This is a genomic window from Rahnella sp. P4_A8 (genome assembly GCF_056402435.1).
This window is the reverse complement of the sequence record NZ_JBFUHK010000002.1, coordinates 1-57671: the sequence shown is the minus strand read 5'-3', so window position 1 is coordinate 57671 and position 57671 is coordinate 1. Positions and strand designations below refer to the sequence as shown.

Below are 57671 nucleotides of genomic sequence, written 5' to 3'. Positions count from 1 at the left end.
TCGAAACGCGTCCGGGTTACTGGATTCATAGTACGTCCACACCACTGGAAATCACTGCGCTGCTCAACCGGATTTACCGTCTCGAGACGACAGCGGAAGAGGGCGGCTCAGCGACGCCGGAATCCGCTGTGGCGCAGGATTACAGCGATATTACCTTGCTGGTGGTGGATGATCATCCGATTAACCGCCGTCTCCTGGCGGATCAACTGGGCACGATGGGCTATATCGTGGTGACGGCGAACGACGGGATTGACGCACTGGATGCCATGCGCGCGCATGAAATTGATATTGTGCTCAGCGACGTCAACATGCCGCGCCTCGACGGTTACGGGCTGACGGCAAAACTGCGCGAACTCGGCCATACCTTACCGGTGATCGGCGTCACCGCTAACGCGCTGGCGGAACAACGGCAGCGTTGTCTGGAAGCGGGTATGGATAACTGTTTATCCAAGCCAGTCACACTGGAAACCCTGCGCGATACGCTGCGTTATTACAGTGCGCTGGTTCGCAGAAAGCGACAATCCTGACGGACGACGTCGGAAAATACAAAAGGCACCGTTAGGTGCCTTTTTCACGTCTGAACCTACATAACGCCCTGAAGCGTTAGTCTTTATCTACCGGCTGGGAGCTGACGGAAGACAGATAGTTCAGCAGGGCGATATCGTTTTCCACGCCCAGTTTCAGCATCGCAGATTTCTTCTGGCTGCTGATGGTTTTAATGCTGCGGTTCAGCTTTTTGGCAATCTCAGTCACCAGGAAACCTTCTGCGAACAGGCGCAGAACTTCGCTTTCTTTCGGAGACAGGCGTTTGTCGCCGTAACCGTTGGCGCTGATTTTTTCCAGCAGTTTTGCCACGCTGTCCGGCGTGAACTTTTTGCCTTTCTGCAATGCGGCCAGCGCTTTTGGCAGGTCAGTTGGCGCGCCTTGCTTAAGCACAATCCCCTCGATATCCAGATCCAGTACAGAACTCAGGATCGCCGGATTATTGTTCATGGTCAGAACAATGATGGATAACTGCGGGTAGTGGCGCTTGATGTATTTGATCAGGGTGATGCCATCGCCGAATTTATCGCCCGGCATGGACAGGTCAGTGATCAGCACATGAGCATCAAGTTTGCTTAAGCTGTTAACCAGTGCAGTTGAGTCTTCGAACTCGCCTACAACATTCACCCATTCAATTTGTTCAAGGGACTTACGAATACCAAACAGGACGATAGGATGGTCATCAGCAATAATTACGTTCATATTATTCATGTGATTAGCTACCTTGCTGGAGCAGTCTGGAGACAAAAGAATCAATGTGGTTGATGGTTTCAGTAATCTGTAACGCATCGCCATCTGCGATGTATTGTTCTAACGATTCACACATTTGCTTGCCTGGGGTCAGGTTCAGCATAGCGAACACTCCCTTGAGACGATGTGCTGTTTGGGAAAGTGATGTGAAATCACGACGTTGGTTTTCATTATACAGTTTCTCAAGATCTTCCGGTACTGTCTCGACGAAAAGCTGATAGTAATCGCTTGATTTTAGCTGCTTTTCATAAAGGTCGAGAGAGTCTTCGCCGGGCTCTTCGGGTGAAACACTGTCATCGGATACAGAAAATTGCTGTTCGATTAACAGTAAGGTTGCGTCTATCAGCGCATTGCTGATGTTGTAATTGACGCGAATATAATGCTTTTCAAGCTGCTGGAATCCCGACTCATCGTCAGTCAGCAGCAGGGTAAATTTGTCACTGTTTTGCGGGTTATCTGTCAGTAAAACATCATATTCCCGCGCGACCTGACGATCGTCAGCCACGATGCACACCGCGCCGTAAGCGTTCATGGTCCGGGTCACAATACCGCGAACTTCCTCTGATGTGATATCGAGTAATACCGTCACATCATTGAGTAATTTCTCGTCTTCCGCTTCGATTTCCTGCGCTTCCTGACGTTGTTTAACACGTACAGTATAGCGTGTGCCGATGTTGAGCTTGCTGCGGATTTCCAGCTGACCGCCCAGTTTTTTGCACAGCTGATTACACAGGAAGAATGTCAGCCCGGAACCGTGGTTAAAGCGATCGACTAACGTCTGGCTAAGGAAAGGATAATTCAGATTACTCAATTCTTCTTTGGAAATTCCGCTACCCGTATCGTTTATGTGGAAAATCAGCTGATCCGGGCGATCTTCGTCCTGTTCGCTGGTCAGGGTCACCTTGCCCAGCGATGTGGTAACAATGGCATAATCGAGCAGCAGGGACAGAATTTTCTTCACTGCCTGCATATCGCCGACAAAGGCCGCTTCAGGGGCAATCTGGAAATGATTCAGCAACCCGAGGCCTTTCTGATTCAGGCGGGGCAGGGCCTCAAGCAACAGCTCATCTACCAGGGTTGAAAGCACGTACTTATCGTTCGCCGGTTGCCAGTCCTGAGTTTCCAGACGGGTCAGCAGCGTAATGTTATCAACCAGCGTCAGCGCGTTACGCGACTCACTCAGGAGTTTGCTTTCCAGCGCCTGACGTTCTTCCGGTTTCTGTTCTTCCACTAACGCCACGGCCAGCCCGTTCAGTTCCTGCAATGGCTGATTCAGCTCAATGCCCAGATTATGCAGCATCAGTTTGCGTGCCTGCAGGTTCTTCTCAAACTCACGTTTGGCCTGTTGCAGCGTGCGGTTCACCATCACTTCTTTATCCTGATCGTGGAGCATAAACAGGTAAGTTTCCGGCGAAATCTGGCTGCGGATCATGCGGATTTCATAAACTTCGTTATTGACGGTCGCCTGTATCGTGCCGTGATGCTGCTCGGCCATATTGGCAATTTTGTTCAGACTCAGATGCGGTAATAACTGGTCAGCAATTTTATTACTGAGGATCACGCTGTGGTTGCTGAAGTTATACACCAGTAAACCGAGCGGCAGACCCGAAATGATTTCCTGATTCAGCGCCTGCTGCATCTGTAATTGTGCCGCCATATTCTCGCTCGGGCGGATGTACTGATGGCGAATGAAATAGATACTGGTCATCGCCAGCCCGATCAGGAACAGGTTAATCAGGATCAGCCAGAAGTTATTACGTGAAAGATCAACCACAAGGCTGAACAGCGGAACGTGGTAGGTGAGTGACAGCGGTGAATTTCTCAGCGGCACATCAAACACCAGCGACCATCCCTGCATCACGATGCTGCTGGCCGCCGGATTATCATCGGCCGGATCACCTTCATTGACCGCCGTGGTGTTGCCATTAAGCTGGAAATTATCTCTCGACATACTGTAAGGGATGAGATCACTCATCGGTAAATCGAAGGCAATCACGGTCGCCAGATGTCCCGGATTATTAAAGGTGGTGCGCAGGGAGAAGGAATAGTCGTTACTCTGGCGCGATTTGCGCAGAGGAGAATAACTTTCGCGTTCGTCCAGTGTGTTCGCCTGCTGCAACATTTCGGCACGGCGCGATTGCAGCGTGCTGGTGAAATAGTTTTCCTTCAGGCGGGAGTCTTGCAACTGCAGCGGCACCGTGGTGATCAACAACATGCTGTTATCCTGACCGTTCAGGTAATACAGCGAATAAGGGTGAGTTGTTGAGCCCCACTGGTCATCCAGGAAGGATGAAATTTTCAGGGTTAAATCCAGCGTGGAACTGTCGTGTGCACCGAAAATCAGCGCATCAGTTTTCTTGTGAGGTTTGGAGACAAAATACATATCCTGACGCAGGCGGATTTCCTGCGCACTGACGGCATCCGCCGCCATCGGCTGGCCGGTGAAATTGTCGTAAATCTGGTAGGTCATGTAGCGATACTTATCGATGCGCTTTTGCAGCAAGTCAGCGGTATTTTGCACCGTGCGCAGTTTGTCGTTCAGATAAGCATTGGTGTAGTTATACCCGTAAAGGCCGAGCCCCATAGCCAGCAACAAAATGAACAACCAAAAGAATCGCGTGATATTGGTTGATGTCAGCGATAAATATTTACCAGCCATGATGATGAGTTTTTTCCTTCATTCTTGTAATGACGCTTTTAGCGGACGACGGTTTTTGCACAAACAGTGGCACACAACATCGTTGCCGCGACGCAACCTGATGCAACAGATAAACTGCTGACCTGCACGATAAACCGGTCAGCGCAGAACCTGCTAAAGCCAGGTTGCGAAATGTGTTCAGCGAACATTTCCTGCGAGGGCGGTGCAGTTATCGGGCCGTGAGGCATGTTGTGAAAATCCCTTTGCGTTTAAAAAATTAAGCCTTTATCCGCCCACAGACGCACTGGGCGGACACTTTATCAGAAAGCATAAGTGCTGTGATTGCGCATAGTCCTAATTATGTGTTTGCCAAATACCCTTTTGCCATAAAATCTACAAGGCGATCACACAATTGATAAGTTAATTTGATCGATTATCTGACTGTCTGTTGCTTAATTTTGTTAACAATAACACCATGTATATTGTGTGGGTAATTTATTAATTTGTTGTTTTTTATAATAATAAAATTATCTGCATAGCGTTAAACCAAAATTTAACATCTGTCAAACTGATGATTTGACTTTTTTAATGAATTATTTCAATCTTAATGATTATGTCTTTTTATGGAGATTAACTCAAATCATGCATATAACTTATGGAGTTTCGGGAAAAAATACCGAAATGATGGTTAACCAAAGCCCCTAAAAAATATATAAATTTAATAACAGCCGTTTTTGTTTGTTTTGTAGCCTGTGGCAATACCTCACACCAGTTGGAAGTTTATCCATTTTTCTTAATGGTCTTCATTACCCGCTGAACCGCTTTTTACCTGAAAAGGAAGAGCGGTGTTTAGCGTGTATGGACAACAACTGGCGTAACAGGGGTACAACATGGCTCAGAACGGTAGCGTTGTTATTGATATTCTTTCTCGTACTAATGGTGCAGTAATCTCCCAGGTTTCAAACGCCAGTCAGGACGTAACTCTTAATCAAATCAGCATAGTACGCGTACACGCGACCCGTGACGTGGTCACCCGCTATGAGCGTGTGGGGAATGATCTTGTTATTCACATGAAAGACGGACGCACCGTCCGCTATCACAGTTTCTTCGATACAGATGGCAAGGGGAATCACAGCGAACTGATTTTTGATGATGGCACCCACCCGATCGAACATGCCGCGTTTGTCGATACCGGCGCAACAGCGGGGGCAACCCCGATCGTTCCCGCTTATGAAACCATTCCTGATGCCGGGGCGCTGGTCATCGACTCCTCTAATTTTGACCCGGCTGTTTTAGGTGCCGTTCTGGGCGTTGTCGCACTGGGTGCCGGGATCGCAATTGCCGCAGGTGGCGGCGGTGGTGGTGGCGGTGGCGGCAGCAGTAATAACGGTGGCAGCGACGGCGGCGGAAACACTGACGGTGGGAATACCGGTGGCGGGAATACTGGTGGCGGAAACACCGGTGGCGGAAACACCGGCCAGACCGCAACGTTATCGCTGGGCGCATTTGCCGGTGACAACACCCTTAACGCCACGGAATCGCGTTTAGCACAAATCTTTTCAGGCACCGCAAGTAACGTGGCCGCAGGCGAGACCATTACCCTGACCATCAACGGTAAAACCTACACCAGTACCGTAGGCGCTGACGGCAAATGGAACATCAATCTGCCGCCGGTAGATTTACAAAATCTGGCAGATGGTACTTACGTGGTGTCCGTCACTGTCACCGGTACTGATGGCAAATCGGTCACTCAGGGGATCACCGTTGTCGTGGATAAAACCCCGCCGGTGGTCTCGCTCGATCCTGTCGCCAGTGACAACATTCTTGACGCCGTTGAGCATCAGCAACCGCTGACAGTGACCGGCACAGCTTCTGTCTCTGAAGCCGGGCGCACACTGGTCGTTACCCTCAATGGCACGCAATACAACACGACGGTAGGTGCTGATGGCACCTGGTCGGTGACAATACCCGCCAGCACGGTTTCCGCGCTTGCTGAAGGCAATTATACGCTGACCGCGTCACTGACCGATGCCGCAGGAAACTCGACCACTACACCGGAAAGTTTCGTTATCAGCGACAGCGCCGGTATTTTGATGGTCAACCCGATCTCAGGTGATGGTCAGCTCAATGCCAGTGAAGCGCAAAGCGCGCTGGTGATCACCGGTACCACATCCAATGTCCCTGCGGGCACGCAGATCACGGTGACAATCGGCGGCGTGGCATATCAGACCACAACAACAGCGGAGGGGGGCTGGAACCTGAGTCTTTCTCCTGCCCGGTTGCAGGCGCTGACTGATGGCCCGACGACCGTAACCGTCAGCCTGGTCGATAGTCAGGGCAATACCATCAGTCAGACGACAGATCTGAATGTTGCTATCCATGGCGTTCCGCCGACGCTTGATCCGGCTTTCGGCGGTGACAATACGCTCAATGGCAGTGAATCCATCACCAGCCAGACATTGACGGGGAACACGGGTCTCACCGGCGATGGTCAGACCGTGACTGTCACCCTTGGTGGCCAGCAAATTACCGGCACGGTTACGCCAGACGGTATCTTCACCGTGACGGTTCCGCCTTCAGTACTCGGTAACCTGCCGCAGGGCAGCAATAATATCGTGGTCACCGTGACGGACCCGGCGGGCAATCACAACACCATTACCACGCCAGTCAGCATCGATACTGTCGCCCCAACCCTTGCTATCAATCCGCTGGCGGGCAACGGCCAAATCAGTCTGGCCGAAGCTGCAGGCGCACTGACCCTGTCAGGTACCGCCTCGGCAGCAGATGCAGGCAGAACGGTTACCATCACCATTGACGGCCAGACATTTACCGCCGTTGTCGGTGATGACGGCGCATGGAGCACACAAATCCCGGCTGGCACGCTGACTGGTCTGAACGGTGATTTCCCGATCAGCGCCACCCTGACGGATGCGGCGGGCAACACCACCACCAGCACCAGCCCGCTGCATGTTGCTGCCGATTCCACTCTTCAGCCGGGCATTTCAGTGAATGCATTTGGCGGCGATGACGCCGTTGACGGCGCGGAAGTCCAGACGGCGCAGGTGCTGAGCGGGACCACTACCCGCGTCGAAGCCGGGCAGATTGTCACCATTACGTTCAACGGCAATACCTATGAAGCCACGGTGCAGGCCAGCGGCAACTGGAGTGTGATTATTCCGGCGGCCGATATGGTCACGCTGACCGACGGTACCCAAACCCTCAATGTCAGCGTGTCTGATAAAGCCGGTAACCCGGCGACCGGCACTGATACTTTCGAGGTTGATACCTCTCAGAACGGTATTGCGATTGACCCGGTAACGGGTGATAACGTCATCAACGCAGTGGAAACTGCAAACGGCATTGAAATCAGTGGTACCACTCTGGGGGTAGCGGAAAACGCCATAGTCACCGTGCAATTCGGCTCGCTGTTTAAAACAGCCACGGTAGGGGCGAATGGCAGATGGTTCATGCTGTTAAGCACGGGCGAGATCGAGGACATTCAAGGAAGCAATCCAGATCTCAACAGCATTTCTGCCACTGTCGAAGGGCCTGGTGGAATAATTTTATCGAACAGTATTAATATCGGTATTGATAACACCAATCCTCTTCCCACTCTCAATACCCCGTTTGGCGATAGTCTGCTCAATGCGACTGAAGCCGCCGCCGGGCAGACTCTCAGCGGTACCACTGGAAAATCGGGTGATGGTCAAACCGTCACCGTCACATTAGGCGGGAAAACCTATAACGCGACTGTGGCCGCAGACGGCAACTGGTCAGTTCAGGTTCCGGCAGCAGATTTGCAGGCGTTGCCACAGGGCAATGTGGCGATTGCCGTCACTGCCACTGACGGCGCGGGCAATACCGCCACGTTAAGCAGTAACGCTACGGCTGATTTCACCGCGCCGCTTCTGACTGTTAACCCGGTTTCCGGCGACGGATACATCAACGCCTCTGAAGCGGCTGAGGGGGTGACGATCACCGGAACTGCCTCGATTTCGGAAGCCGGACGCACCGTCACCGTCACCCTCAACGGTGAAACCTATACCGGCATTGTGCAGCCAAACGGCCAGTGGAATGTTGCCGTGCCAGCCACCGCATTCAATGGTGTGGCAGACGGCAGCTATCCGGTGAGCGTCCAGTTGTCCGATGCGGCGGGCAACAGCACAACGGTTAACTCCGGCGTGCAGCTTGCAGCCGATGCGGCGAACGGCCCGACCATCACCGTTAATACCTTTGCGGGTAATAATGTGCTGGATGGAGCAGAACAACAAACCGCGCAGCAGCTCAGCGGTTCAACCTCCCGTGTTGAAGCGGGTCAGACAGTCCTGATCCTGCTGAATGGCCATTCTTATACGGCAGTGGTGCAGCCAAGCGGAAGCTGGAGCGTCAGCGTTCCGGCGGCGGATCTGGCGACCATCGCCAACGGCACCACACAAATTAGCGTGTCAGTGGCGGATAAAGCGGGAAATGTGGCGACAGGCAGCGAAACCCTGATCGTCAACAACCTGCTCAGCGGGCTGGCGGTAAATCCGGTGGCGGGTGATAACCAGCTCAATGCCGGTGAAGCCGCCGCAGGAATTACCCTCAGCGGCACCTCCAGCAATGTGCCGGTAAATGGCGTGGTGACCATCACGCTGAACGGTAAAATTTATACGGCAACCGTCGGCACGGGCGGTGCCTGGAGTGCGCAGATTCCGGCAGCCGATCTGGCGCTGCTCAGTGACGGCACTAACACCGTGAAAGTCAGCGCGACTGATGCGGCAGGCAATCCGGTGTCCGGCAGCAGTGACTTCGGTGTGATCATCCATTCCCTCCCTGACGCGACACTCAACACGCCGTTTGGCGATACGCAGCTCAATGCCAGTGAAGCGGCAGCAGGTCAGACGCTGACCGGCAGCACCGGGGTCAGCGGCGACGGACAGACTGTCATCGTTACCGTCGGCGGGACAGATTACACCGCCACGGTGGATGCCAGCGGGAACTGGAGCGCCACCGTCCCTGCCGGAGATTTGCAAACCCTTCCTCAGGGACCCGGGGCGGTGCTGGTGGCCGTCACGGATGCGGCAGGCAATACCAGCAATCTCAGTACGCCGGTAACTATTGATACCGTCGCGCCAGTAGTCACCATCACCACACCGGTCGCGGGCGACGGCACCATCAATGCCGCAGAAGCCGGGGCGATTATTCCGGTCAGCGGCACGGCAGGAGCGGGTGAGGCGGGCGATACCGTCACCATCAGCATTGGCGGACACACTTATACCGGCACTGTGGCAGCAGGCGGCGGCTGGACAGTCAACATCCCGGCCGATGCGCTGGCAAACGTGGCGAACGGCACCTATACCCTGACCGCCACGGTGACCGATGCCGCCGGTAACGCAGGCACCGCAACCGCACCGGTCACTGTGACAGCGGATCCGGCATTGCTGCCGACAATCGACATTGACCTCTTTGCCGGAGACGGCACCCTCGACGGCGCGGAACGTATGAACCCGCAAACCGTCAGCGGAACGACCACCCATGTGGAAGCCGGACAAATCGTCACCGTGACCATCGGCGGCATTGATTATCAGGCTACAGTGCTGGCCAGCGGTGCATGGAGCGTCAGCGTACCGGCTGCCACCTTGCAGACCCTGCAAAATGGCGCGGCAACCATTGAGGTTTCTGTCGCCGATAAAGCCGGTAATCCGGCGAACAACAGCGAAGACTTCACCGTTAACAGCGCGCTGGGCGGTGTGACCATCAATCCGATCACCGGCGATAACAAAATCGACGCTACGGAAGCGGCTGCGGGTTTTGATATCAGCGGTAAAACCGCCAACGTGCCGGAAGGAACGCCGGTAACCGTTAAACTGGGTACGGTGACCTACACCACGCAGACCGATGCTGACGGTAACTGGACAGTCAACGTTCCGGCGTCTGACGTTGCCAGTCTGGCGGATGGCACCAGTCATGTGATTGCCTCGACTGTCACCACGGATCAGGGGCCGGTGACCACCACCCAGGATTTGGGCATCTACGCCACATTGCCGGAGCCAACGCTCAACACCCCGTTTGGCGATGGTTTGCTGAGCAGCGCGGAAGCCGCCACCGATCAGACACTGACCGGTAAAACCGGACTGACCGGCGACGGTCAGACGGTGACGGTTACCCTTGACGGCGTCCCTTATACCGGCACGGTTGCCACTGACGGTAGCTGGACCGTGACCATTCCTGCCGCGGATTTGCAGGGCCTCGGTGAAGGCACGAAGACCATCACTGTTGATGTGACAGACGCGGCGGGTAACACCGCAACCTTACCGGGTTCCGTGAATGTGGACTTCACACCGCCTCCGCTGACGCTGGATAACGTGGCGACGGACAATGTGATTAACGCTGCCGAAGCTGGCGCACCGATCACCCTCAGCGGGACCAGTGATCCGGCCGATGCAGGACAGTCAGTGACACTGACCTTTAACGGACAAACCTATACCGCAGAGGTGCAACCAGACGGTAGCTGGAGCACCACCATTCCGGCGAATACCCTCAACGGTCTGGCGGATGGCAGCTATCCGCTGACCACCACACTGACGGATGCAGCGGGTAATACCACCACTTTGCCACCGGTCAATATCGGGATCGCGACCAATAACGTCCCTGTGCCGGACATTGATACACCGTTTGGCGATACCTATCTCAACCTGACCGAGTCCGGCCAGTCGCAAACCATCACCGGCAGCATTGGTGCGACGGCTGACGGCCAGACGGTCGTGGTTTCCTTAGGCGGTGAAGACTATCCGGCGACGCTGAACCCGAACGGCACCTGGAGTGTCACGATTCCGGCGGCTGATTTAGGGGCGCTGGACAATGGCAGTCTGCCGCTGAGCGTGACGGTCACAGACGCCGCCGGTAACACTGGCACCACCAGCTCGCAAATCACGGTTGACCGCACGGCGCCGGTTCTCAGTATTAATGACGTGGCGACCGACAATATCATCAACGCGGCTGAGTCCCTGCAACCGGTGGTGATCAGCGGTACGGCCGGTCTGGACGATACCGGACGTACAGTGTCTGTAGTGCTGAGTTTCAACAACGTCAGCTACACGGCAACCGTGCAGCCCGATGGCACCTGGAGCTTCACGCTGCCAAGTACCGTCGTGCAGTCGCTGACGGATACCACTTATACGCTGACCGCCACGATCACCGATGCGGCAGGCAACAGCACGACAGCCACGCAGACCTTCAGTGTGGATGCGAATGTCGCTAATTTGCCGACGCTGACGATTACAGCCGTGTCCGGCGATGATTACATTAATGCGGCGGAGAAAGGCGCGGATATTCCGATCACCGGGACATCCACCAATCTTGAAGTCGGGCAGACGGTGGTGGTGAGCTTTAACGGCAAAACCTACAACGCCGTCGTCGGTGCGAATGGCGACTGGACGGCAACCGTGCCGCTGGCTGATCTGGGCACCTTGTCTGACGGACCGGTTACCGTTACAGCGACCGCCAGCGATGTGGCGGGTAACCCGGCATCCGCATCGCACAACGCCACTGTTATCACCCAGCCGGGCGACCTGCCAACCCTGACCATCAACGCCATTTCCGGCGATGATTACATCAATAGCACTGAACACAATCAGGGCATGATCGTGAGCGGAACCTCCACGCATGTGCCCGTGGGCGGTACGGTGACCGTGGTCATTACCGGCGAAAACTACACGGCGACCTATACCGCTACCGTGCAGGCTGACGGGAGCTGGAGCTTCCCGATGACGGCGGCGCAGGTTCAGGCGATGCCCGCCGGGAACAATACCTTCACAGCAACAGCGGATGATGTGGCGCAAAACGTAGCAACCAGCACGCATGATGTCACGGTTGATACAACTCCTCCGCTGCTGACTGTCGTGGTGGATACCGGCGGTGACGGCATCATCAATCTGGCCGAAGCCGCGCTGGGTGTGCCGGTGAGCGGGACGACGGATCCTAATCTGACGGTCAAAGTGACCTTCAATGGTAAGGATTACCTGACCACGGCCAACGATCAGGGAGTCTGGTCGCTGACCCTACCGGGCGTTGATGTGCAGGCACTCGCCACCGATGGCAGCAAAACCCTCGGCGTGAGCGTCAGTGATGCGGCCGGTAACATTGTGACTGCTTCAGGCAGTTTCACGCTGGCAACCCATTCGCTGCCAACCCTGACCGTCGGTGCTATTGCAGGCGACGGCGTGCTGAATATTGCTGAAGCCGCCGCAGGGTTTACCCTGAGCGGTACCAGTACCGGGCTGGTTGCGGGCACCACGGTGCTGGTCACTATTCCGGGGCTGGCGGATCCGATCACCGGTACCGTGAACGGCCTCGGAACAGGCTGGACAGCCGTCGTGGCACCGGGTCTGCTTAGCGGGCTGGACAACGGGCCGGTTCAGGTCAGCGTCTCCGCGACGGATACCGCGCTTAACCCGGCGTCTTCCAGTGCCAGTCTGAATGTGGTGCTGACCCAACCGGGTGTGCCAACCATTAATACGCCGTTTACCGACGGCGTGCTGAATGCCGCTGAAGCGGGCGCAACCCAGCTGATTACCGGCACCACCGGCATTACCGGCGCAGGCCAGACCGTAACGGTGACGATAGATGGCACGGCGGTCACCGCGACCGTCGGCGCGGATGGCAACTGGACCGCCACCGTCCCTGCTTCTGTCTTGCAGGGGCTGACGGATGACACACACACTATTTCGGTGACGGCAACCGACAGTGCAGGTAACCCGAGCAGCGCAGCCGGTACCCTTGATTTCACGTCGGTAACGCAAATCCTGCCGCAGGCCGGAATCAATACACCGTTCGGTGATGGTGTGCTGAATCTGGATGAAGCGACGGCGGGTGGCACCATTACCGGGACGACCGGTATCACCTCGCCGGGTCAGACGGTTACCGTCGTGATTAACGGTAATGCGGTGCCGGTGGTGGTGGATTCTGCTGCCGGAACCTGGAGTGTCACTCTGACACCCGCGCAGTTGCTGGGCTTGCAGGATGGCACCTGGCCGGTCGTCGTGACCGTGACCGACAGCGCGGGTAACATCTCGCCGCTGACGACGTCGGTTGACGTACAAATCAACAACGTCCCGGCACCGGCAATCAATCTGCCGTTTGGTGACGGTACGCTAAATATTGCCGAATCCATTGATGTTAACGGGCAAACCCTTACCGGTACCACCGGCGTAACCGGAGCCGGGCAAACCGTCAGCGTGGCGATCGCGGGCATGACCGGCAGCCCGTTTACGGCAACGGTCGACCCGGACACCGGCAACTGGAGCCTTAACCTGACATCAGCGCAGCTCACTTCCCTTGGCACCGCGACGGCGTCACATCTGATTACCGTCACGGCCACCGACAGCGCGGGTAACCATACTGATGCGACACTGGCCTTCACCTCCTATCTGTCTGCCCCTGTGCCGGTTATCGACCCGCCATTTGGCGACGGCAATCTGAATATCACGGAAGCGGCTGATGTGAACGTGATTACCGGTAATACCGGCATCACCGGCAACAATCAGAACGTTAAACTGACCATTGATGTGAATGGCATTACCTATAACGCGACCGTCGATCCGCTGACCGGCGACTGGTCGGTAAGTCTGCCTGCAGGCGTGCTGAACTCTCTGGGCAGTGGTTCGCATGACATTAACGTCACCGTGACAGATGCCGCAGGCAACAGTACGCCTGCGACGTTGCCATTCACCAGCTATCTCACCGCGCCGGATGTCACCATCAACACGCCGTTTGGCGATGGTTATCTGAGCGCTGCGGAAGCCGCCACACCGCTAACCCTGACCGGGACGACGGGGATTACAGGGGCGGGGCAAACCGTGGTGGTCACTATTGCCGGAATACCTCTTCCGGGTGTCACGGTGGATGCGGACGGTAACTGGACGGTGCCTGTGACGGCGGGCGAAATCGCCGATCTGCCGCAGGGCGCACAGCAAATCTCCGTGACGGTCACGGACGGCGGCGGCAACACCGGTTCGGCCTCGGCTGACGTTGGCATTGCCGTAACCCAACTGCCAGCCGTAGCAGTAACGTCCTTTGCCGGTGCCGGTTTTGATCTGACCTACGCCGAGAGCCAGAGCACGCAAACCATCACCGGTACAACGGTGAATGTGCAGGCGGGACAGCAGGTGGCGGTCACTGTCGGCAGCATCAGCCATCAGGCAACGGTGCTGGGCGATGGCTCATGGAGTGTGACGCTGACACCGGCTGAGCTGGCTACGCTGAACAGCGCGGACACCATCACCGCTTCTGTTAATGATCTGGCGGGTAACACGGCAAACCTGCTGGCGCCACAGGCCATCACGGTCAACCTGACGCCGCCAACATTCGCCATCACCATTGATCCGGTCACCGGTGACAACATCATTAACGTGGCGGATGGCAATCCGGCGAACATTACCCTTTCCGGTAAAACAGTGAATGTGCCGGATGGCACATTGGTCAACATCACCGTGGGAGGTGTTCCGCATCTGGCGACTGTCACTGCGGGAACCTGGTCTGTGGCTGTCTCTGCCACTGAATTTGTGAATGGCACCACCACCACGGTGACCGCATCAACGCTTATTCCGTTGACCAATGCCACACAAAGCGTGCTGGTGGATACCACCGCACCGACCCTGACTATCAGCGCCTTTACCGGCGACGATATTTTGAATAATACCGAGTCGAAATCCGCGCAACTGATTTCAGGGACGGCGGATACCAGCGAGGTGGGCCGGGTGGTTACGGTCACGCTGAATGGCAAAACTTACAGCGGCACCGTGCAGACAGGCGGTACCTGGTCTGTCAGCGTGCCCGCCGCCGATTTGCAGGCATTACCGCAAGGGAATGGTGCGACCAACGTGATCTCCGCCATCCTGACGGACGCGGCAGGCAACGTGGGGACGGCGGTTCCGCATACGGTGAACGTCGATACGTCTGCGCCGTTGCTGGCGCTGGATGCGGTGGCCGGTAACAACGTCATCAATCTGGCGGAATCACTGCTCAACGTACTGGTGGGCGGGACCTCCAGCGGCGCGGACGGTCAGACCGTCAACGTCACACTGGGCGGTGCGTCCATTGGTACAGCGGTTATTCAGCCGGGCGGGGCATGGTCGCTCAATCTGACGCCAGCGCAGTTGCTGTTGCTTAACGACGGCACCCTGACACTGGCGGCGACGGTAACGGATCAGGCGGGTAACACCACCAGCGTCAGTACCGGTCTGGATATCTTCTTCAACAAATTGCTGGACCTGAACGTGGCCAGCGGACTGGGGCTGACCGACGGTTTCCTCAATCTGGCGGAATCTCAGGTAGCACAAACCCTCAGCGGCACGGCGATTGGTGCGGGCGTGGGTTCAGTGGTGTCGACGGTTATCAACGGCACGCCGCTCTCGGCGATTGTCGGGGCTAACGGTGCGTGGTCACTGAACATTCCGGCGGCCTTGCTCGGTGCGCTGGGTGAAGGTCAGCAGGTGCTCAACCTGAACCTCACCGATGCGGCAGGTAACGTGAAAGCATCTGTGCTCAATCTGGACGTCATTAAAACGCTTCCGGTTCTGGGCGATCTGGATCCTCTGTTTGGTGGCAACGGTCTGCTGAATGCGGCGGAATCTCTGCTGGCACAAACCATTGGCGGCGTCGCGACAGCGGTTGACGGCACTCTGGTGACCGTGACGCTTGGCGGTAAAACCTACAACACTACCGTGACGGCGGGTACCTGGGATCTGCAGATCCAGCCGGGTGATCTGGGCGCGTTGCTGGATGGCAACCTGAATCTGGGCATCACCCTGACTGACCCGGCAGGCAACTCGTCTGCAACGAATATTCCGGTGGGGATTGCGATCCACAATCTGCCGCAGGTGGTGCTCGACACCGTGTTTGGCGACGGCGTGCTGAATATCGCCGATCTGCTGGTGAATCAGACCATCAGCGGCACGGTCTCTAACGTGGCTGCGGGGACAGCAATCGCAGTGCAGGTCGGAACGCAAACCATTGATGGCGTGGTCGATGCGACCGGGCATTTCCTGGTCACCGTCCCGCCGTCTGTTCTTGGTTTGCTGAGCGGCACGACCGCTGCGGTCAGCGTGACGGTAGCAGATGCTGCCGGTAACGTTGGCAGCGCGGCCGTGAACGCGGTGCTGGATCTGGTCAGGCCGGTCATTAACCTGACCTCAGTTCTGGGCGACGGCTTGCTGAACGCGGCTGACGCGCTGACGACCCAGGTGATTGGCGGTACGGTCACCGGTGTGGCGACGGGTACGCAGGTACAGGTCACGCTGGGCGGGAAAACCTTCCTCGGGGCGACCGATGCCAGCGGTGCATTCAGCATCACCCTGCAACCGGGTGACCTGAACGCGCTGGGGGATGGCACCTTCACGGTCGGGGTTTCTGTGACCGACAGTGTAGGCAATACCGCCACTACCAGCGGAACGCTGAACGCTATTATCAATGCGGTACCGAAAATTGTGCTGGATCCGGTCTTTGGTGCTGACGGTATTCTTAACGCCGCTGAAGCGCTGCTGACTCAAACCATCAGCGGTACGGTCACCAACGGCCAGGTCGGGGAAATCGTCAATATCAATGTCGGCGGCGGTCTGATTGACCTGACCGCTACCGTAGACAGCGACGGCAAATTCTCAGCGTCGCTGACGCCGCTGCAATTATCCGGCCTGCTTGACGGTAACCTCACCCTCGTCGCCTCAGTCACCGATGCGGTGGGTAACACGACCTCAAGTACCGTGGGCCTGAATGTCGGTATTAACAATCTGCCGTCGATTGTGCTTAACCCGCTGTTTGGCGATGGCGTGCTGAATGTGGTTGACCTGCTGACCGGACAAACCATCAGCGGTGTCGCGACCAACGTGGCGCAGGGCACGCAGGTGCAGGTTTCCCTGAATGGCAAAAATTATCTGGCGACGGTCGGTGCGGGCGGTGTCTTCAGTGTCACCGTGCCGGTGACCGATCTGACCGCCATCCTCAACGGCACGCAGTCGGTGGTCGCCAGCCTGACGGACGGATCCGGTAACGCGGCGTCGGTCACCGGCCTGCTGAGTGTGGTATCGCAGTCACTGCCAACCATCACGCTGAATCCGCTGTTTGGCGATGGTCTGCTGAACGCGGCAGATGCGCTGCTGACCCAAACCATCAGCGGTACCACGACTAACGCGCAGGGCTCAACGGTGACCCTGAACGTGGGCGGAAATACCCTGACGGCGCTGGTGAAAGCCGACGGCACCTTCAGTGTGGCGATTCCGCAGCTCACTCTGGCGGGCTTGCTCGACGGTACGCTGAACGTCGGTGCCTCGGTGACCAACGCCGCCGGTAACGCCGTCAGCGGCAGTGCTACAGCAACGGTGGGGATCCATACCTTGCCGACGCTGCTGGTCAATACCTTGTTTGGCGGAGACCAGTATCTCAATGCCGCAGAAGCCGGTGCGAATACTAATATTACCGGTACATCTAATCTGCTCAACGGCACGGTATCTGTCACGGTGGGCACCGTTACACACACCGGTACTGTCACTAACGGCGTCTGGAGCGTGCCGTTCACCTCTGCTGAATTGCAAGGACTGGCGGACGGTTCCACACAGGTTTCCGTGGTGGTGAGAGACAGTGTGGGTAACACCGCGACGTCTTCCAACCTGCTGAACGTCCTGACGCATGATCTGCCGCTGGTGGCGCTGAATCCGGTTCTCGGGCTGACGCTCGGTCTGGTGAGCAATATCCTCGGGGGTCAGGGGCTGACGCTGAGCGGCACCAGCCGCAATATCGCGCAGGGCGGTCTGGTCAGCGTAACCCTGCTGGGGAATACGCTGGCGGGTACCGTGCAGGCAGACGGTTCGTGGACGGTGAAGTTCAGCAGTGCGCTGCTGAGCAGCTACGGACTGGTGGGCCTGCTGTCGGCATTACTGGGATCGATTGTTGAACTGAAAGCCGTTGATGCCGCCGGTAACGGATTTGATGCCCATGTCGGGCTGACTGTCGGTTCATCATTACCGCCAGAAACCGCCACGCTGATGGCGACCTCTCTGTCTGCCGAGGATACCGACACGCATACACTGGCCGCCAGTGTGGTAGCCGATTCTACGACCACTTCTACATCGGAACCCACAGACACCACGCACGCCACCAGCACACTGGTCTCGTCGCTGGCGACTACGGAGTCTACTGCCACCACGACATCAGAAACCACCGCGCATGCTGATACTGCCTTCTCGATTGGCGGAGTCACTATCGATCTGACGGCAACGGACGGTGTCGCACTGGGCGGTACCGGCGATGACGTGATTGCAGTTCACACGCTGGACTTCGGTCTGATCGACGGAGGAACCGGTGTCGATACCTTGCTGCTGGCGGGCACCAATCAGCATCTGGATCTGACCCTGCTCGGGCTGAAAGTTGAGCATATCGACATCTTCGATTTGGGCAATTCCGGCACCAACAGTATCTCGCTGAACCTGCATGAGGCGCTGAGCGTGAAGGATAACCCGACCGATGAAGTGATCATCAAAGGCGGCGAGGGCAGTCTGGTGAATCTGCACATCGGCACTGACGGTGCGTGGAACGAAACCGGGCAACGCACGGTGGATGGCCTGACGTTCGACGTTTACCACAATACCTCAATAGAAGCCTCGAATACGCTGGGAGACGTTCTGGTGCAGCACGGTCTGCACGTTCAGCAAAGTTGATGCAGTGCGCCTCCCCCTGCGAAGGGGGAGGCGGGGAGGGGGGGTTGCAAACGACTGCGCCCACCCAACCCTCCCCTTTGCAGGGGAGGGAGCAGTACCAAAAATATAAATCGGCGTAATTAAGTGGTGTCGGTAATGAAAAATAAGAGAGTGATGCGGTCACTGACCGTGATGTTGGGCACCTTGTGCCTGACCGGTTTAACAGGGAATACGGGGGTGACGGCGGCGGTTAAACAGCCGGAATTTAACTGGCAGGCTGCGCCGACCGAGGAGATGCGTGCCAGCCTGACGTTGCAGGATGCCATCCTGCGGGCATTTGCGCGTAATCCGCAAATTTCAGAAGCGGCGGCGCAAATTCGCGTCGGCAAAGGCAACCTTGATGAGGCAAAAAGCGCCTGGTATCCGCAGATTTCCTTACAGGGAACTGCCGGAAAATCACATCAGACTGACTCGGCAGGTAGCCTGAGTAATAACGCATCGGCGGGCGTCCAGCTCAGCCAGCTGCTGTATGACTTTGGTCGTACCGGCGGCAGCATCAGTCAGCAGGAATACCTGTCTGATGCCTATCGTTATTCGCTTTACAGCACAATGACTGATGTGGCGCTCAGTACCCTGCAGGCCTATCTCTCGGTCAAACGCTATCAGGCGCTGAGCCTGGCGGCGCGCGACAATATCGCTTCTCTCGAACGTGTGCGGGACACCGCCAGACTGCGGGCAGACGCCGGACTGAGTTCACAGTCTGACGTGTTGCAGGCAGAAACGCGTATCGCCGGAATGAGAGCCACCGTTGAGCAATACCGCGCGCAGCAACGTTCTGCGCAGGCACAACTGACGGTGCTGACCGGCGTGGTGTCCGATAATTTGCCGGATCTGCCGCAAAGTCTGCTGGACCAGAAAGTGACCCTCGACAAAATCCCTTACGAAAACAGTACGCTGGTGCGTGCCGCGCAGGCTAAACAGCAGGCGGCAATCGAAGAAGTTAATCAGACCGAAGCTCAGCACTGGCCGACCCTGAAAGTGCAGGCAGGACGTACGCGCTATGAAAACAGCGGCGGTGGATGCGCCGGTGTATCAGGGCGGGGCGGTCAGCGCCAAAGTCCGCGCGGCAGAAGGCCAGCGGCAGGCGGCACAGGCCGAAGTCGAAAAAGCCAAGCTGGACATCAACCAGAAAGCGTCGGCAGCTTATGCCGATATGATCGGCGGTCAGCAGCGGCAACTGGCGGGTGAGGAACAGTTCGGCAGCGCGACGCATACCCGCAGCGTTTATCAGGATGAATACAAACTCAGCAAGCGCAGCCTGAACGATTTGCTCAGCGTTGAGCAGGACGTTTTTCAGGCCGATACGTCGCGCATTGGCGCGCTGTATGACGGCTGGGATGCGACGGTGCGCTACGCCGCCGCCGTGGACAATCTGGTCGATATGTTAGGCATCGACAGACACAAACAAACAGGTGACACCATCCCGATGCTGTAAGGCGCGGACAGGACGGGAATAAACCAGAAGCATTCGATATCGAGGTTGAAATGAGTAATGAAGCAACAACACCTTTGTCGATCGACGTCTGGATAAGCGCCATGGGGCGCGTGGCCGAAACATTCGGTAAACCAGCAGATCCGCTTTATCTTCGCCAGCAAATGCGCTGGTTCGAACATCAGCCGTTGCGGCGTCAGCTCGACCGGCTCAGCGGTCTGATGGGGCTTCAGGTGGGTATGGTCAGCTGGAATCAGGTGCGCTGGCGTCAGGAAGTGTTACCTGCCGTCATTACGCTGCAACAGGGTGGCATTGCGGTACTGGAAAATCTGCACGACGACGGCATGGTGGACTACTGGCTGAGCGACGGCGGCAACTTAGTGCGTTCGGCTGAACTGGTGGTGTTGCTTGAGCAAAGCACCGGCCCGGTCTTTCTGGTTGGCGTGGCACCGCGCGGGCGCGATCAGCGTATCGACCCGTTCGTTCAGCCGCATAAAAAACACTGGTTCTGGGATAACTTCCGTGGTTCCGGGCGCAAAATCGCGGAAATCTCGCTGGCCTCTATTCTCGGTAACGTGCTCGCGCTGGCGGGAATTTTGTTCTCAATGCAGGTGTACGACCGCGTTATTCCGGCGCAATCTTACCCGACCTTGTGGGTGCTGTTTTTCGGCGTGGTGCTGGCGGCGGGGATGGAATATGTCATCCGCCTGATGCGTACGCTGGTGTCGGATCTGATGGGCAAGAAAGTCGATCTGAAAGTCTCCTCGCTGTTTTTCGTGCGGGCGATGAATATCAAAAACGACGACCGGCCGAAATCCACCGGTTCCTTTATCTCTCAGTTGCGTGAAATCGATCAGGTGCGCGAACTGCTGACCTCGACCACCATCAGCGCGGCGGCGGATATGCCTTTCGTGTTGCTGTTCCTTGGCATCATGTTTTTCATCGGTGGCCCGCTGGTGATTATCCCGCTGCTGGCGATCCCGCTGATTGTCATTCCCGGCATTCTGATCCAGTGGCCGATGGCCAAACTGGCGAAAGAAGGTATGCGCGAAAGCGCACTGCGCAACGCCGTGCTGGTGGAAACCATCGAAGGCATCGAAGACATCAAAGCCTTGCAGGCGGAAGCCTATTTCCAGCGTCAGTGGGAACAGACGCACGAAGTGAGCGCGGCGGTCGGCATGAAGCAACGCGTGTGGGGCGCGCGCCTGACAGGCTGGGCCTCCACCGTGCAGCAACTGACTTACGGCGGCATGCTGGTTTTCGGCGTGTATCTGGTGCTCAGCGGCGACATCACCACCGGTACGCTGGTCGCCAGCAGCATGTTGTCATCGCGCACCATCGCGCCGCTGATGCAACTGACGATGGTGTTTTCCCGCTGGCAGCATGCGAAAAGCGCCATGCGCGGGCTGGATGAACTGCTGAAAAAACCTGTTGACCGGCCAGCGGATGCACAGTTGTCACATTGCCCGACGCTCAGCGGCCATTTCAATGTGCGTAATCTGCAATACACCTACGACAAAGAGAACGCGCCGAATGTGCTCGGTATCGGGCAACTGGAGATCAAGCCGGGCGAACGCGTGGCAATCCTCGGGAAAGTCGGTGCGGGTAAATCCACATTGCTCAAACTGCTGGCGGGGCAGGCCAGCCCGTCGCAGGGGAAAATTCTCATCGACGGCGTCGACATGACTAAAGTTGAACCGGCGGATATCCGCCGCCAGCTCGGTTATCTGTCGCAGGATTCGCGGCTGTTTTTCGGCACCTTGCGTCAGAACCTGATGCTGGGTTATCCGCACGCGACTGACCAGGAAATGCTGCAGGCGTTACGTATCAGTGGCGCGTTGTCGATGGTGCAGGCCGACGCGTCGAGCCTGGATAAAATCATTAACGAAGGCGGGCGCGGGTTGTCCGGCGGTCAGCGGCAGATGGTGATGCTGAGCCGCATGATCCTGCGTAACCCGCAGGTGGTGCTGATGGACGAACCGACCGCGTCGATGGATGAACAACTGGAAGAATACGTCATCCGTCAGTTACATGGCTGGCTGGTGGGGCGGACGCTGATTGTGGTGACGCACCGTCCGGCGTTGCTCAGGCTGGTGGACAGGATCGTCGTGATGGATAACGGGCGCGTGGTGGCTGACGGACCGCGGGATCAGATCCTCGCCAAAGTAGCCAGCACCACGCCCGCTCCGGCAGCGGCGGTCATGGACGATAAAAAACAAGGCGCAGCCTGAGCTGCTAAGGACACCGCATGGCACATCTGACATTGCATGATGAACTGGAAGCCGAAAGCCGCAAAGTCTCGTGGATTATCTGGGGCACGCTGGCCAGTTTGCTGGTGTTTTTTGTCTGGGCACGTTTTGCTGTGCTGGACGAAGTAACGGTCGGTACCGGCAAAGTGACGCCATCGAGCAAAGCACAGCAAATTGACTCGCTCGATGGTGGCGTAATTTTAAAACTGATGGTGCAGGAAGGATCAGTGGTGAATCGCGGACAGCTTCTGGCGCAGCTTGACCCGACACGTTCTCAGTCAAACTATGGCGAGGCCGCCTCCCGTGTGCGGACATTACGTGCTTCTTCTGAACGTCTGAGCGCTGAACTGACCGGCGCACCGCTGAAATTCAGCCCCGAAACCATGAAATCGCCGGAACTGGTGGCGCGTGAACGCCAGTTATATTTATCACGTAAGCAGAACCGTGATGAAACGGTGACTAACCTGCAACAGTCGCTCAGACTGGTGAACGATGAAATCAACATGACGCAACCCCTGGTGGCCAAAGGCGCGGCGGGACAGGTCGAAGTCATTCGCCTCAAACGTCAGGCCAGCGAACTGCGCGGAAAAATCGACGATGCCACTAATCAGTACGCGGTACGTGCGCGTGAGGAGCAGGTGAAAAATAACGCCGATCTGGATGCTGAATTACAGGTGTTGGCCGGTAAAGAAGATCAGGTGACGCGCTCTGAGCTGTATTCGCCGGTTCACGGCATTGTTAAAGACATTCAGGTTTCCACTGTCGGCGGTGTTCTGCAACCGGGTGGCAAGCTGATGGAAATCGTGCCGATTGAAGATCAGCTGCTGATCGAAACCCGCATTAACCCGCGCGACATCGCCTATATCCGCCCCGGACTGCCTGCCACGGTAAAAATCTCGGCGTACGATTCATCAATCTATGGCGATCTGGACGGTAAAGTTGAAGGTGTCTCACCGGATACGTTGCAGGATGAAGTGAAGCGCGACCAGTATTATTACCGTGTGTATGTCCGCACCGACAAAGCTTTCCTGACCAACAAAGCCGGGCGCCAGTTCCCGATCGTGCCGGGGATGGTGGCGAATGTGGATATCAAAACCGGTCAGAAAAGCGTGCTGGATTATCTGATTAAACCGTTGAATAAGGTGAAAGAATCCCTGAGGGAGAGGTAAGCAGGAGGGCGCTGCTGCTGAGGCTTTAAAGTCAACACCTTGGGCTCGCCGCCCAAACTGGCCCAGAGGACGCGTAAGCGCGCGCCCTCTGGACTCCGGCGGTATTTTAACTGCGCGCTCTGCTCGCTGACTATGTTTCAGCTGCCGCAGTGATAGCCATAAAGCTCCCTCCCCTGCGAAGGGGAGGGTTGGGGTGGGGTATTAAAGAAAAATCAGAGAGTTAAAGTAAGCTTTGACTAAGTGTTAGCCCGTAAAACCCCCTCCCAACCTCCCCCTTCGCAGGGGGAGGAGGAAAGATAAAACATTCTGTCGTTGAATTTAAGATCGTGCGGGCGATTCAGAAATCTTGCTGAACGGAGCGGCTTCGAGACCTGTGGCTCGAAGACCGAGAGAAGGAACCGCGCAGCGGCAAGATTTCCAGCCTGTCTCTGCGGCAACTGAAACATAGCCAGCACGCGATAGCGCTTGTTGAAAAGCGAAGGGAGATCCAAGAGGGAAAAAGCACTTTTCCCTCTTGGTCGGTTTCGGCGCGAAAGGCTCTGCGATAACAGTTATTGAGAAACCGAAATATTCCCGATTAAGCCTCCACGGCGAGTGAGAAACCAAAATATTCCCGCTCAAGCCTTCACGGCCAGTGAAAACCCAAAATTTGCACCTTTATAAAAGGTGTTCAAGCCGCTATTGCAGCGGCTCCTGCAATCTAAACCCGGCGATAGGATCTTCAATCTCAGTCTTGCGCTTATCCTGCCAAAGATTCATCCTCGCCCGCAGCGAGCCGCTGAGTTCATCGTGAACCTGCTTCGCAGCCTCGGATTCCGGGTTCAGCTCAAGCACGAATTCCATAAATTTATCCGCGATATAACGGTTTTTCTTCACACCGGTACCGGTCAGCCAGGCCATGCCAAGGGTATAAGCGGCTTCGGCGCGATCCGGGTGTGCGGCGTTATGCAGAATTTCCGGCAGCCACACTTCTGCTGCCTGACGTTTCTCGGCATCTGAGCCATTATCCAGTGCGCAACTGGCGCGATAGTAGGCGGCGGACAGGTGCCCGGCGTCTATCGCGCGCTGATACCACTGCATCGCCTGTTCATAATCCGGTTCGCCGCTCAGCCCGTCGCGCAGCGCGTTAGCGCAGGTAAACATAGCCGGAACCATGCCAGAGCGGGCGGCGCTGAGCACACAATCCATCGCATTACTGTCATTGTGATAATGCTCAGGCACATCATGGTGCCAGCCGTTGCGGTAGAAGAAATACAGCTCGTAGCAGTGAATGGCACTGCCGTGGCGCGCCATGCCGGTCATCAGAAAATGAGCGGCATCGATGTCGTCATTGATTGCCATATCATGCGCCAGCGTGACCAGATCGCTGACCGGTTGTTCATCCCCCGATTGCTGGATAAGCGACCATGCGTGTTCCATCAGCCCTTCACTTAACTCTGGCCGGGCTGGCAGTCCGTACAATCCGAATTGCAGCGCCGTCGCGGCAAACGCGACCAGCACCGGATCATTGGCCTGGCTCAGGCCGCGGGTCAGTAACTGAGTGAGTACCGGCAAACCTTCTTCATGACCGTTTGCCAGCACGGCGCGGGAAATAAACATGCGGGCAGAATGGCCCGGCATCGCCTGCGGTGAAACGGCGAACAATGCGTCATAAACGGTCAGGCCGGCCTGATCATCATCCTGCCAGTAAGCGGTACAAATCCCGGCGAGATCCAGCAGGCGGATGCGGGTTTCAGGCGTGAGGGGCTGAGCCAGTAAAGTCGCCAAACGCTGCTGGAGTTCCTGCGCCCGCGGTGATTCCCGTTCTGCAATATCGCCGGATAGCGCATCGCACAGCGCGTTCGCACGAAACTGGTTACGTTCTTCATCGCTGAATTCCGCACACAGCGGGCTGTCGATAATCAGCATCTGTTGCTCGTCGCTGCCGCCCCAGAACGCGGAATGGAATAACAGGTAGGATTCCATCGTGCCGACGTCGGCGTGACGCACGGACATCGCCATGCGCAACCAGTAATCCAGCGCTTCTTCACCGGTTTTTCGGGTTTGCTGTAACGCGGCAGGTAACATTTGCGGCCAGTGTGTGGCAGGTTCGAACCCGAGGGCGTGGATATGCGCCACCCCGGCTTGCCAGATTTCACTGTCCTGAATCGAAAACTTCTCATGCAGGGGCTTGGGGATTTCGCCAGCGAAAAGAGATTTCAGCCAGTAAGGCTCACCGAAACCCCCGCTGAGATTCATCAGATGGCGGAACGCATGAGTCGGGCGCGGGTGTAATTCGATGGCGCGTAAAAACGCCAGCACGGCGTAATCGCAACACAACTGGGCACCGAGCCACTGGTGATCTTCAATTTCATTTTCGCCCTGAGACTGGCGGATCAACCAGGCATTTTCATGCCAGACCATGCCCAGCAATACGTGAGCGTGGTAGCTCTGCGGGCATTGCTGCGCCCAGTCACTGAGAACTTCCAGCGGATTAAGTGCAGGCGATTCCGTACCGGTAAACAGAGTGGCCGGATGCATCAGCAGGCCGTAATCGCTTTGGCCTTCGCCCTGATTCTGCCAGCCACGCATCAGTGACAACAGCCACTCGTCGAGTTTTAGAAAACGGCGGGTTGCCAGAAGCATTCTGGCTTTGGATATGTTGTCTAGCTGATCCTGTTGTGGCATGAGGTTCCCTGAACGGTTGAATAAAGAAGCTGTTGCGTGGCACCGCAGTTTATCGGTCTTCCCGGCGGTGATCAGCGGGATTGGTCTGACTTTGGCTATAGTAACGGATCTGAAGTGTCGCTGACCAACAAAGCCTCTCCACAATATCGATTAATAATTTTCCGAAAATACCTTATTAATTTAATGGATTAGATATCGAATATTAAGAAAATCGAAATTCAAAAGATGGAGATAATGTGAAGTAATTATGGAGAAATACAGTCAACGGGCGCGATATAATCAATGATGAATATCACAGAGTGATATTATATCTTTGTAAATCAAAAAAAAACCGGCCACAAAGGGCCGGCTGTTGTTTCCACAAAACGGGGAATGAGGGTAATTGAATAACAAATAATGATGATAGCGAGAGAGAGTATATATTATTGCTGAATGTATGATTTATCACTTAGTGCGGTAACGGGTTTAATTAATTAATTGATATATATCATTTTTTTATTAAATTAGCTTTGCGTGCTTTATTTTAACAAAAATAAACAGACGTAAATTTACGCAAAATTAATATATTGTTACATATTCTAATATATACGTAATGTCTTCACTAATTTCGTATCATTTTCTTTCTGGATTAAAAGAATCTATATCATGAGAATGGAACTGCCATGTCGGGCCAACATTTATACAGATACAAAAAACGTTATGCAGATTTAAAGCGGTAAAAAAAACTGTACTTTACATTTAGTGGCACGGTCCGACACCTATCGAGGACAAAAAAATGAAAATCCGTGTTCTTTCACTCATGATCCCTGCTTTAGTGGTGGCGGGATCAGCAAGTGCGGCAGAAGTTTATAATAAAGATGGTAATAAACTGGACCTGTACGGTTTAGTGGATGGCTTGCACTACTTCTCTAACGACAAAGGTTCTGATGGCGATCAGAGCTACATCCGCCTTGGTTTCAAAGGCGAAACCCAGATTACTGATCAACTGACGGGTTACGGCCAATGGGAATATCAGGTTCAGGCTAATCAGGCTGAAAGCTCTGATGACGGTGACCGCGCATTTACCCGTTATGGTTTTGCAGGTCTGAAATTTGGCGACATGGGTTCATTCGACTACGGTCGTAACAACGGCGTGATGTATGACGTTGCCGCCTGGACCGACATGCAGCCTGAGTTCGATGGTTCCACTTATGGTGCTGACCAGTTCCTTTATCAGCGTACCAACGGCGTGGCAACTTACCGCAACGACAATTTCTTTGGTCTGGTCGATGGCCTGCACTTTGCCCTGCAATATCAGGGTAAAAACGACAGCGGCGGCGGCGAACCAGGTACCCGTGATGTGCTGACACAGAACGGCGACGGTTACGGTATGTCGCTGAGCTACGATATTGGCGCGGGCGTCAGCGTAGCGGGTGCCTTCTTCAACTCTGACCGTACTGACGAGCAGAACTCTGCACCGGGTATCATGGGCGACGGTAAAAAAGCCGAAGGTTACACCGGTGGTCTGAAATATGACGCGAATAACGTCTATCTGGCTGCGATGTTTACCCAGGCTTACAACGCTTCCCGCTTCGGTTCCACCGATTCAGAAGCTTACGGTTATGCTAACGAATCCCAGGCATTTGAAGCCTATGCAAGTTATCAGTTCGATTTCGGTTTGCGTCCGTTCGTAGCTTATAACCAAACCCGCGGTAAAGATTTAGGTTCAGACCGTCTGGGTAATAACTACCAGGATCAGGATCTGGTTAAATTTGTTGACCTCGGTGCGACTTACTACTTCAACAAAAACATGTCAGCCTACGTTGACTATAAAATTAACCTGATCGACAGCAGCACCTTCACCGACAACGCTGGCATCAATACCGATGACGTGACGGCGGTAGGTCTGGTGTATCAGTTCTAAGCGTGCCTTTCTCAGACACAGAATAGCGCTTAGCAGTAAAGAATAAGCAGTAAAAGAACGCGGCCTCTGATGGCCGCGTTTTTTGTGGGTTTCTGACAGCTTCAGGCAGATTTCTGATGGATGAGATGCAGCGGGGGAGAGACATCAAGTTTGATGTCAGGGTTCTGGCGGAATTCATGTGGCGTTATGTTGAAACGCTTGCGGAACATGTAGGTGAAATGCGATTGCGAACCAAAACCGAAATCCATAGCAATGTCAAAAATCGGGGTTTCACTGCTGCTCAGCTGATAAACAGCACTTGCCAGACGGCGTTCCCTGATGTACTTCCCCAGAGAAATGCCTGTCGATTCTTTGAACAGTTTTTGCATGTGCCAGAGCGAATAGCCTGAATACTCAGCCAGTTCTTCAAGATGGATCACACGACCAAGATGGCCTTCAATCCATTTGCTGAGTGCGCAGACGATAGCGATATGAATGTCTTGAGCCATAACCAGTCTGTATTAAGGTTGAATATCGCTATTATACACGAGTTCGCCAGGTTGGCGTGGCAGCTGTTGCTCAGAGATGTTCAGGGGTTGGGCAGACAATAATAGCCCGGTGGGCAGGACTGTAATGACAGCCGCGCGGGCCATGTTTTAACGTAACAGGATCCAGTGGATCAAACGGGCGATGCCATCGTCCACCACGACTATCCCGACGAGAATAAGAACAATCAAAACCACAAAGTTCTTACCGGTTGGCAAAATGATGTCTCCCTTTATCCCTTTTCAGGGAACGGAACTCAGTTACCAGGGGCTGCTGCCCTGCATATTCAGTGCAATCACACCCAGACAAACCGCAACAAAGATCAAAAATACGATAAGAAGCCGTTTCATTCTTTTTTTACAGAGCCTGCGCTCTTCCTCCACAGTGAGTCAGCCAGCAATTTCTTTAGCCACAAACACTGCGAACGTTAACCGCTTATTTCTGCGAGATCCAGTCTGTCAGAAATTTTTAATCTTTTTGCTCGCGTTTGATTAACCGTCTGTGGCCGGGCGACGTACCAGATCGGTTTTCTGCCCGCCATTAATCACCGTCGTTGGTGGCGTTTCCGGCACCAGCGCATCCGGCGCAATGTTCATATGGTTAAGGATTTCGCCCATAATCTGCCCGAAAATCGGGCCTGCAACCGAACCACCGAAGTGCTTGCCCGCTTGCGGATTATTGACCATCACCACCAGTGCAACACGCGGATTACTGGCAGGCGCAACACCGGCGGTGTAGTTGATGTAACCGCCGTCGTATTTGCCACTGGCTCCCATTTTTTCCGCCGTACCGGTTTTAATCGCCAGACGGTATCCCGGCACCGCAGCGCTGAGGCCGGAGCCGCCGGGCAGGGCGTCACTTTCCATCATATGAATCACGGTTCTGACCACGTCAGCCGACATCACACGGGTACCAAGCACCGGCGGCGTGACTTTGGTTATCGACAGCGGGCGGTAAATACCTTCGGCACCAATCGTGGCGTATTCACGGGCGATTTGCAGTGGCGTGACGCGCAGGCCGTAGCCAAAGGAGAAGGTAGCGCGCTCGATATCAGCCCAGCGGTCACGGTGGAGCGGGAAATAACCACTGCTTTCGCCACCGATACCCAGATCTGTCGGTTTGCCCAAACCAAAGGACTGATAAAGCTGAACCAGTACACTGGCAGGCATCGCCAGCGCAATGTGCGACACCGCAATGTCACTGGATTTTTGCAAGATACCGGTGATGGTCAGCGCTGGCCAATGACCAACGTCGCGGATCAGGTGGCCGTTAACGGTATACGGATGGGTATCGAGAACGGAATCCGGACGGATCATATGGCGGTTCAGACCCGCCATCACCACCAGCGGTTTGACCGTCGAACCCGGTTCGAAACTGTCGCTGATCGCCACATTTCGCATGTCTTTTGCCTGAACACCGGCATAGTTATTGGGATTATAGGACGGATAGGACGCCATCCCTAAAATCTCACCGGTATTCACATCCACCAGAACAGCAGCACCGGATTCAGCCTGGTTAAGCGTAACGCCATCGCGCAGCCGCGAGTACAAAACGTACTGCATAAAACTGTCGATACTCAGGTTGATGGTGGGCGGCTGTTGTGGCGCGACTTCTTTCAGGATGCCGATCACATTGCCATGGCGATCCTGACGGTATTCGCGCATGCCCGGTTTGCCCTGCAGCAGAGCATTAAAGCCTTTTTCAACGCCTGTCAGACCTTCATTATCTGTCCCGACGACGCCGACCAGATTTGCTGCGGCTTCACTCATCGGGTAATAACGGCTGTCATCGAGCTGACTGCTGATGCCGCCGAGGTGCAGCTGGCTGATATCTGCGGCGATGCCTTCTTCTATTTTGCGGCCGAGATAGACGAAGCGGCGTTGAGGATCACTGGTGATGGTTTGCTGGAGCTGCGAAAGTGGCATATTCAGCGCGGAAGCCAGATATTGCCACTTCGGACTGTTCAGGTCGCTGTGCAATTCCAGCACACGGAACGGATCGGCGATAATGTCTTTTGAGGCGACGCTCAGCGCCAGCGGATGGCCGTTACGATCAACAATAGTGCCGCGCCCGGCAGGGATGACAGTGGAACGCAACGAGCGGGAGTCGGCTTCTTTTTCCAGCATTGGCTGGTTGAGCAATTGCAGGTAGCCCACCCGGCCGAGCAGAAGCGCCAGACAACAGACAATACCGAGACAAATCAGCGCAAAGCGCTTGGTGTAGAAATTAGGTTGGGCGCTGGATTTTTTTAGGCTCGGTGGCATGGCGGTTTCGCAAAGTCATTGGCGCGTGTGAAGCGAAAAGCGAAGGTGCGGGAACAATGTACCGGATGAAATCACCCAGGTCTGTACCTCATTCTGTGCAACTCATCGCTCTGATTGATAATGAATTTCGTATAACCCGCACATCTTATATTAAGCCATAGCGATGGATTGTTTATTTCAATTGCTCTTTGTAAGTAAGTGCAACGGCAAGGTGGATTTTTACTCCACAGCGAGCCACTCATCGGCTTCTTCGAACATTTCCTCTAACATTTGGTTTAACTGCGAACGTTCCTGCTTGCTGGCACCGTGGGTATTCAGCCCGTTAGCCTGCATCGGTTTTACTTTTACTTCCGCGTCAGGAAACAGACGGTGTACCCGTTTAACCAGTTCCGCTTCAATCTTTTCACTGGCATTGGGGATGCCGGAGACATTCCGTTTGTCAAAAATCAGTTCGACCCGCATAACTTTCCTCATAAAAGACAGGGAGAAATAACTGTTGAAATATACAGTCTTATTTGTGCGGGTCCAAGTGATTTTTAGTCTGTTCTCTGCATAACGCCGCGCCCGATGAGACGCTGACGATCGTGAGGGCGGCGCAGATCAAGCTGCGGACCTGCCGGAACGATACCTGTCGGATTCAGCCATAAAATACCGTAGTAACCTTGTTTGATATGCGCCAGGTTTACCGTGTCGCTGACCCCCGGCCACTGATAGAGTTCACGCAAATAATTTGAAAGATTTCGATAGTCTTCAATACGGCGAATATTACATTTGAAGGCACCGTGATACGCGCTGTCGAAACGCACCAGAGTGACGAACAGACGCCAGTCGGCTTCGGTAATATATTCACCGGCCATGTACCGGTGGGTGTTTAAATGCGCCTCAAGGGTATCGAGCGTGCCGAACAGTTGGGTCACGGCGGCGTTATAGCTTGCCTGAGTCTTCGCAAAGCCTGTCTTGTACACACCGTTGTTGACGTCGTGATAAATCACTTCATTCCAGCGGTCGATGTCTTCGCGCAGGGCAGCAGGATAAAAGTTATCCCGATTTCCGGTCAGTGCATCAAACGTATGGTTAAGAATGCGGATAATGTCAGCCGATTCATTATTGATGATACGTCCTTCGCGACGGTCCCACAGTACGGGCACGGATACTTTGCCGGTATAGTGTGCATCGCTGGCGGTATAGAGCTGATGGATGTAACGCACCTGCTCAATCTTTTCGCCTGCATCCTGCGGCGTGTCGAACGTCCAGCCATTTTCACCAATCACTGGCTGAGCAACGGATACCTGAATGAATTTTTCCAGCCCTTTCAGATGGCGGAAAATTAACGTGCGCGAGGCCCACGGACACAAATAAGAGACGAAAAGCTGATACCGTCCGGCTTCCGGCTCAAGATGTGTCTGGCGAAAGGCAGTTTCCTCACGATGAAATGCCCCGTTTTTTATTTCTTCTTTCGCGACGTCGCCGCTTACCCATTTTCCGTTGACCAGTCCCGCCACGATGGTTGCACTCCGCTCATTTTTTTAGAAAGTTATCAGAATATAGGGTCCACCGTAACGGTTTCAGGCTGCGCTATAAACGACATTATTTTCAAGAAGAAGGTCAAATAATTTGATAGGGGAAAATGGGCGTGGCCCCAATAAAAAAGCCAACCGGTCAGGGTTGGCTTTCATTTTTGCGCTAACGGCGAATGTCAGTTTGCCAGGAAGCGTTTTTCATCTGTCAGCACCTGAAGCAGCAAGCCAAGCTCGGGTTTCTGATCTTTAATCCGCTTGCCGTTAATGTCAAAAGCGCGGTAATCCCCGTTATTTTCCAGTTCCAGCGTCTGGTCCGGGGTGGTGATCACCAGCGTACCGTCGTCGCTGGTCGTGACCCAGTTATGACGACGCTTCGCAGCGAACAAATCTTCGCCCTGCGAGTAATCCGCCGGGGCCGTAGTGACGTGCAACAGGCGCTGCATCAGCGTGGTCATCACATCGGCATGATCCGTCAGCTTATCGATATTCTGCGCCGGTGTGCCCGGCCAGTGAATGATCAGCGGAACCTGCAACTGGCGGCGGTTCATCGAGTTACCTGACCCCCAGGTGCCATTCTCGTTGAATTCAATACCGTGTGAGGCGGTAATGACCACCACAGTTTTCTCCAGCTCTCCGCGGTCTTTTAACGATTGCAGGATGGCCTTGATTTGATCATCCACGCCCAGTGCACCGTTCTGATAGCGACGAATAAAGGTGTTACCGGTTGGCACACTGGCCCCGTCCTGACGCAATGCACTGCTGATGCCGTTCAGGTTCACGTAGGAGAACCACGGTCCGTTGCCAAGGCCATTCAGCCATTGTTGCCATTGATAAACGGTTTGCTGGTCAGTCTGTTTGACTGGCGGCGGCAAGGTGAAATCGGTCAGTAATGCCTGGCGATACAGCGGGCTGTTAAAACCGTCTGAGGCAAATAAACCAAATTCGTAACCTTGTTGCTCCAGCGATGTCACCAGTGCAGAAGGTTTACGCGCCGCCAGAATCCCCTGCATATAGCTTGGCGAAATCCCGTAGAACAGGCCGAACTGCCCGGTGTCATTACGGTTTCCGGAACTGAAATGCTGATCAAAACGAATGTTATGTTTGGCAAAATCACTCAGTGCTGGCATGTCTTTATCCAGCGTGGCGGTATGGACACCGTCGAGTACCACCATCAGCAAATTATACTTCGACCCGGTTTTCGCGAAGCTGAGGGTATTCAGCGGATATTCCACTGCCAGCGCTTCAGGGTTGCCTTGTTCGATCAGCCGTTTCTGGTATTCACCGGCATTCAGCAAGCCGTGTTTTTCAAGGAATTTGCGCGCCGTCATCGGATACGACAGCGGAAGATTCGCGCGCTGCATAGTGATCGGGCGATAGAAGTTGGCATCCGCCCAGATATACATCAGATGCGAAGCAAAGAAACTGGCAATGAACAGCACGACAATCGGTTTGGCGAAATTACGGCGGTTCAGGCTGCGCAGCTTTTGCCACGCCCAGGTACCAAACAGCATTTCGAGCAGGAATATCACCGGCACAGCAATAAACATCAGCTGCCAGTCGCGGGCCATCTCGCCCTGAACGGGATTGACCACCAGTTCCCACACAACCGGATTAATATGCACGTGGAAACGGGTAAAGACTTCGGTATCGACCAGGAGCAGGGTCAGCCCGGCAGTAGCCAGAATAGCGGATAAGAACCGCAGCAGGCGTTGTGACATCACCACGAAGGTGAGCGGGAAGATGATCAGTAAATATGCCGAGAAACCGATAAAACTGAAATGCCCAAGCCAGCTGACCAGCGCGTAAATACGCCCCTGCAATGAAGAAGGCCAGTCAGAAACAAACAGGTAGCGGCTGCCGATCCCAAGAATGAGCAGGATATTAAACAGGGCGAACCAGTGGCCCCAGCTGATCATCTGGGATACTTTTTCGCGATAGCGCTGACGATTTGTCACCATGAGAGGGTTTGGGCAAGTTGTGAATTAATGGGCTTTATCTTCTCTTATCGACGCTTGCAACGCTTTCGCAAAGGACTGCGACAAGGCTTTGCGCTGTGCAGGAGCGACGCTGGTATTAATAAGGTTTGTCACCATATTGCCCAGAACCATCAGAGCCAGGTCTGTCGGGGCGCGGTGTTTTTCCAGAACTGTCGCCAGCTCGGAAAGGAGCTGTTCAACGTGTTCGTCACTGTAACGGGATGATTGTGCCATAGAGTATTGTGCTTCTTGATCCGACAAAGTCCAATATCTTAGCGTATCACGCCTCTGTTTTCCGCATTTTTATAACCCCTTCACACTTCGGGTTGCAGATGCGTTGACTGCACTCAGTCACCCGAATCACTTACCGGCGTAAGCTCATCGGGATTTCTTCGTTTGCCGCCTTCCTGCAACACGAATTATTTTGGGTTTTTTCTCGCATCAAACTCTTATTTCTAAGGCATGAGCGGTTGCGGCTTTGACGCTTCGGTGTTTGAATACGCCCCGCAGACAAACCCTTCTTACACGGCTGCAATTCTTACAGGAGAAAATCCCCATGAGTCTGGATCTCGAGCAGATCGCTCTGCACCAGTTGAACAAACGTGATGAGCAAACGCTGGATGTTGTGCTGCGTGATACGCTTCTGACGCCCAATGCTGCCGTTGATGAAATGATGGCAGAACTGCACCGCGTCTACAGTGCAAAAAGCAAAGCGTACGGTCTGTTCAATGAAGACAGCGAGCTGGCAGTCGCATTACGCAGTTGCCGCAAAGGGGACGACGATTTCCTGTCATTCAGCCGCGCTGCCACTGGCCGTCTGCGTGACGAACTGGCGAAATACCCGTTTGCCGAAGGCGGCGTGGTGCTTTTCTGTCATTACCGCTTCCTGGCAGTCGAATATTTACTGGTTGCCGTGCTGAACAGCCGCAGCAGTATGCGCGTCAATGAACAGCTGGATGTCAGCAGCATTCATTATCTCGACATCAATCATGCGGATATTGTGGCGCGTATTGATCTGACGGAATGGGAAACCAATCCGGAATCGACCCGTTACCTCACCTTCCTGAAAGGCCGGGTAGGGCGCAAAGTCTCTGACTTCTTTATGGATTTCCTCGGCGCATCCGAAGGTCTGGATACCAAGGCGCAGAACCGTGGCCTGCTGCAGGCGGTTGATGATTTCTGTACCGAAGCGCAGCTCGATAAAAACGAGCGTCAGAATTACCGTCAGCAGGTTTATACCTACTGCAACGAGCAACTGCAGGCGGGCGAGGAGATCGCGCTGGATGATCTGTCCGAAGAACTGCCGCCGTGGAATGACAAGAAATTTAAAGAATTTACCCAGGAGCAGGGCTATCAGCTGGAAGAAACCTTCCCGGCCGACCGCAGCACCTTGCGTCAGCTGACCAAATTCGCTGGCAGCGGCGGCGGTCTGAGCATCAATTTTGATGCCATGCTGATGGGCGAACGCATTTTCTGGGATCCGGCGACCGATACGCTGACCATTAAAGGCACACCGCCGAATCTGCGGGATCAATTGCAGCGCAAAGCGGGCAATAAATAATACCCGTCATACTTCAGGCTGCAGATGCGTTGGCTGCGTTCGCTCACCCCGGTCACTTAGCTATCTAAGCTCCGGGGATTCACGAACTTGCCGCCTTCCTGCAACCTGAATTATTTAGGGTATCAGCGGATTTTAGGCAATAAAAAACGCCGCATAAGCGGCGTTTTTTATTTGTTCTCGCACGGCGTCCCGATGCGCAACAACTCAGTCAGCGATTAAACGCGAACGAAGTCGATGTGAGCCAGTTTTGGCTTGAACGGGTGACGCTGTACAGCCTGAACTTTAACTTTGGTTTCTTTACCGTCGATAACCAGAGTAATTGCTTCAGAGTAGAACTCCGCTTTAACTTCCAGATTCTTGACAGAATCGTGGTCCAGTTTGATAGAAACCGGAGCAGCTGAGCCACCGTAAACGATAGCTGGGAATTTGTTTGCTGTACGCAGGCGGCGGCTCGCACCTTTGCCCTGCTCGTCCTGTGGACGTACTTCTACATTGATAGTGATCATTGTATGTTTCTCGATTAGAACTACTTCTAAAATGTGCCCCGCCACCTGCGACCGAGTGACGAGTTGAGTACTGCGGCTTTCACACAAGGCGAAAGCGGGCGGTATGATACCGGAGTCGGCGCGCAGCAACAATGAATAATTACCGATTTGGTCATCCCTGTTACCCGCGCAGTTCGTTAGCGCGCCGGTAGCGGCCTTCATAATCAAACATTTTTTCCCGCACCTGCCAGAACTGGCCTTTCATGCGCGCCACCACAAAATCCGGATGACGCAATAAAATCTGCTGCGCGACGATATCCGCGGCGGTATTCCATTCCAGCGGTACGCCCGGCGCGCGCTGGTGCGGACGCAGGAAGTTATGCAGAAACGCCATGCGCTGGGCAGGCGTCGTCAGGCGAAAGCGCTCGGAAACGTCAGCACCGTCTTCATCGTAATAAGTAATCTTCAGCCATTCGCCTTTGTCGTCGCGCCCGTTTTGCAGATTCATACCACCACAGCGCAGCACCAGTGCATCTTTCAGGCGCAGCGCGGCTTTCAGCATATCATCGGGATCGACCAGAATTTCCTGACACTGATGACAACGCCGTGCGGCGATATCGTTCTCGGCGCCACAGTGCGGACAGCTTTTAAAGCGAAAGCGGAAATCACATTGCTCGCGATTGCCTTCATCATCTTCCAGCACGCCCTGACAACGGCGGCCAAAATGCTCGATGACTGTGCCGTCTTCGGTGGTTTTTCCCCAGAAAATATTGGCGAAACCGCAGGCCGGGCAGAACACCTGCACCGGTTTGTTATCGCCCGCCGGTTTATGGCTGCCGACTTCCGGCGTAAACAGGTCATGCGGGTTTCCGGCGTAATCGAGGATCAGGCAATCCGTTTTGCCCGGTGCGAGCCGCAGCCCGCGTCCGACAATTTGCTGATACAGACTGACGGATTCGGTCGGGCGCAGGATGGCGATAAGATCCACATGCGGTGCGTCAAAGCCGGTAGTCAGCACCGATACATTCACCAGATAGCGTAACTGCTGCGCTTTAAACGCGGTAATCAGCCTGTCCCGTTCCACCGCGTGTGTTTGTGCGCTGATCAGCGCCGCTTCGCTTTTCGGCAGCAGACCGAAAATTTCACCGGCATGTTCCACCGTCGAGGCAAAAATCATCACCCCTTTGCGGTCCTGTGCGAACTCAATAATCTGGCTGATGATGTGCGGCGTGATGCGCTTTTGCTGGCGCAATTCGTCATTCAGATCGGCTTCACTGAACAGACCATTACTGCTGGCCTGCAGGCGGCTGAAATCGTAACTGACTACCGGCATATCGAGCCGTTCCGGCGGTACCAGAAAGCCGTTTTTAATCATGTAACGCAATGGCAGTTCATAGATGCAGTCGCGGAACAGGCTGTTGGCATCGCCGCGTACAATGCCCTGATGGTGATACTGATAAATCCAGCCCTTGCCCAAACGGTAGGGCGTGGCGGTCAGGCCGAGCAGCCGCAGGCGCGGGTTTTGTGCTTTGAGGTGGCCGATGATTTGCTGATACTGACTGTTGTCATCGTCGGAGATACGGTGGCATTCATCGACAATCAGCAGGGAAAACTCACCGCTGAACTCCGCCAGGTTAGGCGCGACGGACTGCACGCTGCCAAATACCACTTTGCCGCTGCTTTGCTTGAGATTCAGACCGGCTGCGAAGATATCGGCTTCCAGCCCGTAAGAAAGGTATTTGCTGTGGTTTTGCGCCACCAGTTCTTTGACGTGGGCGAGCACCAGCACACGCCCGCGGGCAACGCGCGCCAGTTCGGCAATCACCAGACTTTTTCCCGCGCCGGTCGGCAGCACAATCACAGCCGGTTCGTCGTGCTGGCGAAAATGACGCAGCGTGGCATCCACGGCATCTTGCTGGTAAGGGCGGAGGGTAAAAACAGTCACGCGATGATCACCTGTTCGTTATTGAGTTAACTTACCTGTTTATAAAAACAGTAATGCAGTATGCCAAGAAATCCGGCTGATGGCGATGAGCAAAGAAATCGCCCGCTGTGAATGTTTAGCCTGCTTATTTTCCTTCTTCCTTGCAGGATGCACGGCTATACTAATACGCTCAATGCGGCAGTATTTCTGCCCCCCCGAAGTAATAATAACTCTTTGCAATTATTACGAACCGAACAACCCTGAACCCTGTCAGTTGCTGTATTGCGACGGCGGGGTCTTGTGTTTTATCAGTAACGCGATCACTCAGATCGCCATGAAGGCAAGTCGATCCAATGCGTCTGGACAAGTTTCTCTCTCAGCAATTAGGCGTAAGCCGCGCGCTGGTTTTGCGCGAACTGCGTAACAAACGTGTCACCGTAGACGGTGAAATCGTCAAAACCGGCTCAATGAAAATCAGCCCTGAACAACGCGTCGAGTTTGATGGCAATGTGCTGGATCAAATCACCGGCCCGCGTTATTTCATGCTCAACAAACCGCAGGGATACGTGTGTTCTACCGATGATCCGGATCACCCGACCGTGCTGTATTTCCTCGAAGAACCCGTTGCCTACAAACTGCATGCCGCGGGGCGTCTGGATATCGACACCACCGGTCTGGTGCTGATGACCGACGACGGTCAGTGGTCACACCGCATCACCTCGCCGCGTCATCACTGCGAAAAAACCTATCTGGTGACGCTCGAACATCCGCTGGCTGACGACACCGCTGCGCAGTTTGAGGCCGGTGTGCAGTTGCATAACGAAGATTCCCTGACCAAACCGGCACAGCTCGAAAAAATCGAAGACTGTCTGGTGCGTCTCACCCTCAGCGAAGGCCGTTACCATCAGGTAAAACGCATGTTTGCCGCCGTCGGTAACCGTGTGGTTGCGTTGCACCGTGAACGTATCGGCGAGATTGTGATGGATGAAGATTTAGAACCGGGTCAGTACCGTCCGTTAACTGAGCAGGAAGTGGCCAGCGTTGGCGTTCCTTCGCGATAGTTTTTTCGATAACTGGAGCAGCTGAAAGTGCAAGAAAAACCGGTCTCCCACGTCGGACTGATTTTCATCCTGGGATTGATATCGATGCTGATGCCTCTGGCCATCGATATGTATCTGCCAAGTATGCCCGTGATCGCACAGGAATATGGCGTTCCGGCGGGCAGCGTGCAAATGACGCTCAGCGCTTACGTGCTGGGTTTTGCAATAGGGCAGCTGTTTTACGGACCGATGGCGGATAGCCTCGGGCGTAAGCCGGTTATCTTCTGGGGCGTGATGATCTTTGCCGTCGCGGCCGGTGCCTGTGCGCTGGCGCAGTCGGTCGAGCAACTGGTCTGGATGCGTTTCCTGCACGGTCTGGCAGCCGCTGCCGCAAGTGTGGTCATCAACGCGCTGATGCGCGATATGTTCACCAAAGATGAATTCTCGCGAATGATGTCTTTTGTGGTGCTGGTGATGACGGTTGCGCCGCTGCTGGCACCGATGCTCGGTGGTTTGCTGATGGCCATATTCAGCTGGCACGCGATTTTCTGGGCAATGGCCATCGCCGCGCTGATTGCCGCGACGCTGGTGGGCGTCTATATCAAAGAGACACTGCCCAAGGAACGACGGCAGAAATTTCATCTGCGTACCAGCGTCGGTAACTTTGCGTCCCTGTTCCGTCACAAACGTGTGCTCAGTTATATGCTGGCGAGTGGTTTCTCATTTGCCGGGATGTTCTCTTTCCTCAGCGCCGGTCCGTTTGTTTACATCGAACTTAATGGCGTTTCGCCGCAGAACTTCGGCTTTTACTTTGCGCTGAACATCGTCGCACTGGTCATTCTGACACTCATCAACAGCCGTAACGTGCGCCGTACGGGCGCGGTGAAAATGTTCCGCTTCGGGTTGTTTGTGCAACTGACGATGGGGATGTGGCTGGTGATTGTGTGTACCTTCGGATTGCCATTCTGGGCGATGGTGATCGGTGTGGCGGGGTATGTCGGTGTGATTGCGATGGTGACGTCTAACGCCATGGCCGTCATTATGGATGACTTCCCGCACATGGCCGGTACAGCCGCTTCACTGGCTGGCACGATTCGTTTCGGAACCGGTGCGGCGATTGGTTCTGTGCTGTCACTGTTTACGGCGAAAAGCGCCTGGCCGATGGTCGGTTCAATGGCGTTTTGCATACTGGCGGCGACGCTTTTGTATCTCTACGCCAGCCGTCCGGTGAAAGTGTCTGCGGAAACGGCATAACTCAGACTGCTCTTTCCCCTCGTAAGAGGGGAAAGAGCTTAAGCATTAAATCACTTCTGCTTTCACTCCCTGAACCCGGCGCGCCGCTTTGGCACGGGCATATTCGTCGGCCATGGCTTTGGCCTTCGCCCCCGGTACCAGCGCCATATCGCACTCTTTTGGCAGCAACGTGGTGACTGCCGCGGCAATCAGTAATGAGGCCACCAGGGCATAAATCGCGGTGCTCTGGCCGTAGAGACTGACCAGCACGCCGACCAGATACGGACCGCAGAAACCGCCCAGATTCCCCAGACCGTTGATCACACCCCGTGCGCTGCCTGCCACTTCCGGCGTGGTGACTTTACCCGGAATGGTCCAGAAGGCGCTGGTGGCGGCTTGCAGGAAGAAACCGGCACCGACCAGGAAACCGTAGGCCGCCATGATGTTATGGCCAAATGCGACAGAGGCCGCCAGACAAGCTGCGAAACCACACAGCGGCAGGGCGATAAACATACGACGCTTACCGGTTTTATCCGACAGCACCGACATCGCCAGGATCCCCAGCATGGTGCCGACGTAAGGGATAATCGCCAGCATACCCACCGAACTCATGTCACCGCCGGTCAGGTTTTTCAGGATGGTCGGCAGCCACAAGGTATAGCCGTAAATCCCGGTCTGATAGAAGAAGTTAATGATGATCAGTTTGACGATAGACTTGTTGCGGAACACCTCTTTCAGCGGCGCGTTATTCACCGGTGCCAGGGCTTTCAGGGCTTCGCGTTCGCGGTTCAGTTCCGTCACCAGATAGTCGCGTTCACGCTCTGACAGCCATTTCGCTTCTTCCGGACGGTCGCTGATGGTGAACCACCAGAAAATCATCACCACGAAAGATAATGCCCCTTCGATGATGAACAACCAGCGCCAGTCGAGCGTATCAAGAATCAAACCGGACAACGGCGCGGTGATCATCCCGCCGAGCGGCGCGAACATCAGCACGTAAGCATTGGCGCGGCCACGTTCTTTATCAGGGAACCAGTTGCTGACCATCGTCAGCACCACCGGCAGCATCCCGCCTTCTGCCACACCCAGCGCAAAGCGCAGGAACAACAGCTGATACTGATTGGTGATAAAGCCGGTCAGGATGGAGATCACCGCCCAGGCAATCAATGAGCAGGCAATGAATTTCCGTCCGCTGCCGTGTACCGCCAGGCTGCCGCCCGGCACCTGCAGGAATAAATAGCCGATAAAGAAGATACCGGCGGCCAGACCGGCCATTGAAGCGGTAATCCCTAATTCCGCGTCCATCCCGCCGGGCATGGCGAAACTAATATTGACCCTGTCCATGAAGGAAATAATGCAAGCGATAAGGATTGGCGTTATTACTCGAAGCCAGCGAGCCTTAGGAATCTTATTATCCATATTCTTTCCTCTGTGTGCCTGTAACCGGTGATGGCTTAATAAAAGCATTTTGAGGAAAGTATTTCGTGACAGGAGTCACGTTGAATTATGTTAAGAAAAGGTGTTACCACTTACGTGATCCTGCACCGGAGTTGGCGTGCAGGACGAAGGGGGAGAAATGGACGGGAAAGGAGGATTAAATGGTGCCGCCGAGGGAAATACGGTAATGCAAATCCACCCTTTCGATCGTCGGCAGGTTCCTGATTTTTTTGAGCAATATCTCTGCCACCACTTTCCCCATCTCAAAGCGCGGGGTGATCACACTGGCTAATAATGGTGTGGTGGCGAGGCCGATATCCAGTCCGTGGAAACCGGAAATTGCCATATCCTGCGGGACGCGGATCCCCTGTTTGATACATTCTTGTAACACGCCGACGGCAATATCGTCATTGGTACACAAAATAGCGTTGGTCTGCGGATATAACTGACGCGCCATGGCCAGCATGCCCGCACCGATAGATACCGACGACACTTTATTAGGCGTGATATGCACCGGCGTCAGCCCGCGTTCATCCATTGCGCGGCTGTAACCCTGATAACGCTTCTGGTCGCGGGCATCTGACATCGAACCGAAATACACCACATGTTCTTTGCCGCTGGCGAGCAACGTATTCGCCATATCGTAACCGGCCTGCTGGTTATCAAAACCGACGGCAATCCGCCCGTGCGGATCGTCGAGATCCATCACCTGCGCAACAGGAATTTCTGCGGCATTCAGATACTTATCGGCTTTCAGGGTATGCACGGAATCCGTGAGGATCAGCCCGGCAAGCTGATAACCGAGCAGATTAATGATGTGTTCTTCCTCGCGCTCTTTGCTGTAATCGTAATTGACGACCAGCGTCTGAAAGCCCTGCGCGGAAGTGACCGACTCAATGCCCGCCAGTAAGTCGGAGAAAATCTGGTTGTTAAATGACGGCACTAAAATGCCGATACGCGGCGCTTTTGCCGGTCCGCGGGCTTCTTCCAGCGGATATCCCACTTCTTCCATCACCTTCGTGATGCGTTCGCGGGTTTCAGGAGACACCTTTTCCGGCGTGCGCAGAAAACGGCTCACCGTCATCTTCGTGACATCCGCCAGTTGGGCGATGTCCTGTAGTGTCACGCGCTGGTTTCTCATGCGGAGTTTTCCTGATTGGGCCTGCAAATATACCTTGTTATTGAAACAGAAAGCGCCGGAGATTGTTATCAAAATGATGATGATCACACCCGGAGTAACAGGGTTTTTTAACATTCCGTCAGGTGATCTGCATCACAGTTTAGCGCGGGGTAAACCGGTGTAGTGAAGCTAACTTTTTAAATCAGCGTTCAATAAGGCCAACGTCATGACAAATCTCTTCTCACTGGACAATAAAAAGATTCTGATTACCGGCTCGACGCGCGGTCTGGGTTTCCTGCTGGCGAAAGGGCTGGCGCAGCATGGCGCGGAAATTATCGTTAACGGTACACAACAGGAATCCACGCAAAAAGCGGCCGAAGCCCTGCGTGCTGAAGGCTTTATCGCCCATGCCGTCTCATTTGATGTCACCAGCAGTCAGGCGGTGAATCAGGCGATTGATCATATCGAAAGCACCATCGGGCCGATTGATGTGCTGGTAAACAACGCCGGTATTCAGCGTCGTCATAAATTCACCGAGTTTCCGGAAAAAGACTGGGACGACGTGATTGCCGTAAACCAGAAATCTGTGTTCCTGGTATCGCAGGCGGTGGCGCGTTACATGATCCAACGCGAGCGCGGCAAAATCATTAATATCGGTTCGATGCAAAGCGAGCTGGGTCGCGACACCATCACGCCATACGCCGCTTCAAAGGGCGCGGTAAAAATGCTGACCCGTGGCATGTGCGTTGAACTGGCACGCTACAATATTCAGGTGAACGGCATCGCGCCGGGCTATTTCAAAACTGACATGACCCAGGCGCTGGTCGATAACAAAGAGTTCTCCGAATGGCTGTGTAAACGCACGCCGGCTGCACGCTGGGGCAATCCTGAAGAGCTGGTGGGCGGCGCGGTTTATCTGTCCTCTAAGGCCTCAGATTTCGTGAATGGTCATTTACTCTTTATTGATGGCGGCATGCTGGCTGCAGTATAGGAGGCCCAATGAACAAAATCGCATTAATCACTGGCGGGGGCAGCGGTATCGGCCTGAGCGCCGCGAAAGCGCTGGAAGCGATCGGATTTAAAGTGATTCTGGCCGGGCGTAATAAGGCAAAACTCGACCAGGCGGTCGCGTTGTTTACACCGGGGCAGGCGGTGGCACGTCAGCTGGATGTGACCAGCCCGCAATCGGTGGCCGCGCTGTTTCAGGATATTCAGGAAACCTGCGGGCGGCTGGATTTGCTGTTCAATAACGCCGGTAATAACGTGAAGGATGTGCCGATCGAACAACTGCCGGTGAAAGACTGGCTGTCGGTGATCAATACCAATCTCACCGGCGCTTTTTTGTGTACGCAGGCGGCGGTAAAACTGATGAAACAACAAACGCCGCAAGGCGGACGTATCATCAACAACGGTTCGATTTCGGCGCAGTCGCCGCGCCCGAATTCTGCGCCGTACACCGCCAGCAAGCACGCGATTACCGGACTGACCAAATCCACCGCGCTCGATGGTCGCGCGTTCAACATTGCCTGCGGGCAAATCGATGTCGGCAATGCGGCGACGGATATGGGCAATAAAGCGCTGGCAGGCAGAATGCAGGCGGACGGACATATCGCTGAGGAACCGGTGATCCCGGTGGAGCGCGTCGGTGAGGCGGTGGCGTTTATGGCCGGTTTACCGCTCGACACTAACGTGCTGACCATGACCGTAATGGCGAGCGCCATGCCGCTGGTCGGGCGCGGTTAGTTTTCAGATCCGCATATAAAAAACGGCCCAAACAGGGCCGTTTTGCATTTCAGTGTACGGATTACGCTGCTTTGGTTTTGCGTTTCCGGCCAAGCCAGAAAATCAGCACCAGCAGAACAATCACGCCAGCCACCATTGCAGGAGCCATAAACGGTTGCAGTTTCGCCAGTAATGTCACCGGACCGCCTGCGCGTAACACCGCGACATCATGTGCGCTGACCTGAATGGTCGCATTGCCGTAGTTTTTCAGCACGTAGTTGGAGATGTCAGCAATCTGCTGATCATCTAACTGACCGACATACGAGCCCACGCCAAATTTCGGCATCAGTACGTGATGGTCGCCGACCTGTCGATCCACGCCGTAAAGAATGGCGGAAATCAGGTTAGACGCATTACCCATGCCGGTGGCGGTATTGTTGAACAGCGACGGATATGCCTGATTTTCGCTGCCAGAACCGTCCGGCTGGTGGCAACTGGCGCAATAACCGCTGAACAGTGCCGCACCGTTGTCGATGGTTTTGTTCGCATTAAACGGGTGCGCGCCGCGTAAACCTTCTTCCACGTTCACCGGTTTACCGAAGGTGTCCGCCGCCTGCGTATCACGCGGGTCACGCACCGGCGTGCTGTTTTTCAGGTAGAAAGCAATCGCGTTCAGGTCACTGTCAGACATGTATTGCAGACTGTTTTGAACCGCTTCCGCCATACCGCCCGCTGCCTGGTTTTTCCCGGCGGTGCGGCCCGTTTTCAGGTATTCCACCAGCTGAGGTTGCGACCAGTTACCAATACCACTGACCGGATCCGAGCTGATATTCGGGGCATACCACGGGCCGACCATGCCGCCTGCCAGCGGTTTATCGGTCACAGAACCCATCATCAGGTTACGTGGCGTATGACAGGTATCACAGTGACCGGCACCGTTGACCAGATACGCACCGCGGTTCCATTGTTCACTTTTCGACGGATCCGGCTTAAACGGCGTGCTGTCGAGATACATCATGTTCCAGCCCGCCATCGCAATACGCATGTTGAACGGGAACGGCAGGGCAGTTTCAACATTCGGTTGTTCGACCGGCTTCACACCCTCTTTGAAATAGACATACAGCGCATGCATGTCGGCATCGCTCATATGACTGTAGGAAGTGTAAGGCATGGCCGGATACAGATTGGCACCGTCAGGGCGAACGCCTTCCCGCACCGCGCGGGTGAACTGTGCTTCGGTGTAATTACCGATACCGAACTGTTTCGACGGTGTGATGTTGGTGGTGTAAATCGTGCCCATCGGTGAATGGATTTCATAGCCACCGGCAAACGTTTTACCGCCTTCCGGGGCAGTATGGCAGGCCTGACAGTCGGCGGCTGTCGCCACTTCTTGCCCCTGACGGATCAGTTCAGCCTGATTGTCCGCAGCGAAGGCGAATCCGCTTAGCGATGCGCTCAGCAGGCAGGCGGTGAGAAGTTTCTTCATGCGGCACCTGCCAGTTTTTTCGCCATATCATCGGCGGCTTTCAGGCCGAGTGCGGCCATAGTCAGCGTACTGTTCACCACGCTGGAGGACGGGATCGCGCCGCCGCCCGGCAACCACAGGTTAGCGTGGTCGTGTGCGCGGCATTCGCCGTTGACTACGGAATCTTTCGGATCACTGCCCATGATGGTGCCGCCCATGATGTGGTTGTTGGCGTTCAGGCTGGTGGTGATATTGAATTCTTCAGCCATGAACAGGGAACCGATGTGCTCAAGCTGCTTGTGAGCCGCTTCCGCGCCTTTGCGCACGTAATCCCCGACATCGTAGTGAATATCCGGGCATGGCAAACCGTGTGGATCTTTACGGGTGGTGCTGAGTGTCAGGCGGTTATTTGGATCCGGCAGCGGTTCCAGGCTGATGGACAAATCCACGCCAAAGATGGAACGGCGGCGGATTTCCTCATCCAGCTCTTTGCCCACCAGCCCCATCTGCAACGCTTTAGAGGTCGCAGGGATCACGCGGCTGATGTTGTTGAGGATCATTTTGTTGGCAGAATAGTCTTTGCGGAAATCGCCATCGCGCGGGCCGACCAGACAACTGCTCTGCGCCGGACCACGACCGATCCACAGCGGCTCTTTGGCGATAAACGTGCAGTGGAAACCGGAGTGATCCATCATGTTACGACCAACATGATCAGACGAATTGGCGATACCGTTTGGATTTTTTTCGTTAGCGGCCATCAGCAACAGGCGTGGCGTCTCGATGCCGTTACAGGCCAGCGCGAACACTTTACCGGTCGCTTTATGCGATTTCTTCTGATTATCCAGCCAGTGAACGGCGGTCACATTGTTGTTTTCATCCGTGTCAATTTTGTAGACCACCGCTTCAGCCAGTACCACGGCACCTTTGTTCTCAGCGCGTTCGACGTGCGCAATTCCGTTATACATCGCACCAATCGGGCAGATTGGCTGGCAGTTGTTGTTGCCACAACAGGTCGGGCGGCCATTCCACGGACGCGTACTGCGACCCTGCGGAATTGGCACGGAACGGTAACCGTGCGGGTTAACGATTTCAGCAAAACGGGTGTCGCCGTAACCGTAAGGCACCTGTTCCATCGGATAGGGTTTGCTGCGCTCAGAAGGCGACTGCAACTCAGGGTCATTCGGACCGGCTACGCCGATTTCTTCTTCAGCACGGCAGTAATAAGGTTCGAGTTCATCATAGGAAATTGGCCAGTCGCGGCCCACGCCGTACAACGTTTTCATTTTGAAATCGTTGGGAACGTGACGCCAGCAGGATGCTGCCCAGTGCCAGGTGGTGCCGCCGACGGTGCGCAGATAACCTTGTTTGAAGCTGCTGGCGCTCGGCCCGGTCAGATGGACGTAGTTATTTTCCGGGAAGTACAGCGGTGCGGGGGCTTTTTCAGACTGCGGGTAAAGCCCCTGGAAGTCAGAGCCAGCGCGGTTTTCGAAAGGCATGTTGCGCCAGTTTTCAACGGCCTGCGCGCGCTCAATGCGCAAACCTGCTTCCAGCACCAGAACGGAATATCCCTGGCTGACCAGCTGATCGGCAATCATGCCGCCCACGATACCGGAACCGACAACAATCACATCAGCAGACGCATCACCGTCTGCCGTAAATTCTGGTTTTTTCATCAGGCTTTGCTCACAACATGTGTTTCAGAAGGATTAGTAAAACGATCAGCATTCATGGATTCAGGCATCGCAGCGGCGGGAGGTGCGGCGGTGAAGTACAGCGGACCGTTTCCGCAGTAAGTGGGCACAATCAGGCCGTCACTGACCGGGCGATACATCAGCGCATCTTTGTATGCAATTAAAATGGAATCGGTTCCATGTCCAACCGTGCCAGTATACCAGGCGGTGACGATGCGGGTCACCAGTTCACCCAAACCGTTTTGCTTTGCCACTTCCTGCAAATCCTTCGCTGCCTGACCGGGTTTCACCAGCGCGTGTAGTTTGCTGACCTGAACAGGGAAGTCGGGTTGTGAGCGATAGAATGCGTTGAAAATCTGTGCGGAAGAGCCTTCGCTGATATTTTTATGTTCAGTGATAGCCTGCGATACCAGGTAGAACTGGCCGAAGATAACCGGATCCTGCGTGGCGGTTTCTTTCTCCGCCTGGCTCAGGAACGGGAAGCCGAGCAGGGTAGTTGCCACCATCGCAGACGTCAGGCCTTTGAGGAGTTCACGACGACTGAAACCGGTTCCATTTTCGGGTGTGTTGCTTCCAATGATTGAAGGATCGTTTTCCATCTCTTTCTCTCTGGGAATGGGTTTTTGCCAAAAGGCAGGGAGTTCGCTGTCTGATTCTTATTATAATTTGCGTAATACGAGATTTATCAGCGGGTTAGTTTTGCCGATGTCTGTCCCGATAGGGTATACCACTTATAACGATGCGGATGATAAGCCAGAGAAGAGGGATTTGTGCAAACAAATTGTGCGGATTTATTAACATTATATCCAGATTTTAACGTATGATGCGCGACGATAAAAAATGTAACCAACAGGTTCATTTCAAAATGAAATTAACCGATACCGCATCATTCTTAACTCCTCTGACTTAACTATCCTGTTGATAATAATCATTTTAGTGCGGAATTAGTCATGTTTACGTAGTTTGATTTGTATATTAAATGTAAAAAAATAAGGATCGAAAGGTAGCGACAATTGATTAAAGTGGTTGTTAATAAAGGCGTAAAAGGTTACAAATAAGCCAAAATGAGATCTGCCTCTCAATATGGTCGGGAGCAGACATAAAGTTAGCAACAGTCTGTCAATTTGTATCCTATTACGTTAATTCAATGTTAATAATTTGAACGAAGAGTAGGCAAAGAGCAGCCTGTCGGCTATAACTTAAGCAGTGTGGTTGTAGCTATTTTGTAAAAACAGCGTGTAAATAATTTGCATGTATCATTGTCTGGGGAACGACGTGAATAATATCCAACTTTCGGTAGTACATCGTTTGCCGCAAAGTTATCGCTGGTTGTCAGGTTTTGCGGGTATCAAAGTTGAACCGATTCCGCTGCCTGGTAATGATGAAGATAACAATCTGATCGGCCTGAAACTGCTCAGCCATGAGGGCGAATTCGCCTGGCAGGTGATGCATCAGCTCACTGATGCATTAGAAGATATTCAGGTAAAAGCGGCGATTGTTGAAATCGACGGCGAGCCGTGTTTATTCGTTCATCGTGAAGATGAAAGTGCCACGCTCTGCTGCCTGAAAAATATCGGCGCAGCGATCGCGGAATCTGTAACCGCACTTTATCCTTTCTGACACGCCGCAATCCCGGTGCATTCCGGCGTGTTTTGCCTGCGTCTCAGCGCTGGTGGGTGTCGAAAGCCTCTGACGCGGCCAGTAATTCGCGGGTATAAGCCTGCTGCGGTGCAGTAAAAATCTGCTCACACTCTCCCTGTTCGACCACTTCTCCGTTTCGCAACACCATCAGCTGATGGCACAAAGCCCGCACCACGTGTAAATCATGACTGATAAACAGATATGTCAGGCCGTGACGTTGCTGTAATTCACTTAAAATGGTCAGAATCTGCGCCTGAACCGATTTATCCAGCGACGACGTAGGTTCATCCAGGATCAGCATTTCCGGTTGTAAAATTAACGCACGGGCGATCGCGATACGCTGGCGCTGGCCGCCAGAAAACTCCGTCGGGTAGCGGTGGCGGGATTGCGGATCCAACCCCACTTCCTGCATTGCGCGGATCACTGCTTTATCGCGCGCCTGTTCACTGACGTTGCGATGCACCAGCAGACCTTCAGCGATGATTTGCCCGACGGTAAAGCGCGGATTTAACGCAGAGAAAGGATCCTGAAACACCACCTGAATCCGGCTGCGGAACGGCAGCATTTTCTTACGCGAGAAAGCATGCAGTGGCTGGCCGTCAAACCAGATTTCCCCTTGCGATTTGAGCAAACGCAGCAATGCCAGCCCGGTGGTGCTTTTGCCTGAACCGGACTCGCCCACCACACCGAGACTTTCTCCCCGGCGAAGCTGGAAACTGACCTGGTTCACCGCGTGTTTGATGCCGACCGTGCGACGCAGCAGGCCGCGTTTGACGGGAAAACCGACATCCAGATTTTTCACATCCAGCAGAACAGGCGGTTTACCGGTCAGCGGCTGCGGGCGACCCTGTGGTTCGGCTTGTAACAGCTGGCGGGTATAAGGGTGCTGAGGCTGACTGAAAAGTGCGGTACGTGATTGCTGCTCCACGACGCGCCCGTGTTGCATGACTGCTACGGTGTCTGCCAGACGGCGCACTATGCGCAGGTTATGGGTGATAAACAGCATCGCCATCCCCATTTCCTGCTTGAGCTCGTCGAGCAGCGATAAAATCTGCGCCTGCACGGAGACGTCCAGCGCGGTGGTTGGTTCATCGGCAATCAGCAGCTTTGGCCTGGTTAGCACCGCCATGGCAATCATCACGCGCTGGCGTTCACCGCCGGAAAGCTGGTGCGGAAAATCCCGCAGGCGCGAGGCTGCCTGACGAATACCCACGCGATCCAGACAGCGCAGAATTTCAGTGCGTGCTGCATCACCGTGAAGATTACGGTGCAGCGTCAGCACTTCAGTCAGCTGTTTTTCGATGGTATGCAGCGGATTTAGCGACACCATCGGTTCCTGAAATATCATCGAAATCTGGTTGCCACGGATCTGGCGCAATGTGCTGGCATCTGCGTTCAGTAAGGATTGGCCAGCAAACAGAATGTCGCCTTGCGGATAGACCACGGAAGAGGGCAGCAGACGCAACACTGACAGCGCAGTGACGCTTTTGCCGGAGCCGGATTCACCCACCAGCGCCAGGGTTTCACCGGCACGGATATCGAGCGATACATTGCTGACCACTTCACGTTGCTGTTTTCCCTGACGGAATGCGACGCTGAGATTTTTGATTTGCAGTAACGGGGCGGATAACGCAGCGTCTGTCATTTCAGAGCACCTCATTATGGTGTGCGGACGGATTGAAGGCATCGCGAACGGCTTCACCAATGAAAATCAATAATGACAGCAGCGCGGCCAGCACCACGAAAGCGCTGATCCCCAGCCACGGCGCCTGCAAATTATTCTTCCCTTCCATCAGCAGTGTACCCAGCGATGGCGAGCCCAGCGGCAGGCCGAAACCGAGAAAATCCAGTGACGTCAGTGTGGTGATCGAGCCGCATAGGATAAACGGCAGATAGGTCAGCGTGGCGACCATCGCATTAGGCAGCATATGACGCCACATGATAGCGCGGTCGCTGACGCCCATCGCCTGCGCGGCGCGGATATAATCAAAGTTACGGGTACGCAGGAATTCGGCGCGCACCACGCTGACCAGCATCATCCAGCCGGAAAGTACGGTGATCAACAGCAGCCACCAGAAGTTGGGTTGCACCACGCTGGCCAGAATAATAATCAGGAACAGCGTGGGAATGCTCGACCACACTTCGATAAAGCGCTGCCCGAGCAAATCGATTAATCCGCCGTAATAGCCCTGCGTGGCACCGACAATCATGCCAATCACCGAGGTCATCGCCGTCAGCAGAACGCCGAAGAACAGCGAAATCCGCAACCCGTAAAGGATTTGCGCCAGCACATCATGCCCGTTACTGTCGGTGCCCAGCCAGTTTTGAGAAGAAGGCGGTGAAGGGAAGGGCTGCGCGGTAGAAAAGTTAATGGAGTTATAACTGCTGCGGATCGGTGCCCAAATCGCCCAGCCGTGGTCTTCAATCTGGCGCACAACAAACGGATCCTGATAATCGGCCGGCGTTTCCAGCTCTCCGCCAAACGTCGTTTCGCTGTAATTCACCAGAAACGGCACATAGAGATGCCCCTGATAGCGTGCCAGCAGCGGTTTATCATTTGCCAGTACGTTGGATAACAGCACCAGGATCAGCATCACCATGAAAATCCACAGCGACCAGTAACCACGGCGGTTCTGGCAAAAACGCGCCCAGCGCGCCTGACTGACGGAGTTCAGTTTAAAAAGGCTCATTACTGGCGGCCCTCAAAATCGATACGCGGGTCAACCAGCGTGTAAGTGATGTCGCTGACGATATTGAGCAGCAAACCAATCAGCGTGAAAACATACAGCGTGCCGAAAATCACCGGGAAATCGCGCTGCACAATGGCATCGTAGCCCAGCAATCCCAACCCCTGTAATGAAAACATCACTTCAATCAGTAATGAACCGGTGAAAAACATGCTGATAAAAGTCGCCGGGAAACCGGCGATCACCAGCAGCATCGCGTTGCGAAAAACGTGCCGGTACAAAATTTGTTTTTCGTTCAGCCCTTTCGCGCGCGCAGTCACCACATATTGTTTACCGACTTCATCCATGAACGAGTTTTTGGTCAGCATCGTCAGGGTCGCAAACCCGCCAATCACCGTCGCCAGCACCGGCAATGTGATGTGCCAGAGGTAATCTGTTACTTTGCCGTACCACGGCAGGGTATCGAAATTCGGCGACGTCAGGCCGCGCAGCGGGAACCAGTCGAGATAACTGCCGCCGGTGAATAGCACAATCAATAAGATGGCAAACAGGAAAGAGGGAACGGCATAACCGACAATAATGACGGAGCTGCTCCAGGTATCGAATTTCGTGCCGTTGCGCACCGCTTTGCGGATCCCGAGCGGGATCGACACCAGGTAGATAATCAGCGTGCTCCACAGGCCGATGGTAACGGAAACCGGCAGCGCGCTTTTCACCAGTCCCATAACGGATGAGCCGCGGAACAGACTGTCGCCAAAATTAAAGCGAACATAGTTGGATAACATCTCGAAATAACGCACATGCAGCGGTTTATCGAAGCCGAAGCGGTGGGTGATTTCGGCAATGACTTCCGGATCCAGGCCCCGTGCGCCGCGATACTGACCTTCACCAAACTGCGCTAAACCCGGCGACGCTTTGCCATTTCCGCTGCCCGCGCTGGCACCCGGTAAACCGCCTGACTGCCCCATTTCAATAGCGGCAATCGCCTGATCAACCGGACCGCCGGGAGCAATCTGCACAATAAAAAAGTTAATGGTGATGATCGCCCACAACGTGGGGATCACCAGAAGCAGTCGTCTTAAAAGATAGGCGGCCACAGTATGCTCCTCAGCGGCGTTGCGCAGGTAAACGGGCTGCGCGGTTAACGTCGTACCACCATGTGTCGAGTTCCATTCCGTTGGATGGGGTGACGGCTGGCATCGAGAATTTATCCCAGTAAGCGTAGCGCTCGTGATGGGTATACCACATTGGGATCATCAGCATATTCCACGTCAGCACACGGTCGAGCGCATGGCCCAGCGACAACAGGGCATCAGGTTTGCCCTGATTGGCGGCGATTTCGTCGGTCAGCTTGTCAATGGCCGGATCGCTGACACCTGATTTGTTATAGGTGGAATCGAGATATTTACTGTTCCAGTAAATCTGCAAATCGCTGCTCGGATACGACGTGGCGGGATAAACCGTCGGCAGCATATCGTAATCACGCTGGCGCATACGGCGCACGAACTGCGAATTATCCACTTCACGGATCGACATCTTAATGCCCAGTCGCTGTAAATTATGCTTGAACGGCAAGACGTACTGTGAATTCCCGCCGCCAGGTAACAGCAGCTCGAAGGTAAACGGCTTACCGGTTTTGCCATTCACCAGCACCTGATTTTTCACTTCCCAGCCCGCTTCTTTCAGTAATGCGGTGGCTTTCAGCAGATTTGCGCGGTCATTACCGGTGCCGTCAGAGCCGGGTGGCTGATACAGCGCGCTAAAGACTTCAGGCGGCACTTGGCCTTTCAGCGGCCCCAGCCACGCCAGTTCTGCGGAGTTCGGATAATCTTTTGCCGCGTAGTCGGTATTCTGGAAGTAACTGTTCACCCGCTGATACGCCCCGAAATACAGCGCCTTGTTCATCCAGTCAAAATCAAAAGCCAAAGTGATGGCTTCGCGCACCTTGCGGTCGGCGAATTGCGGGCGATGGATATTGAATGCCAGCCAGCGGGTATCCTGCGCTGCCTGATTTTCCACATCAGCTTTAACGATAAAGTTTTTGCTGAAATTACCGCCCTGATATTGCGTCGCCCAATTTTTCGGCGAGGTTTCCATGCGGAAATCAAACGCGCCGGACTTAAACGCCTCCAGCGCCACATTGTCGTCGAGGTAATAGTCGTAGCGGATGGTGTCAAAATTATAGCGGCCCCGGTTGACGGGCAAATTGGCCGCCCAGTAATCCGGCACGCGGGAATAGGTGATGTACTGACCGAGTTTGTAATCGCTGATGCGGTAAGGCCCGCTGCCCGGCGGCGGTGTACTCAGCGGTTCATTGAATTTATTCTTTTCCCAGAATGTCTGCGGCAAAATCGGCAAACCGAGCAGGCCGAGCATCATGTCTTTATCCGCTTTCGGCAACACCATGCGTACTGTCAGGCGCGAAATGGCTTTTACTTCCACACCTTTATACACCACGCGAAATTGCGGTACGCCTTCGGTCATGAATTTTCGGAAGCTGAAGGCCACATCACTGGCGGTAATCGGGGTATTGTCGTTGAAACGGGCGCGCGGATTGATATCCACTTCGACCCAACGGTACTGGCTGTCATAACGGGCAGAATCGGCGATCAGCGGATAATAACTGCCAATCTCATCGCTGGAGGTGGTAAACAGGCTGTCGTAAAGCGAGCCGCTGCGCGCAGCCGGATTACCGCGAGACGCGAAGCGGTTGAAGTTGTCGTAAGTACCAATGGCCGCCAGTGTGATCTGACCGCCTTTCGGGGCGGCAGGATTGACGTAGTCAAAACTGGTGAAGTTTGAGACATACTTGGGCTCGCCTAATATGGCGAACGCGTAACTGTCCTGTATGACTTCAGCTTGTGCGCTGAGACTCAGCAGGCACAGCACACCGGCAAAAACGCGAGAAAACATCCTGAATCTGCACTCCTGTGATGACGACAGCATAATGCGGCATTACCGCGGGCTATTTCGATATTAATCAATTGAAAGCAAAGATTTTGTCACGCACGACTCTTCGGTTTCGTCCCTGATTTTGGCCTTTTTATCACAACCGGATGCAGACGCCTAAAAGAAAAATGGAACAAAAGATGCGGGACTGATGCAGGTCAAATCTGCCAGGTGGCTTCTTTCTCATTGAAATCACGTATAAAGTCCAGCAGCTCAGGAACACCGAGCGATTTGCTGTACAGATATCCCTGTAAATAGGTCACGCCGTGATTGCGCAGATACTCCGCCTGCATCTGGGTTTCGACGCCTTCGGCTACGGTTTTGATCTTCAGTTCTTCCGTGAGTTTAAGGACGGTATCCAGCACCGGGGCGATCAGGGTGTTCTGATCAATCGACATGACAAAGCCGCGGTCAATTTTCAGATAATCCAGCGTGAACTTCTCAAGATAGATCAGCGCGCTATGGCCGGTGCCAAAATCGTCAATGGCTATTTCAATCTTATGGCGGCGCAGCCAGTTAAATTCCCGTAATGCACCTTGTGTATCAATCATTCCACGTTCTGTAATTTCGAATACCACCTGGAAAGCATTCTCAGGTAACGCTTCAATAAAATTCATCACATCGTCATGAAAGCTGATTTTGTTCATGTGGTGAGGAGAAATGTTGATACTGAGTTTGCCCGGACCGGGAAAAGCGTGCTGCAAGGTATGGGCGTCCGCTGCCACCAGAGCCATCATATGTTGAGTCAGGTCGACGATAAGCCCCTGATTTTCAGCATAGCTGATAAAAACATCGGGCGGAATGGGCCCCTCAATGGGGTGCTGCCAGCGCAGCAGGGCTTCAACGCCAGTCACCTTCAGGCTCTTTGAGTCGATAACCGGCTGATATTCAACAAAGAATTCTTTATTTTTCAGCCCGCGCAGAACCTCACGCTCAACGTTATGGCGGTTCAGCAGGCTGTGGTAAATCAGCGCGCAAACCAGCAGGCTAAGCAGCAGGCCGCCTGAGAACGTAAAGAGTATGTTATCGCGGGTCAGGGAAGGAGAGTAGAGACGAATGCTGAAAGGATAATTATCTATTTTGACTTGAGTAAAATGGCTGCGGGGCAAATCACTGATCTTGATCAGACCGGCCTGAGAAGAAATCAGTGCGCTCTTTCCCACCAGCAGTGCAAAACCCCGGTAGCCGGAACCTGGCTGCGCAAAAAGCATATACGGCGACAACGTCAGTTCCAGCGTTGCTATCACGCCATCGTCCGTTGCACCGGGGTTACGCTGCCATATAAGGATCACCGCGCGGTTCGGGACGGCAGGGGTGCCCATCTGCAGTCCGATACTCATGTTGTTATCAAATTCGAGGTCATGCAGGGTACTGTTTACAGGAATGTGCTGATTACCGGAAGCCGAGGAACAAAAAACGATGCCATTACGCACCAGCTGAAAATCACGAACACCCATGCTGAATGCGACGTCACGGTTTAATTCCCCGGCAATGGAATGGCAGGATTCCGTCGTGAGCAGTCCGATTCTGTGCATCGTGTCGGTTAACTGGCGCAGATAATCAGCAGTAAATTGTGCCGTTCGTTGCGCGATTTCATTTTGTTCGCGGAGATTGTTGGTTTTAATAACGGTGAGGGTAACTGCGATAAATAAAATGAAAAACAGGGCTGAAAAAAGCAGGCTTCTCTTTAAATACAGATGTTTGGGCAATACGGTGTGTGTTAACGCCGTTTTTAAACCCATATGTTTTGCCCTTTTCGCGCAGAGGAAATAAAAGAATAACGTCGTCAAAAAATCAACAGACACTTCATATACTTTATTACAGGCATAAAAAAACGCCATCCAAAGATGACGTTTTTTTATTCGCTTGGCATAGGACAACAAGAACTAAATCATAAGGTAACGGGATCAGCCGTTAGCTAAAACTCGTCTTGCTTCACGATAACGTGCATTCCAGTAGGACTCTTTCAGATTTGAAATCATCACACCGTTGCTGGTGGATGCATGTACAAACTGATCGTTACCTAAATAAATGCCGACGTGACGGCCTGTTGAACCCGCACGGAACAGAACCAGATCACCCGGACGCAGTTTCGTGCGCTGGATTTTCTTGCCTTTCTCTTCCTGTTCATAGGTTGAACGAGGTAAATCCATACCAAATTGTTCGCGGAATGTTACCTGAACGAACGCTGAGCAATCGATACCACGCTTGCTGTCACCGCCCAACCGATAACGAACGCCTTTCCAGCCAGCGTACTGATCCATAATTTTGGATTTAACGTTGACGTTGCGAACCATTGCTTCGAATTCATCCTGAGAGGCTTGCAGTAGAAGGCCATCATTGCCATTTAC

The 57671-nt window shown here is 54.3% G+C and carries 34 protein-coding genes and 1 pseudogene (1 of these 35 running past the window's edge); 13 read left to right on the top strand and 22 right to left on the bottom strand.

Going from position 1 to position 57671, the window contains the following annotated elements; all coding sequences use genetic code 11:
- Positions 1-527, top strand: the end of a protein-coding gene (gene rcsC / locus AC1DUO_RS01390) for a two-component system sensor histidine kinase RcsC (protein WP_013574619.1). It extends 2335 nt beyond the left edge of the window; the window shows 527 of its 2862 coding nt (coding positions 2336-2862); the start codon falls outside the window, past its left edge; it ends in the stop codon at positions 525-527.
- Between the two features lie 76 nt (positions 528-603).
- Here rcsC and rcsB read toward each other — a convergent pair whose 3' ends face one another.
- Positions 604-1254 carry a response regulator transcription factor RcsB gene (rcsB, locus tag AC1DUO_RS01385; protein ID WP_013574620.1) on the bottom strand — a complete coding sequence of 217 codons (651 nt, stop codon included), beginning with the start codon at positions 1252-1254 and terminating at the stop codon, positions 604-606.
- A gap of 4 nt (positions 1255-1258) precedes the next feature.
- Entirely contained in the window at positions 1259-3952 is a 2694-nt protein-coding gene (gene rcsD / locus AC1DUO_RS01380) for a phosphotransferase RcsD (protein WP_013574621.1), read from the bottom strand.
- A gap of 869 nt (positions 3953-4821) precedes the next feature.
- Between rcsD and AC1DUO_RS01375 the strand changes: the two genes are divergently transcribed.
- From AC1DUO_RS01375 to AC1DUO_RS01360, 4 genes and pseudogenes are all read left to right on the top strand, one after another.
- A complete protein-coding gene (locus tag AC1DUO_RS01375; protein WP_477986286.1) occupies positions 4822-18621 on the top strand; it encodes an Ig-like domain-containing protein in 13800 nt (4599 codons plus the stop codon).
- A 135-nt stretch (positions 18622-18756) separates the two neighbouring features.
- Positions 18757-20095, top strand: a pseudogene (locus AC1DUO_RS01370) (TolC family outer membrane protein).
- A gap of 50 nt (positions 20096-20145) precedes the next feature.
- Positions 20146-22323 carry a type I secretion system permease/ATPase gene (locus AC1DUO_RS01365; protein ID WP_013574624.1) on the top strand — a complete coding sequence of 726 codons (2178 nt, stop codon included), beginning with the start codon at positions 20146-20148 and terminating at the stop codon, positions 22321-22323.
- A gap of 17 nt (positions 22324-22340) precedes the next feature.
- Positions 22341-23510: a beta-barrel domain-containing protein gene (locus AC1DUO_RS01360; RefSeq protein WP_013574625.1), complete on the top strand. Its 1170-nt coding sequence runs from the start codon at positions 22341-22343 to the stop codon at positions 23508-23510.
- A gap of 678 nt (positions 23511-24188) precedes the next feature.
- On the opposite strand, the gene AC1DUO_RS01355 is transcribed toward AC1DUO_RS01360, so the two are convergent.
- The gene (locus AC1DUO_RS01355; RefSeq protein WP_217244219.1) at positions 24189-26177 is read right to left on the bottom strand and encodes a DUF4034 domain-containing protein; all 1989 of its coding nucleotides are present in this window, start codon (positions 26175-26177) and stop codon (positions 24189-24191) included.
- A gap of 775 nt (positions 26178-26952) precedes the next feature.
- On the opposite strand from AC1DUO_RS01355, the gene ompC reads away from it, so the two are divergent.
- Positions 26953-28080, top strand: coding sequence for a porin OmpC (ompC, locus tag AC1DUO_RS01350; protein ID WP_013574627.1), 1128 nt, complete (start codon positions 26953-26955; stop codon positions 28078-28080).
- A gap of 101 nt (positions 28081-28181) precedes the next feature.
- Here ompC and AC1DUO_RS01345 read toward each other — a convergent pair whose 3' ends face one another.
- Complete coding sequence (locus tag AC1DUO_RS01345; RefSeq protein WP_013574628.1) at positions 28182-28568, bottom strand: helix-turn-helix domain-containing protein; 387 nt, start codon at positions 28566-28568, stop codon at positions 28182-28184.
- A gap of 165 nt (positions 28569-28733) precedes the next feature.
- Here AC1DUO_RS01345 and AC1DUO_RS01340 point away from each other — a divergent pair, with 165 nt between their 5' ends.
- Positions 28734-29036, top strand: a complete 303-nt coding sequence (locus tag AC1DUO_RS01340) for a hypothetical protein (RefSeq protein WP_015689534.1) — start codon at positions 28734-28736, stop codon at positions 29034-29036.
- Positions 29037-29096: 60 nt separating this feature from the next.
- Here AC1DUO_RS01340 and AC1DUO_RS01335 read toward each other — a convergent pair whose 3' ends face one another.
- From AC1DUO_RS01335 to AC1DUO_RS01315, 5 genes are all read right to left on the bottom strand, one after another.
- A complete protein-coding gene (locus AC1DUO_RS01335) occupies positions 29097-30869 on the bottom strand; it encodes a penicillin-binding transpeptidase domain-containing protein (RefSeq protein ID WP_013574629.1) in 1773 nt (590 codons plus the stop codon).
- 219 nt (positions 30870-31088) lie between these two features.
- The gene (locus tag AC1DUO_RS01330) at positions 31089-31331 is read right to left on the bottom strand and encodes a DinI family protein (RefSeq protein ID WP_013574630.1); all 243 of its coding nucleotides are present in this window, start codon (positions 31329-31331) and stop codon (positions 31089-31091) included.
- A gap of 74 nt (positions 31332-31405) precedes the next feature.
- A complete protein-coding gene (locus tag AC1DUO_RS01325) occupies positions 31406-32371 on the bottom strand; it encodes a glutathione S-transferase family protein (RefSeq protein WP_013574631.1) in 966 nt (321 codons plus the stop codon).
- Between the two features lie 194 nt (positions 32372-32565).
- Positions 32566-34347, bottom strand: coding sequence for an LPS biosynthesis-modulating metalloenzyme YejM (gene yejM, locus AC1DUO_RS01320; protein WP_477986280.1), 1782 nt, complete (start codon positions 34345-34347; stop codon positions 32566-32568).
- A 24-nt stretch (positions 34348-34371) separates the two neighbouring features.
- Entirely contained in the window at positions 34372-34599 is a 228-nt protein-coding gene (locus tag AC1DUO_RS01315) for a YejL family protein (protein ID WP_013574633.1), read from the bottom strand.
- 322 nt (positions 34600-34921) lie between these two features.
- Between AC1DUO_RS01315 and yejK the strand changes: the two genes are divergently transcribed.
- Positions 34922-35926: a nucleoid-associated protein YejK gene (yejK, locus tag AC1DUO_RS01310; RefSeq protein ID WP_013574634.1), complete on the top strand. Its 1005-nt coding sequence runs from the start codon at positions 34922-34924 to the stop codon at positions 35924-35926.
- A gap of 215 nt (positions 35927-36141) precedes the next feature.
- Here yejK and rplY read toward each other — a convergent pair whose 3' ends face one another.
- Both rplY and radD read right to left on the bottom strand, forming a co-directional pair.
- Complete coding sequence (gene rplY, locus AC1DUO_RS01305) at positions 36142-36432, bottom strand: 50S ribosomal protein L25 (protein ID WP_013574635.1); 291 nt, start codon at positions 36430-36432, stop codon at positions 36142-36144.
- A gap of 160 nt (positions 36433-36592) precedes the next feature.
- Positions 36593-38356: a DNA repair helicase RadD gene (gene radD, locus AC1DUO_RS01300; protein ID WP_449632243.1), complete on the bottom strand. Its 1764-nt coding sequence runs from the start codon at positions 38354-38356 to the stop codon at positions 36593-36595.
- 332 nt (positions 38357-38688) lie between these two features.
- Between radD and rsuA the strand changes: the two genes are divergently transcribed.
- Positions 38689-39396 carry a 16S rRNA pseudouridine(516) synthase RsuA gene (rsuA, locus tag AC1DUO_RS01295; protein ID WP_013574637.1) on the top strand — a complete coding sequence of 236 codons (708 nt, stop codon included), beginning with the start codon at positions 38689-38691 and terminating at the stop codon, positions 39394-39396.
- A gap of 27 nt (positions 39397-39423) precedes the next feature.
- Positions 39424-40629, top strand: a complete 1206-nt coding sequence (locus tag AC1DUO_RS01290) for a Bcr/CflA family multidrug efflux MFS transporter (RefSeq protein WP_013574638.1) — start codon at positions 39424-39426, stop codon at positions 40627-40629.
- Between the two features lie 45 nt (positions 40630-40674).
- On the opposite strand, the gene AC1DUO_RS01285 is transcribed toward AC1DUO_RS01290, so the two are convergent.
- Both AC1DUO_RS01285 and AC1DUO_RS01280 read right to left on the bottom strand, forming a co-directional pair.
- Positions 40675-42027 (bottom strand): MFS transporter, encoded by a 1353-nt coding sequence (locus AC1DUO_RS01285; RefSeq protein ID WP_037036162.1) that lies wholly within the window; start codon positions 42025-42027, stop codon positions 40675-40677.
- A gap of 175 nt (positions 42028-42202) precedes the next feature.
- Complete coding sequence (locus AC1DUO_RS01280; protein WP_013574640.1) at positions 42203-43186, bottom strand: LacI family DNA-binding transcriptional regulator; 984 nt, start codon at positions 43184-43186, stop codon at positions 42203-42205.
- A gap of 205 nt (positions 43187-43391) precedes the next feature.
- On the opposite strand from AC1DUO_RS01280, the gene idnO reads away from it, so the two are divergent.
- A complete protein-coding gene (gene idnO, locus AC1DUO_RS01275) occupies positions 43392-44156 on the top strand; it encodes a gluconate 5-dehydrogenase (protein ID WP_217244214.1) in 765 nt (254 codons plus the stop codon).
- A gap of 8 nt (positions 44157-44164) precedes the next feature.
- Entirely contained in the window at positions 44165-44908 is a 744-nt protein-coding gene (locus AC1DUO_RS01270) for an SDR family oxidoreductase (RefSeq protein ID WP_477986274.1), read from the top strand.
- A 61-nt stretch (positions 44909-44969) separates the two neighbouring features.
- On the opposite strand, the gene AC1DUO_RS01265 is transcribed toward AC1DUO_RS01270, so the two are convergent.
- From AC1DUO_RS01265 to AC1DUO_RS01255, 3 genes are read right to left on the bottom strand one after another with little or no spacing between them, the layout of a single operon-like run.
- Complete coding sequence (locus AC1DUO_RS01265) at positions 44970-46373, bottom strand: cytochrome c (protein WP_112151189.1); 1404 nt, start codon at positions 46371-46373, stop codon at positions 44970-44972.
- Positions 46370-48025: a GMC family oxidoreductase gene (locus AC1DUO_RS01260; protein ID WP_112151188.1), complete on the bottom strand. Its 1656-nt coding sequence runs from the start codon at positions 48023-48025 to the stop codon at positions 46370-46372. The genes AC1DUO_RS01265 and AC1DUO_RS01260 overlap by 4 nt, the downstream gene beginning before the upstream one ends.
- A complete protein-coding gene (locus tag AC1DUO_RS01255) occupies positions 48025-48642 on the bottom strand; it encodes a sorbitol dehydrogenase family protein (RefSeq protein ID WP_477986271.1) in 618 nt (205 codons plus the stop codon). Before AC1DUO_RS01255 ends, AC1DUO_RS01260 begins: the two co-directional genes overlap by 1 nt.
- Before the next feature lie 676 nt (positions 48643-49318).
- Between AC1DUO_RS01255 and AC1DUO_RS01250 the strand changes: the two genes are divergently transcribed.
- Positions 49319-49663 (top strand): YejG family protein, encoded by a 345-nt coding sequence (locus AC1DUO_RS01250; RefSeq protein ID WP_015689537.1) that lies wholly within the window; start codon positions 49319-49321, stop codon positions 49661-49663.
- A 43-nt stretch (positions 49664-49706) separates the two neighbouring features.
- Here AC1DUO_RS01250 and yejF read toward each other — a convergent pair whose 3' ends face one another.
- The 6 genes from yejF to mepS form a co-directional block, all read right to left on the bottom strand.
- On the bottom strand, positions 49707-51329 hold the full coding sequence (yejF, locus tag AC1DUO_RS01245; RefSeq protein WP_037036151.1) for a microcin C ABC transporter ATP-binding protein YejF: 1623 nt from the start codon (positions 51327-51329) through the stop codon (positions 49707-49709).
- Position 51330: 1 nt separating this feature from the next.
- Positions 51331-52374: an ABC transporter permease gene (locus AC1DUO_RS01240; protein WP_477986269.1), complete on the bottom strand. Its 1044-nt coding sequence runs from the start codon at positions 52372-52374 to the stop codon at positions 51331-51333.
- Positions 52374-53468 (bottom strand): microcin C ABC transporter permease YejB, encoded by a 1095-nt coding sequence (gene yejB, locus AC1DUO_RS01235; RefSeq protein ID WP_013574649.1) that lies wholly within the window; start codon positions 53466-53468, stop codon positions 52374-52376. Before yejB ends, AC1DUO_RS01240 begins: the two co-directional genes overlap by 1 nt.
- Positions 53469-53478: 10 nt before the next feature.
- Positions 53479-55284 carry an extracellular solute-binding protein gene (locus AC1DUO_RS01230; RefSeq protein ID WP_477986266.1) on the bottom strand — a complete coding sequence of 602 codons (1806 nt, stop codon included), beginning with the start codon at positions 55282-55284 and terminating at the stop codon, positions 53479-53481.
- A 194-nt stretch (positions 55285-55478) separates the two neighbouring features.
- Positions 55479-57062: a cyclic di-GMP phosphodiesterase gene (locus AC1DUO_RS01225; protein WP_232829700.1), complete on the bottom strand. Its 1584-nt coding sequence runs from the start codon at positions 57060-57062 to the stop codon at positions 55479-55481.
- A gap of 165 nt (positions 57063-57227) precedes the next feature.
- A partial coding sequence (gene mepS / locus AC1DUO_RS01220) for a bifunctional murein DD-endopeptidase/murein LD-carboxypeptidase (protein ID WP_477986264.1) occupies positions 57228-57671 on the bottom strand: 444 nt, incomplete at its 5' end.

Excerpts from the sequence above, each read along its gene's own strand:
- idnO (WP_217244214.1), top strand. The coding sequence starts at position 43,392 with ATGACAAATCTCTTCTCACTGGACAATAAAAAGATTCTGATTACCGGC.
- AC1DUO_RS01365 (WP_013574624.1), top strand. The coding sequence starts at position 20,146 with ATGAGTAATGAAGCAACAACACCTTTGTCGATCGACGTCTGGATAAGC.
- AC1DUO_RS01285 (WP_037036162.1), bottom strand. The coding sequence starts at position 42,027 with ATGGATAATAAGATTCCTAAGGCTCGCTGGCTTCGAGTAATAACGCCA.
- rplY (WP_013574635.1), bottom strand. The coding sequence starts at position 36,432 with ATGATCACTATCAATGTAGAAGTACGTCCACAGGACGAGCAGGGCAAA.
- AC1DUO_RS01255 (WP_477986271.1), bottom strand. The coding sequence starts at position 48,642 with ATGGAAAACGATCCTTCAATCATTGGAAGCAACACACCCGAAAATGGA.
- AC1DUO_RS01230 (WP_477986266.1), bottom strand. The coding sequence starts at position 55,284 with ATGTTTTCTCGCGTTTTTGCCGGTGTGCTGTGCCTGCTGAGTCTCAGC.
- AC1DUO_RS01345 (WP_013574628.1), bottom strand. The coding sequence starts at position 28,568 with ATGGCTCAAGACATTCATATCGCTATCGTCTGCGCACTCAGCAAATGG.
- yejM (WP_477986280.1), bottom strand. The coding sequence starts at position 34,347 with ATGGTGACAAATCGTCAGCGCTATCGCGAAAAAGTATCCCAGATGATC.
- yejK (WP_013574634.1), top strand. The coding sequence starts at position 34,922 with ATGAGTCTGGATCTCGAGCAGATCGCTCTGCACCAGTTGAACAAACGT.
- AC1DUO_RS01225 (WP_232829700.1), bottom strand. The coding sequence starts at position 57,062 with ATGGGTTTAAAAACGGCGTTAACACACACCGTATTGCCCAAACATCTG.
- AC1DUO_RS01330 (WP_013574630.1), bottom strand. The coding sequence starts at position 31,331 with ATGCGGGTCGAACTGATTTTTGACAAACGGAATGTCTCCGGCATCCCC.
- AC1DUO_RS01260 (WP_112151188.1), bottom strand. The coding sequence starts at position 48,025 with ATGAAAAAACCAGAATTTACGGCAGACGGTGATGCGTCTGCTGATGTG.
- AC1DUO_RS01240 (WP_477986269.1), bottom strand. The coding sequence starts at position 52,374 with ATGAGCCTTTTTAAACTGAACTCCGTCAGTCAGGCGCGCTGGGCGCGT.
- AC1DUO_RS01355 (WP_217244219.1), bottom strand. The coding sequence starts at position 26,177 with ATGCCACAACAGGATCAGCTAGACAACATATCCAAAGCCAGAATGCTT.
- rcsD (WP_013574621.1), bottom strand. The coding sequence starts at position 3,952 with ATGGCTGGTAAATATTTATCGCTGACATCAACCAATATCACGCGATTC.
- AC1DUO_RS01280 (WP_013574640.1), bottom strand. The coding sequence starts at position 43,186 with ATGAGAAACCAGCGCGTGACACTACAGGACATCGCCCAACTGGCGGAT.
- rcsB (WP_013574620.1), bottom strand. The coding sequence starts at position 1,254 with ATGAATAATATGAACGTAATTATTGCTGATGACCATCCTATCGTCCTG.
- AC1DUO_RS01360 (WP_013574625.1), top strand. The coding sequence starts at position 22,341 with ATGGCACATCTGACATTGCATGATGAACTGGAAGCCGAAAGCCGCAAA.
- ompC (WP_013574627.1), top strand. The coding sequence starts at position 26,953 with ATGAAAATCCGTGTTCTTTCACTCATGATCCCTGCTTTAGTGGTGGCG.
- AC1DUO_RS01270 (WP_477986274.1), top strand. The coding sequence starts at position 44,165 with ATGAACAAAATCGCATTAATCACTGGCGGGGGCAGCGGTATCGGCCTG.
- AC1DUO_RS01335 (WP_013574629.1), bottom strand. The coding sequence starts at position 30,869 with ATGCCACCGAGCCTAAAAAAATCCAGCGCCCAACCTAATTTCTACACC.
- AC1DUO_RS01265 (WP_112151189.1), bottom strand. The coding sequence starts at position 46,373 with ATGAAGAAACTTCTCACCGCCTGCCTGCTGAGCGCATCGCTAAGCGGA.
- AC1DUO_RS01315 (WP_013574633.1), bottom strand. The coding sequence starts at position 34,599 with ATGGCACAATCATCCCGTTACAGTGACGAACACGTTGAACAGCTCCTT.
- rsuA (WP_013574637.1), top strand. The coding sequence starts at position 38,689 with ATGCGTCTGGACAAGTTTCTCTCTCAGCAATTAGGCGTAAGCCGCGCG.
- AC1DUO_RS01375 (WP_477986286.1), top strand. The coding sequence starts at position 4,822 with ATGGCTCAGAACGGTAGCGTTGTTATTGATATTCTTTCTCGTACTAAT.
- yejF (WP_037036151.1), bottom strand. The coding sequence starts at position 51,329 with ATGACAGACGCTGCGTTATCCGCCCCGTTACTGCAAATCAAAAATCTC.